Source organism: Paenibacillus pini JCM 16418 (genome assembly GCF_000576305.1).
In the GTDB taxonomy this organism is placed as follows: Bacteria; Bacillota; Bacilli; order Paenibacillales; family Paenibacillaceae; genus Paenibacillus_AQ; species Paenibacillus_AQ pini.
In genome coordinates this window covers 1-57,671 of sequence record NZ_BAVZ01000008.1, presented here as the reverse complement: position 1 = coordinate 57,671, position 57,671 = coordinate 1, and the positions used below count along the sequence as shown (strand labels likewise).

Sequence of the window (57,671 nt, the reverse complement as noted above, 5' to 3'; positions counted from 1 at the left end):
TCAATCTGTAACTTCAATTGTGTGAGTATTTCTGATGCACGATGTCCATTTCCTTTAGCTTGCTGAATCCGTGAAGCACTGAAGGCAATATGAATCAATATCCGAGCAAAAGGCTCCATATCCTTACGTCCGAGAACCTGACCTATATAATGCTCTGCCTCGTCCAATCGGTTCCACTCGTACAGTAATTTGCTATAAGAAGCCACCAAGTAACCAAAGAAAGGATAGTCGTTTTTATGTTCCCATATAGTAACCCATTTCGAGAGGAATCGATCAACTGCATGAAGATCGTCGATCAGCACTAATGGATCATCAAATGATTCATACCCTTGATATCGGTTGCGCCCCATCGTTTGAAAGAAGCTACCTTCAGGCAAATATTGTTCTACCCATTCCAAGTATACGGATGTTCTTTCCAAGTCCTTTTGAAGATAAGAGGCCACCGAGCAGAAGAAATAAATATTGCCCATGATCTGGTTCCATTCCACATCGCTCATCTTCCCTTGCAAGGCTTGAAAACGGATTCTAGCCTGTTCAATTCTACTAAAGGCTATCTTCCATTCTCCGACTCCCAGTAAGACGGATATATAAAATAGTTCGATCATAGGCTTCTCCGCAAAGGAGTTTTCCGGTAACACCGATACCCATCGGATCAACACCACACTTTTTGACTGTACTAAGGTATGTAAATTCTTCTCAATTAACCGCACCACATCCTGGGTTTGCTTCCCGGCAAAATAATGCTCTACAGCTTCTTCATCAAAGCCATGACTCTCTAGCCAATTTGCTGCATGTATATGTACTTCTAGCCATTGGTTTGGATCCGTTCTAAGCAATATCTGCTCCAGAAAGTCGGAAAGTAAATGATGATATCTATACCAATTGCGATAATCGTCTAAAGGGATAATAAATAAATTCAGCTGCTCAAGCTGCTCCAACTGCTCTTGACTATTCTTTTGGCCTGTGACAGCTTGGCATAATGAATAATTCATTCGACTTAAAATAGAGGTTTTTAATAAAAATGAGCGTACTTGCTCTGTTTGTTGATAGAACACTTCTTCTAATAAATAGTCTGAAATATGATGCTGCTGTCCACTAAATTGCTGAATGGTCTCCGAGATATTGTCACTACGTTTCAGAGAGATTGCAGCGAGCTGTAATCCGCTAATCCAGCCCTCTGTCTGATGGAACAACTGCATGACCTGCTCCTTGGTGAGTGATAGATCGGTCACATCCTGAAAAAAGGAAATTCCTTCGTCCAATTGAAAACGCAAGTCCTTTATAACAATTTGAGTAAACTCCCCTTTGGCAAGAAGTCTTGTCGTAGGTATTGTCAATTCAGTGCGACTTGCAATAAATATATGGATATGAGAGGGCAAATGCTCAAGCAAATACGTTATCGAATGATTGATAGCAGGAAGCTCAATGACATGATAATCATCTAAAATAATGACGAGTTCACTAGATAGATGATATAACTCATTTAGGAGGGCCGCAATCGCAGACTCAGAGGATACCTTGTTCCCGCTTTTAATAATCGGTCCAAGCATCTGGGCGAATTGGGGTATTTTCTCCTGAATGGATGCGATTACATAACTCCAGAACTGCACCCAATCATTATCCTGCTTATCTAACGACAACCATGCAACCAGACCATCATATTGCTTCACCCATTCGCTTAAAACGGTTGTCTTGCCGTAACCTGCTTGTGCGGAAACATGCGTTAATTTAGTTTGCATACCCTCATTAAGTTTACGTATCAACCTTGGACGATCAACCAAAGTGCTACGTCCATGAGGGAAGTGAAGCTTCGTTGCTACAATCAAGGGAATCCCTCCGTATAATACATGACTACTCTCTTCATTATATCTTGATTTTTAAATAAGCTTCGTATTTACAATCATAGAAACTCCTCCACATTTAAATTCCCCTTATCACGTCAATAATTCGACAAATTTCTCATTTCTCCTTTTATTACCAAAATTATGATAAGCAATTTATTGCAGATTGGAGTGATACGATCACTTGATGATATATTCGGAACCATCCATATTAAACACTGTAAATGCAAAACAAACATGGATGATCCTAGTGGACCATCCATGTTTGTTATTTTTACGATCTAAATCATTTAAAACAACTATTCAATATCTAATGAAAGGCCAAGACTGACATTTAGCGTACGCAGAATCATGAGCAGTGACTCTGATCTTGTAGCTTTAGCGTTCGGTTTAAATGAACCGTCACTCGCTCCTTTTACAATGCCGCTATCCGATAAACTATTAATTGCATTCTCTGCCCAAGAACCTGAAACATCATTGAACTTCGCTTTGTTTGAAGCTGAAGTTGTGTTTATTACTTTGGCAAGCATAGCTGCAATTTCCGCTTTCGATATGCTTTGATTTGGCTTGAATGAACCATCTGCGTAACCATTAATTATACCAATTGAATTTAGCGCTCCGATGGCATTAGCTGCCCAATGACCTTTAATATCTTTAAAGCTGGCGTTGCCCGTGGACTCTATTCCAAGTGCTTTTGTCAACATAGTCGCAAATTCTGCTCTAGTAACCATAGCATTCGTATGGAACGAACCATCCTCGTATCCCTTAACCATTCCAAGCTTCGTCGCGAACTCAATTGCTTTAGCTGCTGGTGAACCTTTGGGAACATCCTTGAACGCTATTGCAGGTGCAGATTTTGCTTTTTCTACTTGAGCCTTAATTACATCACCATTTAGCTTCTCATTCAAGACTGGCTTAGGTGCTGGCTTAGGTGCTGGCGTTGGCGTTGGCGTTGGTGTTGGTGTTGGTGTTGGTGTTGGTGTTGATGGTGTTGGTGTTGGTGTTGGTGTTGATGGCGTTGGTGTTGGTGTTGGTGTTGATGGCGTTAATGGCGTTAATGGCGTAGAAGGTAGTGGTAAAACAGTTAGATTAACTGTTGCCGCCGTATGACCTGAAGCAGTGTGGCTAATGGTTACTGGCTTGCCATGGTTGCCTGCTCTGGTTAAGATTGCCCCATTCGCTGGAATGGATGTATATCCTGCAGCGGTTCCATCTGTAAATGTTACCGTTGCCGTTGATCCATCGTTATTTGTTTCCGTGATTACCATGCCGTTCAATGCCAATATTCCATCTTTCGTTTCTGTATAGCTCATTTTGGTTGGCTGAGCCGTTACGTCTATGCTATTTACGACTAGTGCATCCGTAGCTGCATAAGTTACCGTAAAGCTTACGGTATTTCCCACGTCTGAACCCGTTGTCTTTGTAGATCCTACTGTATCCGAACCCGTTACTGTTGGGATGAATGCTTCTTCTTGGAATTTTTTTGAGTTCTTTGAAGTCAATTCAACTGTTGCCGTGTAAACTTGACCCGCCTTGAATTTGCCGTCTGCTGTTAAGTCTTCATTCCAAGTTACATTGGATACGGTGTAGTCTTCATTAGCTGTTGCCGCTTCTATCGCTGCTGCATCTTGTGGGGTTACACCTAGCACCGGCGCAACGATCGTTGCTGTTGCTGCTTCGATGCTGGCTGTAGTAATCGAAATGGGATTCGAACCTGAAGACAACGAAATCGATTTTTCCAAGATATCACTAGTGCTGGATTTAATAATGAATGTGGCCAATCCGTTTTCTGTATACGTGGATAAACCTCCAGTTACAGTATCCGTTCTTGTATAATTAAAGCCTGGTTGATTGTTATCAAGAGGGTCTGTATTGAAAAAAGTTAAATTTAGGTCAGTGGAAGAAGCGAATATTTCTGTTCGATCATCCACAGGTTCGTTATTAGCATCTTTAACCGCGAATACTAATTTTACATAACCCGGATGTACACTATCTTCCACAGGTTGACCCTTTAGAATGGCATGATCTGCAGCCAATGCAGGTTTGGATACTGAGATTTCGAATACATTTACACTACCAAGTCCATAACTATAATTTGGAACCCAACTCACAGTGCCGTCGCTTACATAGCCGCCTACAATTGTTTTAGTGCTTTCAGTACTGGCTACTACAGAGGAAGCTCCCATAGGGACATCAGGCACTTGAACTGCTTCTCCATCCGAATATCTCACAAATAAATCATCTTCAACACTTAACTTATCATTATAAAAATAAAATGTTATCGAACTCGTTTTGATCACACATCCACTTACCACAACCAAAATCAAAACTGAAACTAAACATAACCATCGTGTTGACAATCGTTTCATATACATTCTCTCTCCATTATAAATAGGCTCTCGGCCTTGGCCGAGGCAGATATGACAAAAACTTCCCTGTTTCACTAAAGTTCCAATTCACATTACTACTAACTCTCAAAATAGAAAATCCCCCATTTGGGGGGGAAAGAAAATTCGAAAGATACAATCCATCCATTCTGCCATTCTGCTGAAATCCCATTACTACCATCAAGACTAAACTTCCTATCTATCCGCTTTTTAGTATAGACTTATCATTTTTAACCGCTTATAATAACAAATATGTCTTGAAAAGCGAACATTAAAGAAGTAAATATGCATTAATATATGTAAATGACAGATTCAAACAGTAAAATCGTGATCAAGTGACATTCTGCATTAAGATATAGAAAAAAACTAAACAAATGAGGTGCGCACCAAGATGAAAACAGAAGCAGACAAGCATGAGCAAGCTCCAATGAACTCACCACAGTTAACGGTCTTACCGGATGAGAAGCTTTCATTCGGTAAATCCACCATCTTAGGTTTACAGCATGTATTAGCAATGGATGTCTATGTTGTCCCTTTCCTTATTGCGATGCTAATTGGCTTACAATCTAATCAATCAAGTGCTTTAATACAATCTACCTTTATTGCAGCTGGACTTGCTACGATTGTGCAAACCTATTTCTGTATGAAGCTGCCTATGGCCCAAGGTCCCTCATATGTTCCTCTTGGTGCTATCGTTGCGATTTATACCGCTAGTGGCGGCGGAGATTTAGGCTGGAGCTCCGTACTCGGTGCAAGCTTAATTGGAGCAATCTTCGTTATCATTCTGGGCTACACTGGCATATTTAATAAAATTGTTAAAACTTTTATTCCACCCATTGTTGGCGGTACGATTATATTCATTGTAGGTCTCTCTTTACTTCCTGTTGCCATCAGAGACAATATTTATGGCGCCACCGACGCTACAATTAATCAAAATGTAGTATTAGCCCTTATTTCAGGTGCTGTACTGGTTATATTCGTAATTCTAGGTTCTTTGTTTGGTAGAAAGGGGGCGATATTCCGTACGACATCCGTCATGCTCGCGTTAATTGTCGGATGTATTTCTGCCGAGTCCATGGGCGTCCTTGACTTCACCGCTGTGGCAAACGCCAATTGGTTTAGCATGCCGCGGATCCCTTTTAAGGATTTCGGCTTTTCATTCGACTTCTCAGCTATGATCACGATGATTATTATTTATCTTGTATTGCTGGCTGAAACAACAGGCACATGGTTTGCAATTAGCAACGTGATTGATAAACCATTAACTGAGAAGAACATCAACCAAGGTGTGATTGGAGAAGGTATTAGCTGTTTAATCGCTTCTGTTCTCGGCTCAACGCCGGTTACAGGCTATTCTACAAATGCAGGTATTATTTCCATCACCGGTATTGCAAGCCGCCGAGTCTTTCTAGCTGTAGGAGGATGGTTTGTCCTCTTCGGTTGTTCCGGTAAATTAGCAGCGCTGATCTCTTCGATACCAACAGCGGTCATTGGTGGTGTATTCTGCATCGTCTGCGGTATCATCTCGATTAACGGTATCCAGGTCATGAAGAACGAGAGAATTGGCGAAAAACAAATGTATATTATTGCGATACCTATGATTTTGACATTAGCATTAGTGCTTATTCCTAAAGATTTCTTATATACGCTACCTACTTTTGTACAATATCTATTCGGCTCACCTATTCTAGCTGCTTCTCTTGCAGCGATTGTATTAAATAAAGTATTGCCAAATGCAAAGTAAGTAATTTAACATACGGAATTTAAACAGGGCAGCCCCAAAGACTACATCTCATGTAGCCTTTGGGGCTGCCCCTTTAAGCAAGAGCAGAAATTTCGAAGTGGGGAGAGCTCGAAATATAATCATCGGTGTTTTAATAACCCAGCGAGCCTCCATTCTACCTAACAGAGATTTCAGAAAAGTAGAGTAGCTAAAGTCCACATCTATTTAAAAGCATAAAAATAAGGTAGATACCTTGTAAAGTACCTACCTTTTGAGTGATATATTCGTATTTAAACTGCTGCGCTAAACAATACATACTAATACATCGAAAATACACCTAAGTACTCTTTACTCTAGACCATGTTCTTTTCGTATCTTGTACAAGGCATTAAGCAGCAGCTCCGCAGGATCACGATTTAACTGCAAATGGGTGAATAAGAGATGTAAAGAAATTGCACATACGTTAGGGCCTTCTGATATCGACGGAAATCCGACTTCAAAGACAGGACCATACTTTTCGTTCCAGTCTAGGCCAGCATGTACTTGCTCTGGAGCAAATTCTTCGGTTATTTCTTGAATACATTGAGGAACGAGCACATTGTCTATAATGGCTTTAGCTTCATCTTCACTTGTAGGTTGTTGCGGAAGGGGTTTCCCTCCCTTTGTCTTCATAAGTTCAATAAAGAAAGAAGCCATCCAACCTGCAGGATCATTGCCCGACTGGAACCTTGCAATCAATTCACGCAGAAAAAATCCACAAGTATATATATTGTTTGATTCATCCTTCACATGGTACACAAACACGGGACCATAAGCTTCTAATTGGATTACTTGTCCCTCAACCTCATTAAAATGCACCTTCAACGATATGATTCCATTTTGATAAACAGCATTTACTAGTTCAACAAAATTTTCTTCGGACATTTCTTGATTATCGTTTACTTCCTCGTTTGTCGTCTCATTATTCATTTTCGTACCCCCTCCGCTATCTATCATACCATTTGGAAGGTTGAACTGACATATTTGTTCAGCTAGGAATTATTGATTTTCTGATAATATATTTAATCATTACCTAATTCCCTATTAATTAACTACTGCTCGAAAAAACCGCTGATTTCGCAATCGATTCCCGGCTAGAATAAACCTTCCGTGATTCCCGTAGAACCAGTAATCCAATGAATAAGGACACGGCTCCAATAATAATTAGCAGCGCCCCGATTTCCTGACTATAGACTGATAGGGAACCATCCCGAAAAGCCATTCCGCGTATAAGGCGGTTAAGCCAGTTCATAGGTAATACCCATGCCGAAATTTGAAAGAATTGTGGAAATGCAAGCGGAGTCAGTTGAATTCCAGTAGCAAGAAACGACGGATACAATACGAAGCTGGTTCGTAAAGTGACTTTTGACATGTCTTTAGCCGAATAACCAATTAGCATGCCCATGAGTGTTAAGGCAAAGGCGTACACAAGCAGTGGAATGATAAACAGATAAGGCGCCGCTTCAAACCGCATGCCCCCCACCTGCTTCAACAATCCATAGCATAGCAGCAGCGAAATGGTGGTCAAGGCAGCGTAAGGTACACTACGAATCCACAGCTGCATTGGAGACTTTCCGTGTACAAATAGCTTTCCTTCCTGACGTAGGCGAGGTACAATCGAGCCCGCAGCGCTTGTCGTAATCATTAACACCACAATGTTCACAAATCCAAGCACCATAAAGCCTACATAGCTTGTGGTTGGATTAAACAGCATTCGCTGCTGAAGAGATAGTGGAGAAACAAGTCCTTTAGATATTTCAGCATCCATCCCCTTTTGAATCAGACGGGTCATCAAAAGGGTCATATTTTCCGTTTGAATGATCTCCTGAATCGCGGTCCTTATGCCGGTTAGTCCGGAGGGCATCGTGTTATCCATTAAGATTCCGATATTCGTTGACATCCCTTGCTGCTGACGCAGCTCCAGCTCTTGGGGAAGCATGATGACTGCAACAGCCTGCTCATTTGCCAGCAATATTTCTGGGTTCAGGCGGCTGGCATACACACTTGTGATATTCATATACGGGGAAGCATTTATTTTAGAAATCAGCTGTCTTGAATACGAGCTATGATCCTCATCAATGACAACAATAGGCGATTCCGAGATTTGGTTCTGAGAGAACATTAGACCAAAAAATATAGCCGCGACAAGCGGGCCGATAAAGATCAGGCGAATATACTTACTCCCCGATACATACTTCCACTCGTCAATCAGTGATTTCATCAAGTTTCACCTCCGCTGTCATCCCCGGAAGCAAATCAGCATTCGAATCCATAGCTATTCGGACAAGAAACATACTTAAATCGGCCTGCCCTTTTTCGCGTGTCATGCGCAAGCTAGCAAATTGAGGGGCGGCTGAGATTGAAGTTACAACACCCGTCACCTGATCTTGATGATCCAAATATGGAAAATCAACACCGATGCTTTGATTCATCTTAAGCTTTTGGATCTCACTTTCCTGTATGTAGAGGTCTGTATAATAGTTATGTTTTTGCAGAACTGCCATCGGCGCTCCTTGCTTTACTTGATCTCCTGGCTTCACAACAATACTGCCGACCAATCCATCTTCCGGAGCGAGTACATCCATTTCTCCTGCATCAGCTGATTTAACTTTGAATAGCACTTGTCCCATTTTCACAGCATCGCCTACAACCGCGCCCACCTCTACAATCGACCCTGCACTCTTTTGATATACGATTGTCGTTTGCTCCACCTCAAGCACACCTTGTTTCCTGCTCTCAGCCTGACTCACAGCATCCTTTCCTTTAACAGCTAGAAGAGAACCTCCAATGATCAGCGCAATCGCAATCCCAATATATAAACCTACTTTAATCTTCATTCTTCAATCTCTCCCATTCCGATTCGCTGTTTTTCTGACTGCGTTCTCAGCAGCCTCCATAATCACTTCTCCCAATGTCGGATGCGGATGAATTGTCAAAGCCAAATCCTCCACGGTAGCCCCCATCTCGATAGCAAGTGCTAGCTCCGATACAAGTGTGGATGCCTCCACGCCAACGATTTGTGCACCCATCACAATTCCCGTGGCCTGATTCGCTACAATTTTGATATATCCTTCGGTCTCCCTTAGTGCCAATGCTCTTCCGTTAATCCCAAAAGAGGCTTTGCCAATAACAAATGGAATGCCTTGTGCCTGCGCTTCCTCTTCACTTAAGCCAACACTTGCGAGCTCTGGATTAGAAAAAACGACAAGTGGCATAGCTTTATAATCCACCTCAGTGGTAAGGCCTGCAATGGCTTCGGCCGCAACTTTCGCTTCATAGGACGCCTTGTGAGCAAGCGCCGGACCCGCTGTAATATCTCCAATGGCGAAAATATGCGGGATAGCCGTTCTGCACTGCTTATCTGTCGCGATCATTCCTCTGCTCGTCAATGGCAATCCTATTCGCTCCAGTCCTAGCTTGCCGTCTGTATTTGGTTTTCTGCCGACCGTGACTAGCACATATTCCGCAGTAACCTGATGTTGCTCCTGATGTTGTGAATAATGCAGTGTAATGGAATCCGTATTCTGCATCACCTTCTCCGCTGTCGCCCCGGTTATCGTCTGAATACCATCGGCCTTCATCTGCCGGACAACAGGGCCCACAAGTTCTGCTTCAAATCCCGGTAAAACTTGCTGCCCGCCCTCAAGAATCGTTACCTTTGTTCCAAATTTCGCATACATTTGCCCGAGTTCGATACCAATATATCCACCGCCTATAACGACTAGGCTATTCGGGATTTCCGTGAGCGACAGCGCTTCTGTGGAAGATAAAATACGTCCGCCAACGGGAAATGCTTGCAGCTCAATCGGACGAGATCCTGTTGCTAGTATGGCGTTCTTAAATGAAATGGTTTGCTTCTGTCCAGATTGATGGATAATAGCTGTATATTCATCAACGAAACGAGCCTCGCCTTCCAGAATGCTCACACCTGCATTCTTTAATAAATAATGAACTCCGCCAGATTGCTTGTTCACAATTCCCTGCTTGAAATCCTGGGCATTCTTAAATGACGCAGCCGCATTAGTATGATTGAACGGTCTGAGCAAATCATAGCGATGCGCTTCTGCAATTAATGCTTTGGATGGAATGCAGCCCACATGTGTACAGACTCCGCCAAGCTGACTGCGTTCGACAATTGCCGTCTTCATACCAAGCTGTGCAGAGCGCAGCGCCGCCACATAACCTCCCGGACCTGATCCAATGACCAACGTTTCTATGGATTCGAGCTTACTCATATCCTGATACCTCCTATTAAAGTCTTTTTATAATATGATGATCATAATATATTATAGTCATCATATTTTAAGAACGTCAACAGCATTGTTTATTCTTTCTTGAATCAATAGTTACGCCCAGCGCTAAATTGACAGGCTTAATTATGACGATTATAATATTTTAAAAAGTAGGAATATGAAGCTGTGGAGTGATTACAATACCGTATCCCAAAGGTCATAAGATTAAGGTTCGAAATAAAATTGTTGAAAGTGCAGCCCAAGCTTTTCGCGCAAGTGGCATCCAAGATGTAAGTGTTCCATTCATTATGAAGGGGGCTGGACTAACTCATGGAGGGTTTTATGCACACTTTGACAACAAAGAACAGCTAGTCGCCGAAGCATGCCGTTATGCCATCAGCGATACCATCGCACTTCTGCGGAAAGTCGCTGATCAGGAGAAACAGAACCCCAAAATCAATACGGTCATTGATTATTATTTGAGTCCGTATCACCGCGATAATACGGAGATGGGCTGCATTATTCCTGCCCTTTCTGGTGAAATATCCCGTTGCTCTGAAGAGGTTCGGCAGGTATTCACAAGTGAATTGGAGCGGATGGTTTCTTTCATCTCCACCCTGGCGGAAGTTGACACGTCCAAAGGTAGTGCACTATTCAGTACGATGGTAGGTTCTCTTGTTCTAGCACGTTCTGTAAATCATTCAGAACTGAGCGACAACCTTCTCTCGGCAGGTAAGAAATATGCCAAAGAGCTGGCGATGACCTAACAAAAACACGCCAACAAGTGGCGTGTTTTTGTGTTTACTGCAATCTATCATCAAACATGAGTTGGATTTGAATACCGAATGGGTCTTCGATAATACCGTATGCTTTGCTAAACAGATTATTTGATAGAGGCACTATAACCTTCACTCGATCATCTGTAACTAAGCTATGATAAAAGTGTTCAATTTCTTCTAAGTCAGCACTCTGAATACATAATGAAGTGTTATTACCGATGGTATATTCTTCACTCGTATTCATAGTATCCTCGGCCACCATTACTTTTGTTCTCCCGATTAATAAGACAGAGTGAGAAATACGATCCTTATTTTCATCCGTAATCTGTATCGAACTGCCTCGTGTCGCAAGATCTTGATAAGTAACAAGTAACAATTCCTCTGCGTTCAAATGCTTTTTGTAAAAATGTATAGCCTCTTTCGCATTTCCGTTCATGGATAAAAAAATAGCTATTTCGAGTGTTGAGCTCATGGTATCCATCTCCTTTATATCATCATTTCAGGTACATATCTTATCCATTGATATATGTCCTTAAACTTATTATCATATATAAAGGTATCAAACGATGACACCTTTATAAGGAGCTTAGGATGAAGAAATCAGAACGATTAAATGACATGATCAGATACTTAAACACTCGAGAGTTCTTTAATTTACATGACCTTATGAATGAATACCATATTTCAAAAAGCACAGCTCTGCGAGATATTAGCTCATTAGAACAATTAGGTATGCCTATTTATGCGGAGCATGGCAGACACGGACGATATGGTATTTTACAAAATAGATTGTTATCCCCCATCGTCTTTACGATGGATGAAGTCTATGCGCTATACTTTGCCATGCTGACGTTAGAATCTTATCAATCAACACCCTTTCACTTAAGTGTTACGAGGTTAAATGAGAAGTTTGAACACTGTCTTTCGAAGCAGCAAATCAAGCAGATTCATAACATGAAAAAAGTGCTGCAATTTGAAGTTTATCAGCATCATCATGTCAGTCGTTTTTTAGATAAAATTCTAAACAGCATTCTAAATGAGCAAGACTGCCAAATTCAGTATTTAAAAAATACCCAGAATAAGAGCTATCATGTTCAATTTTTCAAAATTTCCGCTAAATTTGGTCAATGGTACGCTACGGGAATCGAGATCCCTACGAATCAATATAGGGTTTTCAGATGCGATCGCATCACCTTTATAGAAGAGAAGGACATCAAAGCTCGCTTTTCTATCGATGAATTGCTTAGTCGTTCTTTAGAAATATATCAATCTAAGAAGAGTATCGACTTTGAAATTGAGATCTCGGAACAAGCCAAGGATATATTTTATAAAGAACCTTATCCATCTATGACAATCGAGCATGGAACTAAAACAGTCATTAAGGGATTTTATAATCCTGGAGAAGAGGATTTTATAGCTGATTATGTTATGAGGTTTGGTCAATCCGTTATATCCGTGAAGCCAGAATCATTAAAACAATGGATTCGAGATCGAATAGAGAAGCTTTTACATCACTATAGCCGGTAAAATAAAATCAGTATCATGTTCCTAGGGATAGCGAACAATCAATCAGCTGCAACTGACGGCATAAAAAAGACCGGGGCAAAGGGTCCCCGGCTTAATCATTTAATCCTTTTCCAGCTAGAATGTGCTGCATATATTTTTCTACCCTCGACACCCTCGTTTTAGATTGTTTGGGCTGCGAAAAATAAAAAATGTAAGCTCTTTGACGTCCCGGCGTCAATGCTTCAAAGGCCGTTTTCAAGGCAGGGTTTTCATCGAGTTTATGTTGGAATTCTTCAGGAATGGTGTATTCTTCATTCTTTTTAAATTCCACTTCCAAACCCGCCTTCTCAACCTCAATGGCTTCATGAATATAAACTTTCAAGATGGTCTCCATATCAACGATTTCTTGAACACTGGTGAACCGAATCTGGCGCCCCGCCTGTACATTCTCTGTTTGTTGGATGAGTATACCATGTGGGTCCTTTAACAAGGCACCTTTGATAAATAAAATTGCACAGTATTCTTTAAATCCATGTATTAAAACGATGTTTTTATTCCCTAACGTGTAGCAAGGATGCATCCACTTAAACTCTTCGGATAGCTCACAGTCAAGAACGATATTACGCAACTGCTCATATTCTTGTTTCCACTTTTTAGATTTACCAATAAATTCATCAACCTTAGAATTTGTTTCACTCGGTGTCATCAAGGAATACCTCTCTTTATCGCTTATTTCTTGTCTGTCTTGATAGCTATAGATTGAGTAGACCAGCACAACTAACCGTTCTCAACTCTTCGAGAACATCCAAAGAATTGTTATTTTTGCTTCTGTACAGTCTCCAGAGAAAGTACAACGTTGCCGTCCAAGATCACTACCTCTTCCTTGGACAAAGGAATAATTTTAGCAGGAATACCATATGCATTGTCGGACCTCAGTACAAAACGCAAGCGACCGTCTTTCTCTAAACCGTGTACCGTTCCCCCGTTCGTTGAGATAAAGGTATGCCCTACTTCGTCGCTGATTAATGAATCCGCATCTAAACTGAAACCGCGTGTACGTTCAGCTTGACCAAGGCGATAACGCAACAATTTGGAATGAATACTAGACGATCTCTTCTCCAAGTATCCTCCATTCGTACCCATCACATAATCGCCCTTTTTCCCGCCACCCGATGGTTGGGTTACATGAACAAGAGCATTGTCCTTCCAACGGTAGAGTCCACCGTTCCATAAAACGGAGCCATCTTTGAGAACCGTTGTTTCCCATGACCATTCCGGAAAAGCAGCCAATTGAGATCCGTCTGCTGCTAACACTAAAACTCCTTCTTCATAACATAAATATATTCGGCCACTATCATCACCTTTAATATAATATCTAGAATCAAATGGCGACCATGTCCGTCCTTTTTCAACCCAACTACTGCGTACCCACAGCCGTTCGCCAGATGGCGCGTATGCGGCAAGCCCATCTTTAGTCAATACAATCAGATTTCCCTTAATGTCCAAATAAATGGGTCCTTGATATGAATAGGTTTCTGCTATAATCATTGGAAACAACGTCATTTCTCCTATATAGAGGGGAATCTCCTTCCATTCATAAGACTTGTCATCTAAGTCAAAACGAACCGTATAACCGCCTCTATCCGGAATTGCCTCGACAATCAGAGGATACGATCGGATCGTTGTCATCGTGTCAGTTAAATGCTTACCGTCTCGATCCACGACAAAACCCTCGTTAAAACCTTGAATTAGCAATTGCTTATTCGGATAGACCGCTCCAGTATAATGCTCATATGGATTACTATCCTGGTACCACCACTTTAGACGCAGAGAACCATCATGTTCAAGTATGAAGGGTTTGTCCACTCCGTTCATAATAGGTAACTTCATTTGAACACTCAGATTCATTGGAGCCGACTGAATATTTATACTTTGATCCGCATTCACTTCCACCTCGACACCCAAAGACTGGCTTACTGCCCGAAGTGGTACATATACTTTACTATTCTGAATAAAAGGCGCGCCCGTCAGTGTCAGCTTCTTCCCGTTACTTAGCGCCTCACGTGATCCTACTCGCATGGACAATGATTTCTGTTTGTACCTAGTATCGATAGTCTTCGTGTCCCCATGGTAAACGACCTCAGCTCCAAGTGCCTCGATAATGGCATTCACTGGTACAAACAGAGTACCATTCTTCTGAATAGAAACCGCCTGAAGTGGTTTGTCATCCACGGAAATCTGGATTGAAGGAGAATCTGCATATACGGATACTCCCTCTGTCCATAAAGCAAAGAGCATGATCATTAGCATCAACCCTATAAATCTGTATCTCCACAACTTATCCTGCAACATGTATGTCTCCCCTTAATTTGTTATTACCTTCCTTTTTTACTAAATTTGAGTCTAACGTCAGCTAGATCGGAGGTCAAGGTATAAGTTGGGAAAGGATCTCAGGGTATGAAGCACTCGATTATTTACGATTCCGGCCAATACCTCGGATAAACTGAATACATCACTGTTTATTACCAGCTGTACTAGTTCTTTATATTCATAATACACTACGCCGTAGCTCATAAAAATACTGCACAATAGGATGTTTTAACTTCATCTTCTCGGTCATATTTAAAATTCGTTTTTTTCCAACTCGTCTGTCCACCAAAGCTAGAATATTCAGTAAGATATCCTCGCTCTCTAAGCTTTCCTCTATTGAAGTAGATAAATACTTAGTTGCCACAACGTTAAAATTTGATTTACTTAATGATGACTGTGCTGTAAAAATCTTCTTTGCATATTCGGATATTTTTCTACTTCTTGCCATAACTAATAGACGATCTTCGGGAACTGTCCCCTTGGTATCTTGACGGATGGCTTCAATTTCTTCATCGGTGATTGGAACTTGGATACTTGAATCATTCTTGATTTCCAGCTCTGTATGATACCATCGAATTAAAGTCGATGTATCAACCATATTGAGCATGTTCTTCTTATCTACCGCAATATAGCAAATCCCTGCTTTATCAGGTGAATAACGGTAGCTCGTTGCACGATATTCAACCCTCCCCAATAACGCAGGACAGAGAAAACTCTCAAGTTGTTGCTTCAATTTGCTCCAGGACATGAAATCCTCCTATGTTCTATATTTTAAATATCTGTTAGGCTTCACTACTATTATCATTACTATAATAAAAAAAGAGATCATGCGTTAGCCTAAAACTCAGGAACCTGCGAATAGCCATTCTGCAAAAGACATGCAAAAAACACGCCATATTAGGCGTGTTTTTCATGCTATAGAACTTATACTTACAAGTTTGCCTGCTCGTCCATATGCTGCACAAATTCGTCCAGAAGCGTACGGACTTCATCCGTAGATGCCGTATTCATCAATTGATTTCTGAGCTCACCTGCTCCTCTAAACCCTTTGACATAAATCTTGAAAAAGCGATGAAGAGCCTTAAATGGACGGGTCTCTAATTGCTCAGAATACTGATCATGGAGATCAAGCTGCAATCTTAAGAGATCCAGGTATTCGGCGCTGCTATGTTCTCTCGGCTCTTTTTCGAAAGCAAATGGATTTTTAAAAATACCACGCCCGATCATGATCCCATCCACACCATATTGTTCAGCTAGCTTGAGGCCCATTTGACGGTCTGGAATATCTCCATTAATTGTGAGCAGCGTATGAGGCGCTACGCGATCTCTCAGCTTCTTAATCTCAGGAATCAGTTCCCAATGCGCATCGACCTTACTCATTTCATCTCGGGTACGCAAATGGATGGAAAGATTAGCTATATCCTGCTTCAATATGTGGGTCAGCCAGTCCTGCCATTCATCCAACCTTGTGAAACCAAGTCTGGTCTTCACACTTACAGGCAGTCCTCCTGCCTTTGCTGCTTGTATAATTTCAGCCGCAACCTCAGGACGGAGAATTAAGCCACTTCCTTTACCATTGGATGCCACATTAGGAACAGGACAACCCATATTGATGTCGATCCCTTTATATCCTAACTCCGCCATATCGATACTCATTTTTTGAAAATACTCAGCTTATCGCCCCATATATGTGCAACCATGGGTTGTTCATCTCGGTAAATAGTAAACGGCCACGCACACTAAGATTTCCCTCGGGGTGACAATAGCTTTCTGTATTTGCAAACTCTGTAAAAAACACATCCGGTCTCCCTGCTTTACTCACGACATGACGAAAAACAACATGCGTCACATCCTCCATGGGTGCAAGTATAAAAAAAGGCCGGGGTAAATCAAGCCAAAAGTTATTGTTCACCTTCAAACTCAAATCCTCTCATTATAGATCCAGCTTCACAATGTGACCCAAATAAGTAAACAACTCATGATGAAATCTGAGACGTTTATTTTAACAAAAAATGCTCCCGAAGGGAAATGGATTAGAAGAAAAAGAACGAACCTATCTTTTCGAAATCATCAAAATCTCCAATCATTGCGATTAACGTGTATTAAAAATTCACTCCGAATTTTTATCTTAATAACACTTTTAAATATATAAGGCGTTGTTACTTCTCCATACTCTTTACCATCCATTATTATCTCTATCCTAATTGAAAGAGTCTCGCCAACTAATACTGCTGACTAGCGCTAGAGTAGCATTGATATAGTTAATAATTATAGCACTTCGGGATGTAGACTTAGGTTATTTTAAACCTGACTATGTGGAACTAATTAGTAACTCAGTTGAATAAGTTAAGTTTTATTTACACTGATATAATCCCTAAATATTCTATTAATTTACAATATTAGGTAGAAATCTTAAATAGTAGATGATATTGTTATAGATGTGGATTTAATAAAAATATTGGAGGGATGTATAAATGTTCAAAAAAGTTTTTTCTCTAGTTGTAGCTTGTTCTCTGCTGTTTGGAAGTATTATAGCTGAAGCAGCCCCTACGGAGAATAAAAATCAGAGTTATGCTCTAGAATGGGGGGGGAATGAAGGGGGTTCAATGATATCAAAAATAAAAGTAGGTGAACTTGAATATAACTACACATATAATGACAAAGGAAATCGGATTGCCAAAACATTTGAAAACAAAAATATACTGTATGATTATAATAATGACTCTCTATTGAGTTCCGAAGTAAGAGAAAATAACTATATCACATACAATTACAATTCTACTAATGACATGATCGGTCTTACTTTGAACGGTGAAATATATAATTTTGTCAAAGATGACGACCTGAATGTAACAGCTATTATGGATATTCATAATTTTGAGGTTGCCAAGTATTCTTATAGCGAAAACGGAATTGCATCTATTCTTGGTAGAGATGAGAATGGAGAATGGATCGATAAAAGTGATGATCCTTCCTTCATTGGTTCCATCAACTTGATTAGATTGCACTCTTTTTACTATGATACTGAAACTAAATTGTATTATAATGGATTCCATTATTATGATTCCACTATTAATCAATATGTTGTGAATGAAAATATCAACAAAATAACTCCTAAGGCATCGTCTGACGTAATAAATAAAGTTAGTAGTTGTGAATCTACCAGCAAGAATAATTCAAACTTTGGAAAATCAATTTCATATTCTTCAACATGGTATAACAATTTATCTGATGTTGAGCTACTTACTCGTTTATTTTACGGAGAAAATACAGTTAATAAAGATGACCAAAACGCTGTCACATGGGTAATCATTAACCGAAAAATTAAGAATACATCAACTTTTGGCGGAGGAACTTTCAGAGGGGTAGCTACTAAATCAGGAGCTTTTGAGCCAATTACAGGAGCTGAGAGTGGAACAGCCAATGCACGAGTTCCTAGCACGAGTTCCTCCCTCTGGAACAATGCACTATATAACGCATGTGTACTTACAGTTACTTCCAGCACCGCTGATTACAATGATCTTATTCAAAAACCAACGGGAATTTCCACTCAACTATATTTTGTTGGTTTAAGTTATTTTTTAACTGGTGTCAGCCAGGATATTACTCCAATAGGGTCGGGTATTAAATATAGCTTTAATGGTGGAAGCAGCTTTGTGCCAATCAAAGATATTGTCATTGTGTTCAATTATACAAGCACATTTCAAAACCCTACATCAAGATCAGCTATTACATCGAATAGTAATTTAAATACTGCTGCAAAACGCAACACTCATAATATCTTTTTCAATGAATCCTAAAAATGAATCCTAAAAATGAATCCTAAATTCGAAAAATAACTAGGAGATTGTGCAATGGGCATTTAACCACAAACCCATTGCACATTTTTCATTCAAAAAAGTAGGTGAATTATGGCTATTAGAACCTCATTTATTATATTATTGACGGGCATAATGCTGCTTATTTGCTCATGCGGAAAAGATATTGGTAAAGATATTGCAATAAGAGATGCATCCGACAAAAGCACAAACACTATTGACACCACTGCCGCTACAGATGCAAACCCGACGTTGCCCGAAGGCGTCACGATAAGTAGTATCCAACATGCACTTGAAGAGTATATCAACTATCAGTTGTGGTTTTATCCCAAAAAAATAGAAGGAAACAAGGGTGAGTTTGAACCCTATATCGGGAAAACAATTGAGGCAGAGATTCGGATTTATGATAGCGAACCCAATGACGTATATCTCCATACTAATATTGGAAATGGGTTGGCTATAATCAAAATCGATAACGGGATTGTGTACTGTGATGGTTTTATTAATGAAAGTGATGGTAATGCACCAAAAGGAAATTTTAAAGTCATTGATCAATTATCATTGACGGTAGAACAGCCTCATAAACCAAACTACGGACATTCGCCTCGAAAAAATAAAATGATAGCAGCGGTAGAAACATATATATCTGACTTTTGTAAAGATATGCTTAGCGGCGACGGAAAAGAAAAATGGGTCAATGCCAAGATATATATCGTCGATTTTTATGAGTATGAAACCGGCGTAAGTGTTTGGATTGTCAGGCAGGATGGCTATGCCTGGTATGCTCCGGTGGCACTAACTGAGGAGAATGGATATTTTAAAGCTCAAGGATTAAAAGGCTATGAACTAAAAAATATAAATAAATTAACACCCTTTGACTCAGGAAGATATTTGTTTCATAAAGAGATTACTGATGCAGTTAAACAATATATCTGCAAGTAAGAGAAAATATAACAGATAAACCAATGTTACACACTTAAAGGAACCTAAATAGGCAAATACCACCCCATTAAACAGGGTGGTATTTGTAACTCATGCTACAAAATACTCTCTATGTTATATAGTTTTGCTAACATTCCCTACATCATCTTTTTTAAGCATGAGCATGACAATAAAGGAAATACAATATAAACCGGCTAAGTAGAGCATCGCAACTTTTATATCATAATTTTGTAGAATATAGCCTACAAGTATGGGTGAAAAACCACCTATTGCTCGACCAATGTTAAATATGGTGTTTGTTGCCGTACTTCGAATTTGAACAGGATACAGACTACCAATCAACGCTCCATATCCGGCGAACATTCCGTTGGAGAAGAATCCGACAATTGCACCACCTACCAGTACACCTATACTACCCGTCGCATATGAGTATAAAAACACAGCACATGCAGAGGCAATCAGGAAGAGGCCAAAGGTACGCTTTGCGCCAAACCGATCTAAGAATAGTCCAAAGGTTAACATACCAATGATCATGCCAACGGCTGTACTAATTGTCCAAATCGCAGAGCCTGAAACCGATAAACCTTGTGACTTTTGCAACATCGATGGCAGCCAAATCATTAATCCGTTATAACCGGCAATTTGAACCGTTGCCATAATCATTAAAGAAATGGTTGTCATCGCTGTTCGTGGTGTTTTAAACAATTGTGCTAGTTTACTCTTTTCAGCTATCTTACTAACCTTTGTATTCTTCTGAGCAGCGAGCCACTCAGGTGATTCATCCAAATTCTTTCTTACGATAAAGGCAAAAATTACAGGGATTACACCCACAAAGAACAATGCTCTCCATCCTAATGTAGGAAGAATAATTGCACTTAGTAATGCCGCTAGAATGACACCATATTGAGCACCTACACTGACATACGAAGAAGCGCGCCCCTGTTTATTTTTCGGCCAAGCTTCTGCAACAAGTGCCATACCAATTCCATATTCTCCGCCGGCACCTATTCCTGCAATAAATCTAAATAAATATATTTGTCCAATGCTAGTGGCTAATCCTGTTAAAGCTGTCCCAATTGCAAACAAGATGATGGTGTACGTAAAGACCTTCACCCTTCCAAACTTATCTGCTAGAATTCCGAAAATAATTCCTCCTAATAGCATCCCTACATTCGTTATAGAAGAAATAAGTCCTCCAGTTGCTAAATCAATCTTAAATTCTGAAATAATCATTGTCATCGCAAAAGAGATAAACATGATGTCCATGCCTTCTAATGTTAAGCCTGCTACCGATGCGACCACGGTTTTTTTACGATAATCCATTCTACGCCTCCAAGTATGTTCTAGATGAAATAATTCTCTTTTTTACGAATGAATGGATGTATCTCTATACGTATAACTTTTCCATTCTCCTTTTCAGCCTCTCTGGACTTCCTTTAAAAGAGATACGCTAGCTGCGTCTTCACAGCTTACGTGCACAACAAAATGCCCTTTCGTCAGATTAGACAAAAGGGCATGAAATAACAAAGATATTAAAAAGATAATAGCTTCACCTATCAAGTATCCCTTTTCAGCCTCTCTGGACCGTATTAAAGGTAATTGTTCCAAAACATATCTTAGCAAAATTATTTGTACTTCTCAATAACAATTTTAGGACACCACACTAAGAAGCTTAGCTCAATGGAAACATGAACGAATGACTAGCCGATCTAAGAAATCACAATAAAATCAAAATGTTTTCAAAAAGTCATATTTGTTGTCGTCCACTTTAATATAATAATCCATTGATTTAGTAGACCAAATAATGTGGTCGCCCATGTCAATTTTATAAAAAGTTTTTACAGATGTATTATCTTTTTCTCTTAAAGAAACTTCATTTTTCCCTAAAATACTTTTACCATGATATTGATTTAATAATCCCTTACATTGATCCATTTCTTCTTGGCTCATTTCTAACATTTTGGTCATTTTAAAATAATAGCCACCAACCTCTTGTTCTTTACTATAACTTCTTTCAACTATCATTAGGTAAGGCTTCTCATTATCCGGTCGAATTAAATATCCATATAAAAATGGAGAGGATACGTTGATAAGATTCGAATTAAATTGACCAACCTTTTCAACATGATCAGAATGAGCTAGTAAACATATAGAATATTTAGAAGGTTCAGGTGATTTTTTAGTAAAATCATATACTAAACTTCCCCCAACAATTAGAAATATGGTTAAAACAATGATGGATATCCCTCTAAAATCTTTCAATCTAGTTCTCATTCGCTCTACCCCCTCTAGTTTTTCTTAGTCGATTTGCATTAAACAACTTCTTAGAATCTTCTTCCCTCAACTTACTAATGGCTTTGTTAGGCAAAAGCTGTTTTTAAGAGTTAAGAAAATTTACCGCTATTACAGCAAATCCCTCTTCTCATAAATTTATAAATTATATTCGATCTTAGCATTTTTTTAAAAATTATAACTATTTATTACAAATTATAACAACATATGATTTTCCCACGCATAAAAAAAGACTTCCTTGTAGGAAGTCCTTAAATACTAATCTTATACAAGTTCAATCCGATATAGCACTGCCACCGACTCCACATGCACCGTATGCGGAAACATATCCACCGGCTGCACTTCCACCGTACGATACCCGCCATCCTCAAGCACGCGCAAGTCCCTTGCCAGCGTCGAAGGATTACAACTTACATATACAACCCGCTCCGGTTTCATTTCCAGAATCGTCTCCAATAGCTGTGGATCGCAGCCTTTGCGTGGTGGATCGACAACAATAACGTCCGCCTCAATACCCTGCTGTTTCCAGCGTGGAATCACGACTTCAGATGCGCCAACCTCAAATTCCACGTTGTTCATATCGTTAAGCTGCGCGTTCGCGCGCGCGTCTTCGATCGCTTCAGGCACAATTTCAACCCCATACACATGCTTCGCATGCTGAGCAAGGAACAAGGATATCGTTCCTATTCCACAATAAGCGTCGATCACGGTCTCTTGTCCACTCAAGCCAGCATATTCGACTGTCTTTCCGTAGAGGACTTCAGTTTGCGCTGGATTGACTTGATAGAATGAGCGTGCTGAGATGGCAAACTTCACATCACCGATATAATCATAAATCACTTCGCGGCCCCATAGAACGCGGGTAATATCACCGAAAATGACATTCGTTTCTTTCGTATTCACGTTCTGACAAATGCTCACGACAGAAGGAAGCTGTGCACGAATTTCCTTGATCCACGTATCTAGCTGCGGAATCTTGTCCCCATTGGTGACCAAGACAACCATCATTTCGCCCGTATGGAAAGCTACCTTCACGACAACATGTCGTAGCAATCCTTTACCTGTCAATTCATCGTAAGCTGAGATGCCGAGGCTCCGGCCAATGTCCTTCACGCGAGCGACAACCTCATCATTGCTCTCATGCTGAATAAGGCAGGCCTCCATGTCGATAATACGATGCGAACCGCGGGCGTAGAAGCCGCCCACAAGCCCGCCTTCCATTTCACCAATTGGCACCTGGGCCTTATTACGATAACGCCAAGGATCGCTCATACCAAGCGTAGCAGGAACACGAATACCTTGTTGCAGCGTGTCTGCTTCCTGAGCAAACGAAGCAACAGCGTTAGCATTCTCCTGCCCTTCTTCCAACGCCCGAGAGCGATCCCGCCAAGCTTCCCCGCTCACATTCAGCTTCCCAATCCGCGTTAGGTTGTCCACCACAAGCTGACGTTTCCAAGCTAGCTGCGCGGTATAATCCATATGCTGAAGCTGGCAGCCACCGCATTGATCATAGATCGGGCAAGGTGCCGCGATCCGGTCGGGACTTGCTTTCACGATCTCTTGAAGCTTGGCATAGCCAAACTGCTTCTTCGTCTTAAGCACCCTCACCTTGACCTGCTCACCCGGAAGCTCCTGCAACGAAAAGGGTATAGCCATCCGAACGCCCTACCCCTTCTCCGTCATGATTCATTCCAATGATGTCGATGACGACCTCATCATTCTTCGCTACCGGCAATCCGGTGATCGGCGCAGGCGTACTGCGGCGGCCGGAGTTACGGCCGTTGCGATGATTTTTCATGCTGTACATGTCACTTCTTTCTATATCTTCTATGTTAACCTGTTCATGGTTAGGTTCATTTATGGATTCACATCATTCAACATTATAACAGATTTCCACGCAAAAAAAGTTAAGCTGTCCCGCTTCCACCAAATGACATGACGGCAAAGCATTTTTGGACAACTCAACTCTGATATGTTATCTCTAACATGTTGAATCTTACACGTTATCTCTTACATATATCTCTTATACATTTAGCCCTACCCTAGCACCCTGCGCTTCTTGCTATGTATCATCCTCTAGCCGAGTGACCCCCACCTGCTTTGAATGTTTAATCGATCTCGGCGTCCACACGCTACCTTTTCGATCTCTAAGCAAAAACCCTCAAATGCTGCGGCATCACTGAGAAGTTAACAGGCAATTCGCCGCCAAGCTCGCCGTCTAGATTCAGGAGTACCTTACCAGGCGATGTGACTTCCATGGATTTCGTACGGAAATACACAACTTTCTTGTCGTTCAGATGCTCGCCGCGCTGAGCGAGACTTACGATGCGAACAAACTCAGCCAGATTACATTTCTTCACCGCAATCACGTCGAGTTCGCCGTCATCAATTCGTGCACCAGGAGCGAGCTTCTCGAAGCCGCCGACGGAATTGGTGTTGGTAATGAGGAAAATCATGAACTCGTCATGAATGGCCTCCTGACCCTCAGCTTTAAGAATTAATTCTTGCGGGGACAAGTTGATCATCTTCTCAATCCCCTTAATATAATAAGCGAGCTGCCCAATCATCGTCTTCAGCCTGCTTGGCACATCATACGTCAGTTCGGTGAGGGTGCCTCCACCTGCTATATTGATAAAATAACGTTCGTTTGCCTTGCCCACATCAATCGGACGAGTCTGCTGACGAATAACGAGGTCACAGTAATCCTCCCAATTGCGCGGAATGCCGAGGCCCCTCGCGAAATCATTCGTTGTGCCCAGTGGAAAGACACCAAGCGGTGGTAAATGATCTTTCCCCGCCATGCCATTGACAACCTCATAGAGGGTTCCGTCTCCGCCGGCAGCGATAATAAGGTCATACCCACGTTCTACCGCATCCGCGGCAGCTGCGGTGGCATCACCTTCTCCTGTGGTTGCATGACAGGATGCCTCAATACCACCCATATCAAGCCGCTGCAAAATATCGGGCAGACGCCGCCGCATTTCTTCCCTCCCAGAGCTGGGATTATAGATCAACCGTGCTCTTTTCATGAATAAACGCCACCTACTTCTTTTAATTTCACAGAAATAATATGTACGATTATCTTTACCCCATTGAGGCTCATCCTTACGCACTTCTAGTTAAGTTGTACACTTGTCCCTGATGTATGCTCTAACCATGTCTCAATCTGGCGATCCATCCAGTGAGTAAGCAGCGGATGCGGAAGAAGCGCTTGGCCGCTGTACAGGTAGTCAAGCCCTTCAAGCCGTCTTGGAATGACCGTCCGAATGAAGTACCCCTCACTTAAAAATAGAGGAGCCACGATAACCTGCTTCCTGTGCTCTTTCTGCCAATATTGAACCTTTCGATGAATGATATCCGGGTTCAGCAGCGCATAATCCACTGCCGCCACACCGCTGATATGTTTAACTTTCTCCGCAAGCGAGGTTATACCCTGCTCCCAGCGCTGGCGAAATCCATCATGAATACTCCCGTGCCCTACGATGATAATAGCTTCTTGATTCGGGTTCTCAGATAAATGACTGACCTTGTCCCACACCATCTGTGCAATATCTGGATCATCATCCATAGGTAAACCATAGTGTATAGAAGCCTTCACTTCAAATCGCTCTAGATCCGTTTCAATCCCAGCCGAATCCATAACCCCAAGCGCATAAGCAATTTCGCTTACATGCGTACTGCCGGATGATACAAACAGCGGTAAGACCAGGATGTCTGTGACTCCCTGGCCTTCGAGTAGATTAATTCCATCTTGAATGAGCCGACCTTCGACAATTTCCAAGAACGAAACCGCCACAGGAAGATCTCCCCGCAGCGGCAAAAGGTTGACGGCATCATCTACCAGCTTGACCCAAGAATTCTCTCTTGAACCGTGGCTAATTACAAGCACGCCAGATTTCTTCATATTAACGTCCTAGACGTTCAAGAGCTAATTTGTAGCCGTCGTTACCATAATTCAGACAACGTTTCACTCGCGAAATGGTAGCCGTACTCGCTCCAGTCTCAGCTTCAATCTGGTTGTATGTGCTGCCTTTACCAAGCATACGTGCAACTTCCAGACGCTGGGATAGCGACTGAATTTCATTTACTGTGCAGAGGTCGTCAAAGAAAACATAACATTCCTCTACACTTTTAAGCGTTAATATAGATTCAAATAATTGATCAATACTTTTATCATTTAATTTTTTAAGTTGCATAAAATTTTCATCCCCTAGCATTACTATGTAATTTCATTGTACCCGACCGGGTATAGACTTTTCAAGCATTAACGATTTCACGCAGTACAGAGTTGCAATATAGCGCGATAAAGCGGCACTATATTAAAATGTCAATGCAATATTACAGGGAAAAGGACACTGGGTATACGCCCGTTTCCGCTCGTATCCTGAATAGTAGGGCATTCGTCTATACCTTATGTTCGCCCATCACATACATTATAATAAAACATCCCATAAAGGAAAGTGATATTATGCCTGATCATTACTACTCTCGTAGGCCTTATAACGAAGAGCGTTCCTTGAATAATCCGACATCCCTTGCACAATCGCCATATCCGGGCATCCAACCATATATGGACTTACCCGGTGTAGGAACGACTGGTTTAGCTCCCTATCAAGGAGCCTCCGGACTCGCCGGAGCAGCTGAACTGATTTCACCAGGAGCAGCCGCAGCCCCACTCGCAGCAGCTGCGTCGGCGAAGACAGGAGCCTTCTCCTTAGCCAATCTAGGTGAACTTAAAGGTGTAATTGATCGAATGGGTGGCATCGACGGCCTCATGAATTCGATGGGTAAGTTCCAAAAGGTCGTGTCGGGTGTTCAGCAAATGGCTCCTATGCTCAAACTCTTCACAGGTTTTGGTAAAGGGAAAACGAACGGCAAATCTAGTAGTGACGAATTCGAATATAAACCTTCGAAGCGTCGGCGCCGGAAGCCAAGCAGTTCTCGCAAGCGTAGAAATCCATCCAAACGTTACAAGAAACGAAGCACTAGCAGACGCAACTCTCCAAGTCATTCATCGCGTAAGAAACGTAGATAACCTGAAGCTTCCGACTACTTAAACCAGCCTTGCTTACGAAACCAAATCACCATGCCGAAGGCTAAAGAGAACATAAGCAGCAAGACTGCGCCATAGCCATATTTCCAGCCTAGTTCTGGCATATTCACGAAATTCATGCCGTAAATTCCCGCAATGAGGGTCAGCGGCATGAATATGGTCGTGATCACAGTCAGCGTCTTCATAATGGAGTTCATTCGATTAGAGTTCAGAGAGATATAACTATCGCGCAGATCGGCAGTCATTTCCCGGTCTGCTTCAATCATATCGGTTAACTTCAGAAGATGATCATATATATCAGCAAAATAGACTTTATGCTCTGTATTACTTTGTACATGCTGAGAGTTCACAATGCGATACATCAAATCGCGCATGGGCACAATGGTTCGACGTAGCTTCAGAAGACGCCCTCTTAAATCGAATACCTGATTCATCAGATCTTCTACAGATTCCGAGCTTCCCCTGCTCTCCAGCTCAGCAAGTTCATCCTCAATGGTATAAAGACTTGGGAAATAGCGGTCTACCAGTTTATCCATGACATTATAAGCACAGGATACAGGTCCCCGCGCCCATATTTTACGGTCATGCGCATGCTGGATAATCTCTTCCCAAGCGTCATCAAGCTCTTGAAGCACCTTACTGTGGAAGGATACCATTAAATTATGCGCAAGAAAAACATCGACCTCCACAACGCGCAGGGAATCAGGCTCAAGCGCATGCAGTACAAAGAACTGTAAATCTTCATAGTTATCTAGCTTAGGTCGCTGAAGGACGTGCAGACAGTCTTCGACTGCCAGCGGATGGAAATGGAAATGCGTCGTAAGTAACGCAGATTCCGCCGGTGAAGGAGCATTAAAATCTACCCACATCCAAGCATAATCATCCGGCTGTAGCTTTTCCAGTGGAATTCCTGTAAGCACTTCATGCGTATGTGTAATGGCAATGGTGCGTATCATCTGCCTGATAAACCCCTCTCACCGTCAAATCAAATGACATATCTAAGTGTAGGACAAGCCTTAACCCATATATTGTACTGCATCCTAATCGAAAAAGCTTCATTCATCTCATTAGCCTATTTTTCCAGCATTTTAGAGAACAAGCAAAAAAGCCAACCTTCGCGATTGGCCCCACTCTGATCCTGTATCATCTTTTTCTAGAATAAAATTTTGAATATAAGCATTGCTAATAGAGCGGAAATAGGAATCGTAATAAACCAAGTTATAACAATCCGTCCTGCCAATGACCATTTCACTTCTGAGAACCGTTTTGCACTGCCCACACCTAAAATAGCAGATGTTATTGCATGTGTAGTACTGACTGGTAAATGAAGCATCGTAGCACCGAAGATAACGGAAGCTCCTGTAAAATCCGCAGCGAAGCCGTTAATCGGTTCAATTTTAAATATTTTAGTACCCATGGTTTTAATGATCTTCCAACCACCGATTGAAGTACCGAGTGCCATCGAAGTCGCAGCAGCAATTTTAACCCATAGCGGAACTTCGAGTGAATCCAGATTTCCTGAAGTCACGAGAGCAAAGGTGATGATACCCATCGCCTTCTGAGCATCATTCGTTCCGTGAGTAAAGGATTGAAGAGCTGCCGTAATAATTTGCATAAACCGAAAACCTTTGTTAACGCTGTGTGGACTTTTATTCTTAAATATCCACTTCAAGACGGTCATGACAACATATCCAATGGCAAAAGCGATCAATGGTGATAACAGTAGCGCTTTTACAATGTCGATAAAGCCACTCCACTTCACGTGATCTGATCCGGCACCAATGAACACAGCACCGGCTAGCGCACCAATTAAGGCATGTGAAGAAGATGAAGGGATGCCAAGCCACCAAGTCAATAAATTCCAGATAATTGCAGCAAGTAACGTGGCTATGACGACCTCAAGCCCGTTATCGAGCGTGGCAGGGTCTGCAATGCTTCCACCAATGGTCTTTGCAACCCCCGTAAATAGAATAGCACCGAAGAAATTCATGAACGCCGCCATAATAATGGCCGTCCGTGGTTTCAGCGCGCGGGTAGAAATCGAGGTCGCAATCGCATTCGCGGTATCATGAAAACCATTAATAAAGTCAAAGGCAAGTGCAAGAAAGATAACAATACCGATAATGAAAAGTGAATTCTCCATGTCTTTTTGTAGGCCCCTTATGAATTACTCATAATAATCGATTCCAGCCTGTTGGCCACATCTTCACATGTATCGGTCGTTGTTTCCAGGCGTTCATAAATCTCTTTACGTTTAATTAGCTCAATTGGATCTGATATTTTAGCAAACAGTTCCTTGATACAGATACGGAGGAGCTCATCAGCTTGATTCTCGAGATCATTCAAACGAATAGTGTACTCGCGAATCGCAAGCAGCTTCTTCTGAGATAGAAGGTGAATAGCCTTTTGAATCTCATACGCACATTGGCGTAAAATCTCAGCAAACTGAATAACATATTCGTCTGGATCTGGAACATGATACATATAGAAGCGGGAAGCGGTAGCTTCTAGGCCATCCATTACATCATCCATGCTGGTTGTCAGTTCCATGATATCGTCTCGCTCAATAGGCGTTATAAACGTTTTGTTGAGTTCGATAATAATGGTGTGTGTAAATTCGTCACACTTCGATTCATACTTCTTCATTTCATCAGCAAAAAGAAGCACATCTTGTAGATTGGCTACATGCTTAGCGAAGTAATCAGCTGCTTGCACAATCGTATCGGCCATATTCTCCAGTGTCTCAAAAAATATGTCCTTTTTCTTCAATCTCATACGATAACCCCTTTACTAAATATTGCCCTGAACGCAGCAAAACATCATAATGACAACCCTTGTTATCTTATCAACCGCAATACCTTTTGTAAAGTTTACTAGCTTTCATTTTTAACAGAATGTAAAGGCATTTGCAGGATTTAACCCTTAAACTTACCCAATGTCTACAGAATTATCCAATTACTTAAATATTTTCTGATTCTAACGCCTCTTTTCCAACAAAAAACACCCCACCCTTAAGGCGAGGTAATATTCACATGACTACTAAAGGATGGTGCATTCGGGACGATGTTGAAATACGTCGTTCCGGGATAGAAAGGGACCTCCTGGCCATCCTTAACAAAACGAATTGCCTCGTTCTTCGTACGGACCCACTGCCCTTTAATCATCTTGCCCCGCTGGAATAAAATAGCTTCCCCCCCGGAAGTCACATCTACCGATAATCTACCAACATCATCAAGTGTTTTATGCTTTGCACCAAGTACTACTACATTGGCCGCAGATAATTGTTGCCCCGTATTTAAGTCGATATGACTCTTACCATTAATAGAACGCTGATATTGTTTACTTGCAGCATCGTAAGCATAGGTAACTTTATAATTTTTGAGCAAAAAGGTTATATCTACGCTTGAAGCATCATCCCCTGAAGGTAGTTCATCTTCCGTCCGAAAAGTATACTTCGGTATGGGAACTTCCTTCTTATAATTACGCTTGTCCGCACCAGCACGCAGCCTATCAGCATCCGAATATAAATTATGGGGTGCTTTTCGGCTCTTATCTCTCACAAAATAAGCACCTGCGTTGCTAATTTCATCCAGATCCTCTTTGTGCTGTTGCTGCAAAATAGCATAAGCATCATTACTACCACCCGCATGCACTAGCACACCGCCATAGCTTTCCCCAATATCAATGAGATAAGGACGGATGCTACGAATAGGCCCTAACTTCTCCGTCGTACCTTTGCTTTGGAATATAGCTACTAGCCGAGTAATTCCTCCTTCAGCCAACACTTCATATACAATGTCTGCCTGCGTCAGGCCAGACTGAGGCCTCGCTTGTGGTGCATTATTCACCATAACGGCTAGGGGCCTTAGATTAGAAGGCTTGTCCAGCGGTTCTCCCGTGAGAGGGGCTGTATCATGCGTCGTTTCAGGTACTTGTGGAACAGGCTCATTTGTAGGTGGGTTCTCTTCAGATGCTTTATCCTCAGAAATAGGAGCCTGAATCTCTTTATCCTTGGCTATTCCGCATGAAGCTAGTAATACAGAACTCAGCATCATGCACATCAAGCTTCTTTTCCAAGGATAATGCTTCTCTTGTTTACCCCGTTCACTCATCGCTACGTCCCCTCATTCCCTAAAACATTCCATTTTCTTACCATTTAATCATAAAACCAATGATTTGTCTGTGGTTTGACTTTGTTTAGCCCTATTTTCACCTTCATTTCAAGAACTTTAAAAATAATATTTAATTTAAATTGTGGAATGTGATATATATCACACCTTTTGTGAAAAGTTTCACATATAATAAAGACATCAAAGATGATCATCATTCAACAACAGCAACTGAACAAATCATACATTAGAAACAGGAGTGATTCATATGTTTAACAATTGGCTGAGAACAAACAAAGTAGCTTGCTATCTCCTCACGATCGTCCGCATTTATCTTGGATTTACCTGGATCAAGGGTGGTATTGAAAAATTAACTGGCGGATTCGACGCTGGAGGCTTCTTACAAGGGGCAATTGCTAAAAGTACAGGTGAACATCCTGCCGTACAAGGCTGGTGGGCAGCATTTCTAGAACACGCAGCCATGCCGGGTGTGAAATTCTTCAACGTATTAATTCCACTGGGTGAAACACTCGTTGGTCTGGGGCTAATCCTAGGTACATTCACTACCTTCGCCGCACTCATGGGAATGGTCATGAATACTGCGTTCCTCTTCTCGGGCACTGTCAGCACGAACGCACAAATGCTGATTCTTGAAATGTTCATCGTCGTCGCTGCTGCTAATGCTGGACGCATCGGACTCGACTTCTGGGTTATGCCTTATGTTCGCAAACTCTTCCATAAGAAGGATAACGGACATACACCAGCACCTGCTCCCCACAACAATATGAAGCATCATACTAAGGGCGCGGCATAATCAAAAATTTAAAGCTTAACATGATTAATCTATCATTCACACATGTCATCATCAACCTATACAAAGAAGAGCAGCACTTGAGAATTCAAGAGCTGCTCTTTCTTAATTATCATGTATTTAAGTATGGCTCAGCATGCCTAAGCCTAAGCTTAGGAACCGCCAAACATCCAGCAATTCAGACTCAGATTACCATACTGGTAATCCTGAAAGAGCCGCTGTGACTTACGTTCATCATCTGCTGCACCCATCGCGTAGAACAAGGGAATAAAGTGTTCAATGCCATAAGAGGGCACAGCTTCAACTGCATGTGGTGCTTTTTTATCATATAGAAACAGCTCTTTCGTATTCCACTGCTCAAGCTGTTTAGCAATCCATTCGTCAAATGAAAGTGCCCACTCGTCCGTTTCCTCAGATTGACTAAGCATACGCAAGTTATGAACAAGTCCACCGCTACCGATCACGAGGATATCCTCTTTACGGAGCTCGCTAAGCATAGAACCAATCGCATACTGCTCCGCAGGGGAACGACGGGAATCTACGGACAGTTCGACCACAGGTATATTCGCTTCAGGATACATTTTCTGTAGAATGACCCACACACCATGATCAAGTCCACGTCCTACACTTGGCTGATACTTCAAATTCCCTGCTTCAAACAACTCAGCAATTCGTTGATTGAGTTTAGCCGATCCGGGTGCCGAATAGCGAAGCTTATACATCTCCTCTGGGAAACCATAGAAATCATGCATCGTCTCATGCGTTTCATCAACTGTCATCATCTGATCGGGACTGTCCCAATGTGCAGAGAAAACAACAATTGCTTTAGGTACGGGTAGTTTACTACTCAATGAGTCTAGAAACTCGGTATATTCATTATTCTCTAATGCGAGCATGGGTGAGCCGTGCGCTACAAATAATGCCGGTATAGTCATCGATATCAACCTCCACACGCCAGGATGCGTTACACCTATATTTTACCCTGTATGCAGACAAAATTCCAATGATCTACCCACCAGGCTAAAGAGAAACGTACATTAAATCATCCAATGCTGCCATTCCTGCTGAACGTTCTCTTGGTTATTCAGCCATTCTTTTGTGCTATGGATGAGCTGGTTGCGATGCAATGCCGAGGAATACGTGTGATTTGCCTGAAAAATAATTTCTTTATCGCATCTACCTTCCGATCTCATCCAGAACACCTTCTGATATAAAAAGGCATAGTCGACGGGTATTGAATCATCGGATGTTCCGTGAACGATGAGTACATTACCACTAAATTTCCCTGCTTCTTGGAAGGGCTGAAATTGAGCGAGAGATTCAAAGAAATTCGGAGCAATTTCATAGCCGAGATAGTCGCCTGTTCCGGATTTAATCGAGGAATCGTACACGTCTCTACCCGTGATTTTGACAATATCATTTAGCGGGTAGCCTACGGAAGACCACAATATTAGATTCTTCACTCTTCGATCACGCACGGCAGTCATAATCGCTACGGCACCTCCAAGGCTATGTCCAATGAGGGTTACGCTGGTCGGATCTACATCCGTGCAGCTAAGTGCATAGTTAAGAACCGAGCGAGTCTGATTAATCATGGATTCGAAGCCTTCACTACCATAGCTGCCGCTGCTTTCACCGCAACCTGCGTAATCAAAACGAAGAACCATATATCCTTCCTGAGCTAGGTCACGCGCAGTTTTCACAAACAAACGATCTACACCAATGCGACTGCCGACGAATCCATGACAGATAATAACAAGAGGTACCCGCTCCTTGCTCCGTCCTTCTTTATTCGCAGGCTTTAACGGATAATGAATGCTGGCCGCAAGCTCTTCTTGCTCATGTTTAATATTAATTTGCCGCTCCATAGCTCAGTCCCCCTTGTTCATTCGCAATGAATTATGAATGCAATTAAATGTGAGGCGATTCCCCAAATTTCTAATTTAAATAATTCCGATAAGTTTAATGTGAATTAGTAAACTTATCTTATCATTGCTCCGAAGGTACTGTCAATTAGAAGTCTATCCGTATGGAAAATAAATACCAGGCAACACTAGTGCCATCTATTAAACAGGATTGCCATGTCAACTCATACGGAAAGAAGGTTTAAAGCATGTGGGAGCACATCCGAAATTGGATTCAGCAATATCCGATACCAACACTGCTAATTTTGTGCGTTGTGCTTGCTGTGATTTATGTGGCTATGCATTACGAACAGTTATTTTATAAAGAGTAACTTAGCCCCGCCATTCTTCAATTTGTTCAATTGGCTTGCAAACGAGAATGGCTATTCCTATACTGGAAGTATACGGAGGAGCGGACATGACAACTAGAGATATGATTAAAGAAAACAACAAGCTACGCGAACAATTAACACCAGGTAATAAAGAATACGTAGAAGATGTCATTGTGTTCGTACGAAGTAGTAGAGTACAGCAGTCTGTCGCTGAGAAGCGGCTGTTAGAGCTGACCCATGACGTCATACAAGGGCAATCTGAAGGAAAAACTGCTGCACAGTGGATAGGTAGAGATAGTTCAACATTAGCTGAGCAAATAACAGCTGAACTTCCTGCTGTGAAACCTGTAGAAGGTCTGAAATATTACATTATGATGCTTGGATCGCGCTTACGTGGTTATTTTTAATCGAAGCGTTGGTTGGATTTGTTGCTAGTTGGAGCGGTTATACAGGTGCATCTTTGAATCGAATTAGTCTTCTGACGATCATTATGATCGCTCTTGGATCGATTCTACTCGTTGAGGTTCTGATGAAATCGATTAATCGTATGCAGACAGACGAAGGTAGTTCTAAAACCAAAATCGACCTCAAGGCTATTGGAGCTTACATATTAGTGTTGGTCGTTATTATGGGCATTGGATACTCCCTACGTAATATTCTACCTGTGTTCACCTTGTCTCCATGGGTCAGTCTAATCATCTTTATCATAGGACTGGCGGGACAGAAATTTATCTTCATGCGTGGAAGATGAACGAGGTAAAATATTTTAAGCAAGAGAAAGCCCTCACTTCCTGTGTTAGGGGCTTTTTTTGCATATAAATATAAGTAAAAGTTTACAAGTCGGAAACAAGTTGAAACAATTACGAAACAACAAATGGGTAATATATTCCTATAACAAAACATAGGAGGATTTACCATGAATTTTAAAGGAACCACAGCAACAGCCGCAGCATTAGTACTTGCACTAGCTATACAAACAGGTTCAGGAGTTGCTGAGGCCGCTAAAACACCGTCTGCTACTTTAACCCAAACACCACAGTTGTCTGCAGAAATGAAGCATGCGAATGCTATATATACTCACACACTTCAACTATTGAAACAGAACAAGCTGGCTGAAGCCGTGTCCTACATGGAGAAATACATTTCCGGCGTGACGCTGCAGCAAGCGACAATCATGACATTGAAGTTAGAGAATGCGCAGCTCGCTGCCAGGCCTGCATGGAATAAGAAGATTATCTCTGAGGCAAATCAAAGAGCCCTGATGAAGCTCGCTACAGACAAATATGATTTGACCTTTTTGATGAACCGCACGAAAGATAAGAAGCTCCGTACATTATTGCAGGGAGCTCGAGATAGCGGATATCAACTTCAAACTTCTGAAGGTATGTTCTATCTGGTCATGGACTACCCTCGCTATCAGAAGTTCCGTTCCTTCGTAACCGCTGATATCAAGAGTTACATCGATATAATGACGACAGAAACGAATAAACCATTCAGTAATGACGCGGCTCTTATGATTAGCTGGTCTGAAGTCACAAACCGTGCACTTACACAGCAAAAATTTGTGAAAAGCTTCCCCGTTTCCAACCGTGCGAAGCAAGTACAGAGCCTGTACAATAATTATCTCAATATTACATTCACTGGCCTAAACAATACGCCTCTCTTTGATTATGAACATAACAAAATGGATGCCATGGCTAAGGCAGCATATCAAAAGGTGCTTGATAACAACAGCATAGATAATAATAGTTACCTGAAGAAACTACAGGGCTTCTTGGATGTACTTGCTAAGAATAACGATATGCTAACACCTGAGGTTGAGAAATACTCTAAGTCTGTATTGCCTAAGCAAATGAAATACTGAAAAACGTATATCCGTTATCATTTTAAAATTCAGCTTTCTGAACAGACTATACTTGCTTTGTAACATGTAAAAAGAACCAGCGGGACCTGATCTCCCGCTGGTTCTTCTTTAACTAACTTCGTCATGCTAAGGCATTAAATGAGAACACTAGAGCAACATATTAAACAAATTTTGATCCTTGTTCAGTTCAGTAAACTGAATATTTTTACGATTCATCCGTTCAATAAGCGGCAAATAATCATCCGTCGAATTAAGCTCAATGCCAACAAGGGCAGGGCCATTCTCTTTATTATGCTTTTTCGTATATTCAAAGTTTGTGATGTCATCGTTAGGACCAAGTACATCTTGCAGAAATTCGCGTAAAGCACCTGAGCGCTGTGGGAAGTTGACTAAGAAATAATGCTTGATTCCTTCGTACATCAGCGAACGCTCTTTAATCTCCTGCATGCGGTCGATGTCATTGTTGCCACCACTAATGATGCAAACTACATTTTTGCCCATGATTTGCTCACGATACAAATCCAGTGCTGCTACAGACAAAGCACCTGCTGGTTCTACTACAATCGCATTCTCATTATATAGATCAAGAATCGTTGTACAAGCTTTACCTTCAGGTACCTTAACCACATCATCCAGCGTACGTGAACAGATGTCATATGTGATGTCACCCACTCTTTTAACAGCCGCACCATCAATGAACTTATCAATCTCATCCAACGTAACGACTTCCTTGCGCATAATCGCTTCGCTCATGGATGCTGCTCCCATGGGTTCCACACCAACAATTCGGGTCGAAGGACTAACCGTCTTGATGTATGTTCCGACCCCAGCCGCTAGACCACCGCCACCAATCGTTACAAACACATAATCCAACGGAGCATCTAAACTCTCCATCACTTCCATCGCAATGGTGCCGTTACCCGCTATAATCTTAGGTTGATCAAAAGGATGGATGAAGGTGAGTCCATTCTCTCGACAATCTTTAATCGCATTCTCGTAAGCATCATCATACGTATCGCCGATGAGAACGACCTCGATGTTACTCCCACCAAAACGCTTCACTTGCTTCACCTTTTGATTAGGCGTCGTACTCGGCATGTAGATTTTACCGTGAATACTTAGCGCATTACAGGAAAAGGCGACGCCTTGGGCGTGGTTTCCTGCACTGGCACACACAATACCCTTCGACAATTCTTCTGGTGTCAAGCTCCGGATCATGTTATAGGCACCACGAATTTTGAAAGAACGGACGACCTGTAAGTCTTCACGTTTAAGATAGACATTACAATGGTACTTCGTGGAGAGTACCTCGTCACGCTGAAGCGGTGTGCGGACAATGACCTCCCTTAGCACATGATGTGCTCGGACGATATCTTCCATATTGACGGAGCGGCGTTGATTGGCAGGTTGTCCAGCCTCTGCGCTGCTCTGTTCGGTTAAATGATTACGCAAGGTTTGACCGATCGAATTCAGCACCGGCGTGTCTGCATTCGTGATGGTTTCTGAATCTGATTCTAATGACGCAGTATTAAGGTTAGCTTCCTTCATAGTTCTCCTCACTCCACTCGCCCTCTTCTCTATCCGAAACTGGGCTTTTCTTTCAATCTATTACATTGTACCGTACCTTTTTGGGGGTATTTTTCAAGGGTAATTCACCCTTTTTTCATATCACGCATAAAAGCCCTCCCATCATCATGATGAGAAGGCAGTTATTAAGTGTTTTTAAGCGAAGACTGATTTCAACCACAGCTCAGCTTCATCAATCTCCCCACGGCTTAGTTGGTGACCATGATTCTCCCAGTGTAGCTTAACATCTGCACCCGCTTCGGTAAGCAAAGATGTAAGTTCCTCCGTCTCATTCGTAGAGCATAAAGGGTCATTCGTACCTGCTCCGATAAATACAGGAATACCCGTTAAATCAGGAAGTACTTTACCACGTAGTGGGACCATTGGGTGTAGAAGAACAGCCCCTTGAAGTGCATCGCGGTCATGAAATAGGAGACTAGCCGCAATATTTGCGCCATTCGAGAAGCCAACAGCAACCATCTTCTGAGCATCCAGACCATACTTGACCGCAGCCTCTGTTAAGAAGTCCTTCAATTCAAATGTACGCATGATTAGATCTTCCTCATCGAATACGCCTTCCGCAAGTCTGCGAAAAAAACGCGGCATGCCGTTCTCCACTACATTTCCTCGCACCCCAAGTACAGATGAGCCAGGTGAAAGCATCTGCGCGATCGGTAGCAAATCTCGCTCATTACCTCCTGTTCCATGTAAAAGTACAAGTACAGGTGCGTCATTATCCGTTCCTTGTTTGAAAATATGCTGCATGCTCATTACTGTTGTCCTCCCAGTTCTCTAACCTCAATTTTCGGTAATTTCTGCTCGATTAAGTCACGCTGTGGTTCATACCATTCTGGTAGCATTAAATGTGTACCCAATTCTTCCTCTGATTCATCTCGTGTAAAGCCTGGAGGATCTGTGGCAATTTCAAATAGGATACCTCCCGGTTCGCGGAAATACACCGCATTGAAATATTGACGATCGATCACCTGCGTGGGATGAAAACCTGCTTGTTCCACAAATTGTCTCCACTCTTCATGTTCGTCATCATCCTTGGCACGCCAAGCAATATGATGAACAGTCCCTGATCCGCTGTGGCCCCAGCATGCATCCTCGGTATTTACATCAATGACATTGCCGAGATTACCGTAGCTGCGAAAGCGAACCATACCATTATTTTCACTGACCTTCGTTAGGCCTAGTATATGTTCAAGTACATGTATCGTTTTTTTGGAGGATACGCTGCTCAGAATAGCTCCACCAAAGCCCTTCACTGCGTATTCCACAGGCACTCCACTATAGGACCATTGACTTTGTGGACCTTCGGCTCTTTCAACCAGTTCAACTCGTAAACCTGATGGATCATCGAACCGTAGGAAAGTTTCATCGAATCGGGATGTTACCTCATACGGAATGGCGAGGCTCTGAAGTCTCTTTTTCCAAAAATCTAAGCTATCGACAGGAACGGCATATACAGTCGTATCAACCTGCCCACCACCAATCGTTCCTTTGCGCGAGTTAGAATATGGAAAGAATGTAATGATCGTACCAGGCTCCCACCTTCATTACCGAAATATAAATGATATACTTCCGGCGCGTCAAAATTGATGGTTTTCTTAACCAAACGAAGTCCGAGTACACCGGAATAAAAATCTACATTTTGCTGCGCATCATCAACAAAAGCCGTAATATGATGGATACCTGCTGTTTGTAGCATGGGAATTCCTCCTCCATAAGGTCGATCTCACTAATTTATCTTAATATTAAGATTATACACATAATACTATGCTAATTTAAGATAATATTCAAGTACTTATCCATTATCTTCTCCTTCAAACCTCATATATAGTCCTATTGCAACTGAGGGCTAATTCCAACATCCGTATTAGAACCATGTAATGAGTTGATGAGTGACCACTACGCTTCTTCAGGACAATTTCCATCTACTTCTCTATATATCTGCACATATTCTATTTAATCCTTACTAATTTATAAAATTAGACTATAACATTCCCTAGTGCTCTGTGCTCTTTTTCATCAAAAATAGCCTACGTCTCTGCTATAAACAGATTCGTAGGCCATTATCATATCTTTATATCGTCCGCACAAGTTCCCCCCGGAACCTCGTTCCTTGCTCAACCTATACTATACTAAAGCTTTCGCTGCAATATCGCTCCGGTTTTGTTTACCTTCGAACGTTATGGTCTCGGCTTGCTTGTAAGCTTCTTTTCGTGCCTCTGCAATATCCGCTCCAAGGCCAACTACACCCAACACACGTCCACCGTTTGTGACAAACTCTCCCTGAGCATTCTTAGCTGTACCTGCATGGAATACAATAGCCTTATCGCCGTCCGTAGGCGTCAAACCTTGTATTGGTAATCCCTTGGGATAAGACGCAGGATAACCACCAGAAGCCAGTACTACGCATACTGCCGCCTCATCGCTCCATTCAATTTCCACATCAGCCAGCGTTCCGTCCAGCGAAGCGAGGAAAATCTCGAGTAAATCACTCTTCAGTCGCGGCAGCACAACCTGAGTCTCTGGATCGCCAAAGCGAGCATTAAACTCAATGGTCGTTGGTGTACCATCCGGCTGAATCATCAGTCCCGCAAATAGCACACCACGGAATGGACGTCCTTCAGCAACCATTGCTTTTGCCGTCGGCTTAATGATGTTTTCAATCGCTGTTTCAATAATCGAAGGATTAATATGAGGAAGTGGAGAGTAGGTTCCCATGCCTCCTGTATTCGGACCCTGATCCCCGTCAAATACCTGCTTATGATCTTGCGCAGCTGCCATAGGACGGACCGTTTCTCCATCAACGAACGATAGAATAGACATCTCTTGTCCCTTCAAGAACTCCTCAATGACCACCTGTGCACCAGATTCTCCAAACACCTTGTCGACCATAATCGCATGAAGTGCTTGCTCTGCTTGTTCCATCGAGAAAGCCACGGTAACCCCCTTGCCTGCTGCAAGTCCATCTGCTTTGATAACGATTGGAACCTGCTGTGCATGCAGGTAAGATAAAGCTGCTTCATAGTTGTCAAATTTCTCGTAGGCTGCTGTCGGGATATGATACTTATGAAGTAAATCCTTCATAAACGTCTTACTTCCTTCAATTTCAGCAGCATTTTTACGGGGGCCATAGACTGGAATGCCTTTCGCTTCAAAAGCATCCACGATTCCCTCAGCAAGCGGATCATCCGGTCCAACTACGACAATACCTACCTCTTTCTCTGCAGCAAATGCCGTCAAACGATCGAACTCATTTACAGCAATCGGCACACACTCAGCTAGTTGTCCGATACCTGCGTTTCCTGGAGCGCAGAAGATATGGCCCGCACGTGGGCTTTTCTTAAGCGCCCAAATGATCGCATGCTCACGGCCTCCGCCACCAATGACCAAAATATCCATGTTTGCCTCCTGATCATGTATGCTTCATGCATACACTTCGTTTCTAGTGTTTGAAATGTCTAACGCCAGTAAACACCATGGCAATTCCGTATTCATTCGCAACCTTGATGGATTCTTCATCTTTAATCGAACCACCTGGCTGAATTACCGCCGTAATCCCTGCCTTAGCCGCTAGCTCAACCGTATCGCCCATTGGGAAGAACGCATCGGATGCGAGGACAGAACCTTTTGCCTTCTCGCCTGCTTGCTCAATTGCAATTTTCGCTGAACCAACACGGTTCATCTGGCCCGCTCCAACACCAACCGTCATATTATCTGCCGCGAGCACAATCGCGTTCGATTTAACATGCTTCACAACTTTCCAGCCAAATAGAAGCTGTTTCAACTCTTCTGGCGTAGGCTGACGATCCGTAACGACCTTAAGATCTGCTTCTTCGACAGCATGCACATCACTTTCCTGCACAACCATACCACCATCAATGGAAGTTACAACAAACTGACTCGCACGATCTTTAGAAGATCCGAACTCGCCCATTTTCAACAAGCGAATATTTTTCTTTTTCGTCAGGATTTCTAATGCTTCTTCCGTAAAGCCTGGTGCCAATACGATTTCGAGGAAAATTTGACTCAGTAGGTTAGCTGTATCACCATCAATGATACGGTTTGCTGCTACGATACCACCAAAGATCGAGGTAGGGTCAGCTTGATATGCTTTTTCATAAGCTTCATAAATGCTTGCACCCGTGCCTACACCACAAGGATTCATATGTTTAACCGCTACAACCGCAGGCTCATCAAATTCCTTCACAATGAGTAGCGCCGCGTTCGCATCGTTAATATTGTTGTAAGACAATTCTTTGCCGTGCAGTTGCTCCGCTGTCGTTAATGTACCTTCTGGTGCCAGTGGTTTACGGTAGAAGGCTGCCTTCTGATGAGGATTCTCTCCATAACGAAGATCCTGAATTTTCTCATATGTCACGGTCATACGTTCTGGAAGGGGATCACCCAAGACATTCGACAAATAATCAGAGATTAGAGCGTCGTATGAACCGGTGTGACGGAATACTTTAGCTGCAAGGCGCTTGCGAGTCTCAAGGGTTGTATCACCCTCAGCCTTAATCTCTTCTAGAACACTGCCATAATCCGCAGCATCGACAACCACACTAACAAAAGCATGGTTTTTAGCAGCGGAACGTAGCATCGTTGGTCCACCAATGTCGATATTTTCAATCGCATCTTCATAAGTCACATCAGGTTTAGCAATCGTTTCTTGGAATGGGTACAAGTTAACTACCACCAAATCAATATAGTCCAGACCCAGCTCCTTCATTTGCTGCTGATGCTCTTCACTGTCACGAACAGCCAGTAGTCCACTGTGTACAGCAGGATGAAGTGTCTTTACGCGGCCATCCAGAATTTCTGGAAAACCTGTAACATCCGAAATACCGATAACCGGAACTCCTTCTTTGGCAAGTAAGCTTTTCGTTCCGCCTGTAGAAATAACCTCAACACCTAATGCACACAGCTCGCGGCAAAATTCCACAATGCCACTCTTATCCGATACGCTGACTAGTGCTCTTTTGATAGCCAAGCTAATCCCTCCTCTATGTGTAAAAACGATAACTTTCGCTTTCAAGCATTTATTTCCCGAGAAATATCGAAAATGTTCACCCTGACAACATTCACATGTCCTCTGCTGACAAAACATCCCGCTTCTTCACATTCTGCCGCATGTTCTTGTCGCTCTCGCGGCTTATGTCGCCTTCGTCCATGTCTGATCGATCCTATTCCGCTATCGTGACGAGTCTGTCTTCAAGCTTAACTTTGCCTTGGGCAAACAACGAGACGACATACGGATACAATTCCCGCTCGACACTATGCACGGATTTGGCAAAGGTTGCCTCTGTCTCTGAAGTACCAACTACAATCGCACGCTGAGCAATAATAGGTCCGGTATCCATCCCACCGTCAACATAATGAACCGTTACACCACTGATTTTAACGCCATATTCCAGCGCTTGTCCGATCGCATTCGTCCCTGGAAATGCTGGAAGCAATGAAGGATGCACATTGATTAATCGTCCCGCGTATTTGTCCACGATAACAGGTGTGAGCAGACGCATATAACCGGCGAGAACAATGAGCTGGACATCCAGTTCCTCTAGCCGGTTAACAATTTCCGCCTCATATTCTTCACGTGAAGAATATTCCTTAGGTATAAAGAGATGACAAGGGATGCCTGCCTTCTCTGCGCGCCGGACGACAGGAGCCGCAGGCTTGTCGCATACAAGCAACTCCACCTGCGCACCTCCAAGATTTCCAGCCTGCGCTGCATCCACTAGCGCTTGGAAATTGCTTCCTTCGCCTGAAGCAAATATGGCTATCCGGTATGAACTCATTACACTTCAGCTCCGGTAAAGGTCACAATCGATTCGCCAGCTGTAACACGGCCAATGACATAAGCCTCTTCCCCGCTTGCTTCTAGCAAACGTAGTGCTTCTTCTGCATCCTGCTCACGAACCACAAGCACTAGACCGATTCCCATGTTGAATGTCGTAAACATATCACGGTTCGTAATTACGCCTTTATTTTGCATCAGCTCGAATACAGCAGAATAGGCCATGAACCATAATCAATTTCAACATTTACGTTCTCAGGAAGCATCCGTGGAATATTCTCGATAAAGCCACCACCTGTAATATGCGCCATACCTTTGACGTTAAGCTTCTCTACCAATTGAAGAAGTGGCTTCACGTAAATCTTAGTAGGAGCTAGCAAAATATCTCCTAGCTTACCGCCAAGCTCAGCAATTTCATCCTGCAAATCGTATCCAGCTTGCTCTAGAAGAAGCTTACGCACGAGTGAGAACCCGTTACTATGAATACCGCTGGAAGCCAGACCAATAACCGTGTCTCCCGGTGCAATGGTCGTACCATTAATGATCTTGCTCTTGTCTACGATACCTACCGTGAACCCAGCGATATCATATTCACCTTCACTATACATACCAGGCATTTCGGCCGTTTCACCGCCAATTAGTGCGCATCCCGCTTGATGACAGCCTTCTGCGATACCTGAGACGATGGCTTCGATCTTCTCAGGTAGGACTTTGTCACACGCCAGATAATCAAGGAAGAAAAGCGGCTCAGCGCCTTGTACAACGATATCGTTCACGCACATAGCGACAGCATCAATACCAATCGTATCATGACGATCCATAGCAAATGCCAGTTTCAGCTTCGTGCCTACTCCATCTGTTCCAGACACTAATACTGGCTCGTCGTACTTGTCCTTGTTTAGACCAAATAACGCACCGAACCCGCCTAGATCTGTCATCACTTCAGGACGGAATGTCCGTTTAACGTGCTTCTTCATCCGTTCTACCGCTTCATTACCTGCCGCGATATCAACACCCGCATTTTTATAAGCTTCTGACACTTGGTATGACACTTCCTTTCGATTCTGTGTTAGATACGTTTAATATTCAATACATGAAGTATTTATCTATTAAAATAAATGATTCCACTGCTGCAAACATGGCTCAATACCAAAATTAGTGGCCGAGCGTTCATAACCAAGCCGCTACGGGTTCGGAGGGTTCTTACGATCGCTGTTAAAGTCTAATTTCTGGATAATAAAAGAATATGGGTTGAAATTGGACTTTAAAGGCGACCACTGGTGTTTCTCCAGAATCCCTCCGACCCTCCGCTCTGTTCGCACGTCAACTGAACCACTAATTTTTAGTTAGAGCTGCAAACTTAGCAGCTGCAACCAAATTTTTCTTCGCCGCCAAAATCAGTACGCGTTGGATAATCATTATCGAAGCATGCTAAGCATAATCCGCCCTTTTTATCCTCTGCGTTATTTCCCGCGATCGCCGTAATTAATCCCTCTGGACTCAAAAAAGCCAATGAATCCGCGTGAATCTCCTTACACATTTCTTCAATCGACATTTGGGAAGCAATTAGCTCCCGACGATCGGGTGTATCAATACCGTAGAAGCACGGATTCTTGAATGGGGGTGAAGTAATGCGAACATGGACTTCGGTTGCCCCTGCTTCACGTAGCAGATTAACGATCCGGCGGGATGTCGTTCCACGCACGATGGAATCATCAATCATAACCACACGTTGACCTTCCACCACACGGCGAACGGCACTCAGCTTCATCTTCACACCCTGCTCACGCAGTTCTTGACTAGGCTGGATAAACGTCCGTCCAGAATATTTATTCTTGATGAGACCGAGCTCATACGGAATTCCTGTTTGCTCTGCATAGCCGATAGCCGCTGAGATACTAGAATCCGGTACACCCGTTACAATGTCAGCATCTACAAATGATTCTAGCGCCATGCGACTACCCATCCGTTTGCGAGCAGCATGCTGGTTGGAACCATTCATATCACTATCCGGTCTTGCAAAATATACGTATTCCATTGCACATAGCGATTTACGATGCTTCTTCTCTTCGAACCGATCTTCACGTAGACCCTGTTCATCTAGAATAAGCAACTCACCTGGTTCAATGTCCCGAATCAGCTTCGCACCAATCGTTTCAAACGCGCAGCTCTCAGAGGCGAATACATATGCGTCTCCTAGCATCCCCATACATAACGGACGAAGTCCATGAGGGTCCGATGCTACGAGCAGCTTATCGTTCGTCATAATGAGGAACGCATAACCACCAACAATACGGTTAAAAGCATCTTTTGCCGCTTCAACTAAATCCTTAGATGAACGCGCAATCAGATGGGCAATCACTTCCGTGTCACTCGTCGTCTGAAAAATCGAGCCGCTTTGCTCCAGCTCGCGCCGAATTTGTGGTGCATTGACAATGTTACCGTTGGTAGCCACAGCCAAATCCCCATCACGGTATTTGAACACGAGTGGCTGTGCATTCGTCAGCTTGCTGTCACCACTAGTCGAATAACGAACATGACCGATCGCGATATCACCTACTAGCGAAGCCATCATATCCTTGTCGAATACTTCCTTCACTAGTCCCATACCTCGGTGATAATGGAACTCCGAACGGTCGCTGACACAAATGCCTGCACTCTCTTCCCCGCGATGCTGCAAAGCATGCAGCCCATAATAACTTAGAGAAGCGGAATCCGAGTGTCCGTAGACCCCGAATACACCGCATTCATCTTTTAATTTATCAAATAGCCCGTCTTTGCCTGAGCCTTCGTTATAGTAGTCTCCAGTCCACAACTGTGGTGTTACTTCATGAGACATGGAATCGCATCCTCCCAGACCTGCTTCAAGCCCGCTACGGATTCGTTTAAAGCCGAAGCGCCGTTGATGTCAATGATCAAACTGCTGCCTTCTACGATACCAATCGCTTGTACTGGGACACCTTGGCCTGCAATATAGTCTGTAAGCTGCGCCGCTTTATCTTTAGACGTGGAGAGAATAATACGTGATTGGCTCTCACTGAACATCAGGAAGTCAGAGCGGAGTTCCGATTCAACATGTACTTGTGCACCAATAGAGCCACTAATACAGGATTCAGCAAGTGCTGCAGCTAATCCGCCCTCGGACAAATCATGCGCCGAATTCACAAGGCCATTTTGGATGCCGCCAAGAACAGAACCTAGTAATTTTTTCTCAACATCCAAATCAAGACTTGGTGGACGACCTTCCGTTACACCGTGAACCACGTATTGAAGCTCACTACCGCCAAGCTCAGCCTTCGTGTCACCCAGAAGTAGAATAACGTCGCCTTCGTTCTTAAAGCCTTGTGTCGTAATGTGATCTGTATCATGTACGAGACCCACCATACCCACAACAGGTGTCGGGTAAATTGATCCGCTAGCATTCTCGTTGTACAAGCTGACATTACCACCGATAACCGGAGTGTTCAGCTCGCGGCAAGCTTCTGCCATACCATCAACTGCACGTTCCATTTGCCAGAAAATCTCTGGTTTCTCTGGATTACCGAAGTTTAGGTTATCTGTAATCGCAAGTGGCTCAGCGCCCGTACATACAATGTTACGCGCCGCCTCACTGACTGCAATCTTACCGCCCACTTCAGGATCTAGATATACATAACGTCCATTGCAGTCCGTTGTCATCGCAAGCCCCTTGCGAGTGCCTTGCACTGTAACCACTGCGGCGTCTGAACCTGGACGAACGGCCGTACTTGTACGGACCATATAATCATATTGGTTGTATACCCATGCTTTACTTGCGACAGTTGGGGATGCCAATATGCTCTTCAGCGCACCACCCAAATCTTTCACTTCTTCATAGCGCAGTGTATCAACGGTTGCATTCTTCTCATAATAAGCTGGAACAGAAGATGGCTTGTTGTACACTGGACACTCATCTACCAAAGCAGTTACAGGCATATTGCCGACCACTTCACCATGGTGATACAGCTTCAAACGTCCATCATCCGTTACTTTACCAACCTTGGCACAAATGACACCCCAGCGATCAAAAATCTCTTGAGCTTGTGCTTCATCCTTCGGCTCAACAACAAACAACATCCGTTCCTGCGACTCCGATAGCATCATCTCGTAAGGTGTCATGCCTTCTTCACGCTGCGGCACTTGATCCAGATACAGCTCCAGACCGTTACCCGCTTTACTTGCCATTTCGGCACTAGAGCAAGTCAGACCCGCTGCTCCCATATCCTGAATACCAAGCACGATACCCGAATCGATTAGCTCAAGGCATGATTCCATAACCAGCTTCTCCATGAATGGATCGCCGACCTGTACTGCTGTACGCTTCGCTTCTGACTCATCACTCAGCTCAACCGAAGCAAATGTTGCTCCGTGGATTCCATCGCGTCCTGTTGGAGGGCCCACGTAGAATACAGGGTTACCGACACCTTTAGCGACACCGCGCTGGATTTTATCATGATCAATTAGACCCACGCACATTGCATTCACTAGTGGATTCCCATCATAGCTGTTGTCGAACATAATTTCGCCGCCAACTGTTGGAATACCGATACAGTTACCGTATCCAGCAATACCAGATACGACATGCTCAAATAAATATTTAACACGGTCGCTCTCGAGTTTACCGAAACGAAGTGAGTTCAGCGTTGCTATAGGTCTTGCACCCATGGAGAAAATATCACGGATAATACCACCAACACCCGTTGCCGCGCCTTGGAAAGGCTCCACAGCTGAAGGGTGATTATGACTTTCAATTTTGAATACAACCGCTTGATTGTCACCGATATCGACGATACCTGCACCTTCACCCGGTCCCATCAATACGCGAGGACCCGTGGTTGGAAAACGACGCAAGAGCGGCTTCGAATTTTTATAGGCACAATGCTCAGACCACATTACGCTGAATACACCGATTTCTGTATAATTGGGCTTCCGTTCCATAAATGAACAAATCAGTTCATATTCGCTGTCAGACACGCCAAACTGTTGATATATTTTCTGCTCCGCAATTTGTTCTGCGGTTGGTTCTTTAGCGGACACTTGCTGCGCCATGGATATCCCTCCAAGCATTTAGAATAGATGTAAACATGCGTTTGCCATCTTCTGAACCCAGAAGAGAATTTACGGCTCTTTCTGGATGCGGCATCATACCGACGACATTTCCTTGTTCGTTACAAATGCCGGCAATATCAGCAAGTGAACCGTTAGGATTGTTGCTATACGTAAAGACAATTTGGTCGTTCTGCTTCAAACGCGTAAACGTCTCATCATCACAATAGTAATTACCTTCACCATGTGCGATCGGAATAATGATTTCTTCACCTTCACTATAATCCGTCGTAAATGGTGTTTTGTTATTAACAACTTTAAGCGAAGTATCATGACAACGAAATTTCATCGAATTGTTACGTAGCAGTGCTCCTGGAAGAAGTCCCGCTTCCGTCAAAATTTGAAATCCATTACAAATGCCGAGAATAAATTTACCAGCTTCAGCAGCCTTAGCCACTTCATTCATAACTGGAGCGAATCTTGAGATTGCTCCACAGCGCAAGTAGTCTCCATAAGAGAACCCACCAGGAACCAGAATGCAATCATAGGCAGAGAGATCAGTAGCCGTGTGCCACACATAATCAACAGGCTCCCCAATCGTTTCTTCTACCGCTTTGTAGCAGTCAATATCACAGTTTGAACCAGGAAAGACGAGAACGGCAAATTTCATGAATGTTAACCCTCCAATTCGTAACGGTAATCCTCGACTACCGTGTTGGCAAGAAGCTTCTCACACATGGCTTTGAGACGTTCTTCGGCCTCAGCACGATCAGTCGTGTCCAAGTTTAGCTCCAAAAACTTACCAATACGTACGCTTTCTACCTCTTGAAATCCCATCGAATGAAGTGCTCCTTGTACTGCAACTCCTTGCGGATCAAGTACACCTTGTTTAATTGTGACATAGACGGTTGCTTTCATCATGTTCCTCTTGTTCCTCCTCATAGCGAAGTGCTATTTGATATGTGGGCTTCCATGTTTAAGTTTCGCAATGTAACTATTAACGCAGCGTTACTCCAGTCAAGCGATGATATATATCCATATAACGACGTGTCGTTTCGTTAACAACAGCAGCCGGAAGTGGATCAGGCTGGCTATTCTTGTCCCAAGTTGACGCAGACAGATAGTTTCGCACAGGCTCTTTATCCATACTATCAATTTCGATATCCAGCTCGTAATTTTCACGGGCCCAGAACCGAGAGGAATCCGGTGTAAAAATCTCATCAATGAGGATCACATGACCATCTAGAATACCGAACTCAAACTTGCAGTCTGCCAAAATAATGCCCCGCACTGCGCAATATTCTTTTGCGAAGCTATAAAGTGAGAGGCTCTTGTCCTGCAATTCGAGCGCTAGCTCTGCACCGATCAGCTCCTGCATACGCTCCATGGAGATATCCTCTCGTGACCGACATCGTTTTTAGCCGCAGGGGTGAAGATAGGCTCAGCGAAGGCTTGATTCTTCCGCATACCTGCCGGAAGCTTAATACCATTCACTTCACCGCTGGTCTCATACTGTCTCCAGCCACCTCCGGTGATGTATCCACGAACCACACATTCCATATCGATTCGCTGTGCTTTATGAACCACCATAATTCGGTCTTTCAGAAGTTCCTTATCCTTAATGATTGATCCCAAACGTTCAACATCCGTATGAACGACATGATTCTCCATCAGATCTTGCGTCTGTTCGAACCAGAAAGCGCTCAGTCGGTTAAGTACATTCCCCTTCTCAGGCACAGCCGGATCTAGCACATAATCAAATGCCGAAATCCGATCTGTCACGACAATCAGAACATGTTCTCCTAAATCATATAGTTCACGCACTTTGCCCTTATACAGGAGCGGCGCATCGACAAGTTCCACCGCTGTGGAAATGGCTGTTGCAGTCATGTGAATCCTCCCATGATTTATATTAAGTTTAATTTTTTGAAAATTGTATCTACATGCTTCAGATGCCAAGAAGGATTAAATGCATCTTCAATCTCTTCCGCGCTCAGCGCCTCCGTGATTTCAGGTGTCGATTCGATAATATCGCGGAACTGACGCTGTTCTTCCCAAGCCTGCATTGCGCGTGGTTGAACGGTATCATATGCTTGCTCACGGCTGAAGCTTTATCGATCAGTTTCGTCATCACACGGCCTGAAAAAGGCACGCCGAAGGTACGTCCGATATTACGCTTCATATTCTCAGGGAACACCGTCAAGTTCTTCACAATGTTACCGAAACGGTTCAACATGTAGTTTAGAAGCATCGTTGCGTCTGGAATAATGATACGTTCTACAGATGAATGTGAAATATCGCGTTCATGCCATAGCGTTACATCTTCATAAGCCGTTACCATGTGTCCACGAATGACACGGGACAGACCAGAGATATTCTCGCAACCAATTGGATTGCGTTTATGCGGCATAGCCGATGAACCCTTTTGACCCTTAGCAAAAGCTTCTTCAACCTCACGTACTTCACTCTTCTGAAGCGCGCGAATTTCTGTAGCGAACTTATCTAGAGATGTAGCGATCAATGCAAGTGTCGCCATATACTCAGCATGACGGTCACGTTGCAATGTTTGTGTTGAGATTGGAGCCGCTGTTGTGCCGAGTTTGTTGCATACGAACTCTTCAACCGAAGGATCAATATTTGCGTAAGTGCCTACTGCACCAGAAATCTTACCAAACTGGACGCCATTTGCTGCATGACGAAAACGTTCTAAATTACGTTTCATTTCCTCATACCATAGTGCCATTTTCAGACCAAAAGTAGTTGGCTCTGCGTGAACACCATGTGTACGTCCCATCATCGCTGTATCTTTATAAGCAACTGCTTTATCTTTCAAGATTTCGATGAAGTTGATAATGTCCTTCTCCAAAATCGTGTTGGCTTGAAGTAGCAAATATCCCATTGCTGTATCTACAACGTCCGTAGAAGTCAGTCCGTAATGCACCCATTTACGTTCTTGTCCCAAGCTTTCCGATACAGCGCGGGTAAAAGCGATAACATCATGGCGAGTTTCCTTCTCAATCTCGTTAATACGGTCAATGTCAAACTTAGCATTCTTACGAAGAAGCACGGTGTCTTCCTTCGGAATTACACCTAGCTCCGCCCATGCTTCACAAGCACATAATTCCACTTCAAGCCACGCATTAAATTTATTCTCCTCAGTCCAAATCGCCCGCATTTCGGGTCTACTATAACGTTCTATCATAAATGATCCTGCCTCCAAATATTAGTTTGTTCTACCCAATCTATTCCGTGCTGTACATCGGCGCATAACAGGTTGATATGACCCATTTTGCGGCCGACCTTACTCTCTTCTTTACCGTATAAATGAAGCTTAGGGATAACACCGAATTCGTTAACGGATCCATCCTTTTGCCCGGTAATCTTAACGACTTCCTCCAAATGCTGTCCAAGCACATTAACCATGACCACGGGAGTCATGAGCTCCGCATCGCCTAGCGGGAGATTACAGATCGCTCTCACATGCTGCTCGAACTGTGAAGTACTGCAAGCCTCCATTGTATAATGTCCTGAATTATGCGGACGTGGTGCCAATTCATTAACGTACAGCTGACCCGACTCCGTCACGAACAATTCCACAGCCAGCAGTCCAACAGCGTTTAAATGCACGACTAACCTCTCAGCCAAACGGCGTGCTTCACGCTGTACCTGATCACTCACTCTAGCAGGGACAATGGATAGGTGAAGGATATTGTTCACATGTATATTTTCTGAGACTGGGAAGCTCTTCACTTCTCCCTGAGGACTCCGAGCAGCAATCACTGAGATTTCGCACTGAAAATCAATAAATTGCTCCAGTACAAGTTCTCTTCCTGAAGCAGCTAGCTCGTGATAGGCAGGTTCAACTTGGTCGAGAGAGCGAAGTACAACCTGTCCCTTCCCATCATAACCTCCAGTAGCTGTCTTTAGCACGCTTGGAAGATCTAACTCTTCCACAGCCTGCTGCAAACTGCTGAGACTAGTAATCTCACGATACGGCGCTACAGGAACACCTGCTGCTTCGATCGCCCGCTTCTCACGCAACCGATGCTGCGTCGTATACAGAAGCTCGCTCCCTTGTGGTACGTGCGACTCCTTCGATAGGAGTTCGGCAACGCCGGCATCTACGTTTTCAAATTCATAAGTGATGACATCCGCTTGTCCCGCTAGTTCTCTAGCTGCCTCAACATCATCATAATCCGCCTGAATCTGTCGTGCAATTTGTCCGCAAGGTGATTCCGGAGTTGGATCAAGCGTTATAAAACGATAACCCATTGCCGTCCCGGACAATGTCATCATTCGTCCGAGCTGTCCTCCACCAAGAATGCCTATCGTCGATCCGGGTAAAATCGTCTTATAACTCATCTGGTCAACTGTCATAGCGTGTCACTGCTTTCTAGCACCTCATCGCGTATTGCATCCCTACGAGACTGTACGCGCGCCTGCACCTCTGGATCAAAAGCTCCAATAATCTGTGCAGCTAGCAGCCCTGCGTTTGTAGCACCCGCTTGTCCAATAGCAACCGTTGCAACAGGTATACCACCTGGCATTTGGACAATTGAAAGAAGCGAATCCAAACCGTTCAATGCCTTAGATTGAACAGGTACACCGATCACTGGAAGCATCGTCTTTGCTGCGACCATTCCAGGCAGATGAGCTGCTCCGCCAGCACCAGCAATAATGACACGAAGCCCACGCTCAGCAGCTTCCTCTGCATATGTGAACATCAAGTCCGGTGTGCGATGCGCGGACACGACTTTTTTTTCATAAGAGATATTAAGTTCATCAAGCACCTTACATGCATGCTGCATCGTTTCCCAGTCCGACTTGCTACCCATGATGACACCGACTGCTACTGACATATTTCGACCCACTTTCTACTCGTTTTCATATTAAAAAAATCCGATCTCCAAGAAAATAATACTATTTTCAGGGTACCGGACCTAGTAAGGAATACTGGAATTACGACAACTTTTGACATCAAAAGAGCCTCAGGTATAGCATACCTGACTAGTATTCCCTCGTAGTCCGGAAATTTACGGTTCCCAGGTAGAGACGTCCGGGCCTATTCCCGGCATTATACGAGATACTTTCATATAAAAAGATTGAGCATGTAGCCCTATTCTTTGTCATGCATACAATCAATAATTTATTTAAAATACAATCTATACTTAACAGTTTAACAATCCCTTATAGTCTATGTCAACTCAAATCCGAACGTTTAAAGCCAAATAAAATCTAATGTTCGCTTCTGGACATGGATAGCTATAAAAGAAAGCCAGTACACCTTGACGATAAGGTACACTGGCTTCTACGTCGTTACAATTTATTTAACTACAAGTACAGGAACACGGGAGTGCTGCACCACATTATGGCTAACGCTACCAAGTACAAACTCGCGAATTCCGCCAAGGCCACGGCTACCGATAATAATAACGTCCGAGTCATTCTCTTTAGCGTACTTCAGAATCACTTCAGCCGGTCCGCCCTGAATGAGTTCAACATTAGAGTTAACTCCTGCAGTTGCCAGACGCTCTTTCACTTCTTCTATCGTTTGTTCAGCCAAGTCATAAAAATCCTTGTTTACTGAAGCCGGAATTGGGGCAAGGCCTTCACCCATAAAGACACGTGGGAAATCAAATACATGAATAACATCAATAACAGAATCCGGAGCAGCTTGAGCCAACTCAATAGCACGATCAAGGGCCTTATTCGAAGCTTTGGAACCGTCATATGCCAATAAAATTTTGGAGAATAACATGTGAGCCCACCTCTTCTTTCTCTTGTCCATAGACTGAATTGAAATGTATTAAACCATATAATTATGGATGAAACCAAAGGATGGTCATAAAGAATATTCCACTATTTCAGGAAGTACGTATACAAAGCTACATTAATCACAAGTAATACAGGTATACCCATTCTAAAACTCAAATGACGTGTCTTGTGACGTTTACGATACATTGCAATCAGTACGCCAAGTGAGCCGCCAATGGCTGCAAGAATAAAGAGTGTACGTTCTGGAACTCGCTCCCGCCTATTTCTTGCTCTACGTTTGTCTTCGGACATGACTAAGTATCCTACCACATTAATAAAAATAAACCATATCCAAATCAATGTCCTCAACGAAGGGTCACCTCCGATCCAACTGCTTACTTCTATTATAATTGTATCCACTGGCAGAAACAATATTAACCAATACGACTTCACATAAACGACATTTCCAATTCTAACGACTCCATTTTTAACATTTATTTATTGTTTTTTTGTTCCATCGCTGCCTTCAACAGTTCTCCCAGATTAGAGCCTACAGTCTCTTGTTTCGAATATTGCTGAACAAGCTTGCGTTCCTCTCGTTTATTCACATGTTTACCGCCCTGATTCATCGTCTCCGTAATGCCACAGGACAGACATTGAACATACAAACCTGCTTTACCTTCCTTCATCTCCATCTTCTTATGACACTGAGGACAGCGACGATTCGATAGTCGTTTTTCACCAGATCGGCGATAACCACAATCATCACTTGGGCAAGTGAGCATAAGTCCGCGCTTACTCTTCTTCTCTAAGAGGCGAGTTCCGCAATCTGGACAGTGACTAGTCGAAACGTTATGAGGTTTGTATTCAACCGCGCTTCCCTTAACTCCTGCGACCAATTCTTTAGACATACTTCGGATACCTTCTAAAAATGGTTCAGCCTTACCTTTACCCCGCGCGATCCCTTCCAGCTCAGCTTCCCATTTGGCTGTTAATCCTGGGGTAGCAAGTTCTGACGATACGAGTTCTATAAGCTGTTTACCTTTACCGGTCGGATGCAGCACACTTCCCTGCCTTTCGATCGTATCGGAGTTAACTAGCTTCTCGATGATATCCGCGCGTGTTGCTGGTGTTCCAAGACCATGCTTCTCCATCTGTGACAACAATCCAGCTTCTGAATATCGCTTAGGAGGAAGCGTTCGTCCGTTCTGCATTTGGACTTTCTGAATCTTAACCGTATCTCCCTCGTTCAACACTGGAAGCGCGGAACTGCTCTCGTCGGATTCGGAGGCAGATGTAGCATCTTCCTCTCCCTCATCTTCGCTAGATGCTATACCCCCATATACCTCCCGCCAGCCACTGTTCTTCACTGTTGTCCCTTTAACATGAAAGGATTCTCCTTCTACCTGAACAACAACATCTACCGCATCATACAGCGCAGGTGGATAGAACAGACTGATAAAGCGACGCACGATCAAATCGTATAGCTTACGCTCTTCTGTGTTGAGCTTATTTAGTAGTAATGTCTCTTCTGTTGGAATAATGGCGTGGTGATCACTTACCTTGGAATCATCTACAATGCGTTTGCTGATCGGTAAATTCTTACGTAGAAGTGGACGAGCAAGCGTCGCATATGGTCCAACAGCCACACTATTCAGTCGTTCCTTCAGCGTGCCAGCCATATCTGTTGTTAAGTATCTGCTATCTGTACGTGGATAAGTAACCAGCTTATGCTGTTCATACAATTTTTGAAGTACATTCGATGTTTGTTTCGCCGAAAATCCGTACTTTCGGTTGGCATCACGCTGCAGCTCTGTGAGATCATAAGCTAGTGGATGTGGTTCTACTTTCTCTGTTTTTTTCACCTTTATAATACGTCCGCTCTTATCCTCAAGCTTCGCCTTTAGCTCTTCTGCCTGTTTTCGATCAAAAATCCGTCCATTGCCACCACCACTCCGCCACGAAGCTGTAAAACTGCCAAAATCCGCCTTAATCATGTCATAAGCCTGTGAGCGGAACTGTATAATCTCATGTTCTCTGTCCATAATCATGCCAAGTGTTGGAGTTTGAACTCTACCTGCGGAGAGCTGTGCTCCAAACTTTACAGTCAATGCCCGTGTTACGTTCAGCCCGATCATCCAATCCGCCTCAGCGCGGCATCGAGCAGATTCATACAATCGATCAAACTCTTTACCTGGTCGTAAGCCAGCAAACCCCTCTTTAATCGCTTTATCCGTCTGAGAAGATATCCACAAGCGCTGAAAAGGTTTATTCCATTTGATCATATTCAAAATCCACCGTGCAAGTAGTTCACCTTCACGCGCAGCATCTGTAGCCACAATCAAATCACCTATATCTTGCCTACGTGCAAGCTGCTGAACCACCTTGAACTGTTGACTAGTTTCACGCAGCACCTTCAGCTTCATTGTGCCTGGAAGGATGGGTAAATCCTCTAAATTCCAGGTAGCATATTTATGATCATAGTCCTCAGGCTCCGCTAGTCCAACTAAATGTCCTAGCGCCCAAGTGACAATATATTTTGGTCCTTCAAAATACCCCTTGTGTTTCTCACGACTGCCCATTACCCGTGCAATTTCTCTTGCTACAGAGGGCTTTTCTGCTAAAACTAAAGATTTCATCCCTATCGCCTCTCTCTCCACCCTATTATAACATCACGGCATCGTTCGTTTGCAAAATCCCCATGCCTCTTGAGATGATTAATCTTTATACCTTCCTAGTTAAAATAAGAAAATCCCTTCTTGGCAGTTGAATAGACATCAGTGTCTATTCACCATCCTAAAAAGAGATTTTCTTGGATTGCTTTGGATTGCTTTGGATTGCTAATCCTACAGTTGCAAATGCAGCCTTATGAATCCTTCTTTGGAATCTGATTCAAACTTGGCGGATATTTTGCAGTCTTTTCCGGGTGAAGCGTAATAATTTCTTCTTTTATACTAGCTTTGTTTTGCTGGTCATCTATTTTTGTAGACTTATTATATGGCACTGTTCATCCCCCCTTGTTCATAACGATTCCCATAAAGATTCGAAATTATCCGAAAACAAGTGCATCAATCTAATTATAAAGGTAAATATTTACATATTATTAAAGTTTGAAAAAGTTTATTTCATGGCCTGTGGATGAATTTTTGAATATTAAAGGTTTATTTTCGATTTATCCTCAGGTTGTTCAAGACTTGTGTATAGTTCGACACAATTATGGAGTGTTATGGATCAAAATGATTATGGAAATGTGAACTTGGTATTGGTTTGTGTATAGTGTTGATGAAATTGTGGATGTGTGGAGAAGAATCTTGCGATAATTCATGAGTAGGTGGCTTTATTGTGTATAAAGAATGTAAAAATTATTAGAATTCTTAATATTGTGGATAGAACATTCAGCTTTAAATAAGATATCCACATGTGTACAGACAAAAATAAAAACCACCGTCGATGAGAATCAACAGTGGTTCTTC

49 protein-coding genes, 5 pseudogenes and 1 riboswitch (1 of these 55 running past the window's edge) are annotated in these 57,671 nt (G+C 42.9%); of the genes and pseudogenes, 12 read left to right on the top strand and 42 right to left on the bottom strand.

Features of this window, described 5'->3' with window-relative positions; genetic code table 11:
• A protein-coding gene (locus JCM16418_RS12945; protein ID WP_036649542.1) for a winged helix-turn-helix domain-containing protein crosses the window boundary here: on the bottom strand, positions 1 to 1,826 show its 5' portion. The gene continues 730 nt to the left of window position 1, outside the view; 1,826 of the gene's 2,556 nt are visible here — the first part of the coding sequence; the start codon lies at positions 1,824 to 1,826; the stop codon falls past the left edge of the window.
• 314 nt (positions 1,827 to 2,140) lie between these two features.
• Positions 2,141 to 4,210 (bottom strand): S-layer homology domain-containing protein, encoded by a 2,070-nt coding sequence (locus JCM16418_RS12940; protein ID WP_036649540.1) that lies wholly within the window; start codon positions 4,208 to 4,210, stop codon positions 2,141 to 2,143.
• Between the two features lie 409 nt (positions 4,211 to 4,619).
• Between JCM16418_RS12940 and JCM16418_RS12935 the strand changes: the two genes are divergently transcribed.
• A complete protein-coding gene (locus JCM16418_RS12935) occupies positions 4,620 to 5,972 on the top strand; it encodes a uracil-xanthine permease family protein (RefSeq protein WP_036649538.1) in 1,353 nt (450 codons plus the stop codon).
• 327 nt (positions 5,973 to 6,299) lie between these two features.
• Here JCM16418_RS12935 and JCM16418_RS12930 read toward each other — a convergent pair whose 3' ends face one another.
• The 4 genes from JCM16418_RS12930 to lpdA all read right to left on the bottom strand — a co-directional run bounded on the left by JCM16418_RS12930 (position 6,300) and on the right by lpdA (position 10,225).
• On the bottom strand, positions 6,300 to 6,920 hold the full coding sequence (locus tag JCM16418_RS12930; RefSeq protein WP_036649536.1) for a hypothetical protein: 621 nt from the start codon (positions 6,918 to 6,920) through the stop codon (positions 6,300 to 6,302).
• A 118-nt stretch (positions 6,921 to 7,038) separates the two neighbouring features.
• The gene (locus tag JCM16418_RS12925; RefSeq protein WP_036649534.1) at positions 7,039 to 8,211 is read right to left on the bottom strand and encodes an ABC transporter permease; all 1,173 of its coding nucleotides are present in this window, start codon (positions 8,209 to 8,211) and stop codon (positions 7,039 to 7,041) included.
• The gene (locus JCM16418_RS12920) at positions 8,195 to 8,827 is read right to left on the bottom strand and encodes a biotin/lipoyl-containing protein (RefSeq protein WP_036649532.1); all 633 of its coding nucleotides are present in this window, start codon (positions 8,825 to 8,827) and stop codon (positions 8,195 to 8,197) included. The genes JCM16418_RS12925 and JCM16418_RS12920 overlap by 17 nt, the downstream gene beginning before the upstream one ends.
• A 3-nt stretch (positions 8,828 to 8,830) precedes the next feature.
• Positions 8,831 to 10,225, bottom strand: coding sequence for a dihydrolipoyl dehydrogenase (gene lpdA / locus JCM16418_RS12915; protein WP_036649530.1), 1,395 nt, complete (start codon positions 10,223 to 10,225; stop codon positions 8,831 to 8,833).
• A gap of 197 nt (positions 10,226 to 10,422) precedes the next feature.
• Between lpdA and JCM16418_RS12910 the strand changes: the two genes are divergently transcribed.
• Positions 10,423 to 10,989, top strand: coding sequence for a TetR/AcrR family transcriptional regulator (locus tag JCM16418_RS12910; RefSeq protein ID WP_036649757.1), 567 nt, complete (start codon positions 10,423 to 10,425; stop codon positions 10,987 to 10,989).
• 34 nt (positions 10,990 to 11,023) lie between these two features.
• Here JCM16418_RS12910 and JCM16418_RS12905 read toward each other — a convergent pair whose 3' ends face one another.
• A complete protein-coding gene (locus JCM16418_RS12905) occupies positions 11,024 to 11,473 on the bottom strand; it encodes a VOC family protein (RefSeq protein WP_036649527.1) in 450 nt (149 codons plus the stop codon).
• 119 nt (positions 11,474 to 11,592) lie between these two features.
• Here JCM16418_RS12905 and JCM16418_RS12900 point away from each other — a divergent pair, with 119 nt between their 5' ends.
• A complete protein-coding gene (locus tag JCM16418_RS12900) occupies positions 11,593 to 12,528 on the top strand; it encodes a helix-turn-helix transcriptional regulator (protein ID WP_036649525.1) in 936 nt (311 codons plus the stop codon).
• 91 nt (positions 12,529 to 12,619) lie between these two features.
• On the opposite strand, the gene JCM16418_RS12895 is transcribed toward JCM16418_RS12900, so the two are convergent.
• The 4 genes and pseudogenes from JCM16418_RS12895 to JCM16418_RS12880 all read right to left on the bottom strand — a co-directional run bounded on the left by JCM16418_RS12895 (position 12,620) and on the right by JCM16418_RS12880 (position 16,789).
• Positions 12,620 to 13,213, bottom strand: a complete 594-nt coding sequence (locus JCM16418_RS12895; protein ID WP_036649522.1) for a YdeI/OmpD-associated family protein — start codon at positions 13,211 to 13,213, stop codon at positions 12,620 to 12,622.
• A 110-nt stretch (positions 13,214 to 13,323) separates the two neighbouring features.
• A complete protein-coding gene (locus JCM16418_RS12890; protein WP_036649520.1) occupies positions 13,324 to 14,859 on the bottom strand; it encodes a copper amine oxidase N-terminal domain-containing protein in 1,536 nt (511 codons plus the stop codon).
• A gap of 196 nt (positions 14,860 to 15,055) precedes the next feature.
• Positions 15,056 to 15,625, bottom strand: coding sequence for an SF0329 family protein (locus JCM16418_RS12885; RefSeq protein WP_036649517.1), 570 nt, complete (start codon positions 15,623 to 15,625; stop codon positions 15,056 to 15,058).
• A 182-nt stretch (positions 15,626 to 15,807) separates the two neighbouring features.
• A pseudogene (locus JCM16418_RS12880) lies at positions 15,808 to 16,789 on the bottom strand (tRNA dihydrouridine synthase).
• A gap of 562 nt (positions 16,790 to 17,351) precedes the next feature.
• On the opposite strand from JCM16418_RS12880, the gene JCM16418_RS12875 reads away from it, so the two are divergent.
• Together JCM16418_RS12875 and JCM16418_RS12870 are read left to right on the top strand one after the other, a co-directional pair.
• Entirely contained in the window at positions 17,352 to 18,677 is a 1,326-nt protein-coding gene (locus tag JCM16418_RS12875) for an RHS repeat-associated core domain-containing protein (protein WP_036649515.1), read from the top strand.
• A gap of 111 nt (positions 18,678 to 18,788) precedes the next feature.
• Positions 18,789 to 19,637 carry a hypothetical protein gene (locus JCM16418_RS12870; RefSeq protein WP_036649512.1) on the top strand — a complete coding sequence of 283 codons (849 nt, stop codon included), beginning with the start codon at positions 18,789 to 18,791 and terminating at the stop codon, positions 19,635 to 19,637.
• A gap of 114 nt (positions 19,638 to 19,751) precedes the next feature.
• On the opposite strand, the gene JCM16418_RS12865 is transcribed toward JCM16418_RS12870, so the two are convergent.
• The 3 genes from JCM16418_RS12865 to rlmD form a co-directional block, all read right to left on the bottom strand.
• Positions 19,752 to 20,960, bottom strand: coding sequence for an MFS transporter (locus JCM16418_RS12865; RefSeq protein WP_036649508.1), 1,209 nt, complete (start codon positions 20,958 to 20,960; stop codon positions 19,752 to 19,754).
• Positions 20,961 to 21,365: 405 nt separating this feature from the next.
• Complete coding sequence (locus JCM16418_RS12860; protein ID WP_036649506.1) at positions 21,366 to 21,911, bottom strand: hypothetical protein; 546 nt, start codon at positions 21,909 to 21,911, stop codon at positions 21,366 to 21,368.
• 282 nt (positions 21,912 to 22,193) lie between these two features.
• Positions 22,194 to 23,585: a 23S rRNA (uracil(1939)-C(5))-methyltransferase RlmD gene (gene rlmD, locus JCM16418_RS12855; RefSeq protein ID WP_373280711.1), complete on the bottom strand. Its 1,392-nt coding sequence runs from the start codon at positions 23,583 to 23,585 to the stop codon at positions 22,194 to 22,196.
• 25 nt (positions 23,586 to 23,610) lie between these two features.
• Here rlmD and JCM16418_RS25260 point away from each other — a divergent pair, with 25 nt between their 5' ends.
• Complete coding sequence (locus JCM16418_RS25260; protein ID WP_162472262.1) at positions 23,611 to 23,868, top strand: hypothetical protein; 258 nt, start codon at positions 23,611 to 23,613, stop codon at positions 23,866 to 23,868.
• Positions 23,869 to 24,076: 208 nt separating this feature from the next.
• On the opposite strand, the gene JCM16418_RS12850 is transcribed toward JCM16418_RS25260, so the two are convergent.
• From JCM16418_RS12850 to JCM16418_RS12840, 3 genes are all read right to left on the bottom strand, one after another.
• Complete coding sequence (locus JCM16418_RS12850; protein ID WP_036649504.1) at positions 24,077 to 24,958, bottom strand: diacylglycerol kinase; 882 nt, start codon at positions 24,956 to 24,958, stop codon at positions 24,077 to 24,079.
• An 86-nt stretch (positions 24,959 to 25,044) separates the two neighbouring features.
• Entirely contained in the window at positions 25,045 to 25,833 is a 789-nt protein-coding gene (locus JCM16418_RS12845; protein ID WP_036649502.1) for a sirohydrochlorin chelatase, read from the bottom strand.
• Position 25,834: 1 nt separating this feature from the next.
• On the bottom strand, positions 25,835 to 26,125 hold the full coding sequence (locus tag JCM16418_RS12840; RefSeq protein WP_036649499.1) for a YerC/YecD family TrpR-related protein: 291 nt from the start codon (positions 26,123 to 26,125) through the stop codon (positions 25,835 to 25,837).
• Positions 26,126 to 26,397: 272 nt separating this feature from the next.
• Between JCM16418_RS12840 and JCM16418_RS12835 the strand changes: the two genes are divergently transcribed.
• Entirely contained in the window at positions 26,398 to 26,964 is a 567-nt protein-coding gene (locus JCM16418_RS12835; RefSeq protein ID WP_036649497.1) for a hypothetical protein, read from the top strand.
• Positions 26,965 to 26,978: 14 nt separating this feature from the next.
• Here the strand turns inward: JCM16418_RS12835 and corA are convergent, their stop codons facing one another.
• The 4 genes from corA to JCM16418_RS12815 form a co-directional block, all read right to left on the bottom strand.
• Positions 26,979 to 27,938, bottom strand: a complete 960-nt coding sequence (gene corA, locus JCM16418_RS12830) for a magnesium/cobalt transporter CorA (protein ID WP_036649495.1) — start codon at positions 27,936 to 27,938, stop codon at positions 26,979 to 26,981.
• Between the two features lie 197 nt (positions 27,939 to 28,135).
• Positions 28,136 to 29,125, bottom strand: a complete 990-nt coding sequence (locus tag JCM16418_RS12825) for an inorganic phosphate transporter (protein WP_036649493.1) — start codon at positions 29,123 to 29,125, stop codon at positions 28,136 to 28,138.
• A gap of 17 nt (positions 29,126 to 29,142) precedes the next feature.
• Entirely contained in the window at positions 29,143 to 29,757 is a 615-nt protein-coding gene (locus tag JCM16418_RS12820) for a DUF47 domain-containing protein (protein WP_036649492.1), read from the bottom strand.
• Positions 29,758 to 29,993: 236 nt separating this feature from the next.
• A complete protein-coding gene (locus tag JCM16418_RS12815; protein ID WP_052020255.1) occupies positions 29,994 to 31,094 on the bottom strand; it encodes a DUF3048 domain-containing protein in 1,101 nt (366 codons plus the stop codon).
• 265 nt (positions 31,095 to 31,359) lie between these two features.
• On the opposite strand from JCM16418_RS12815, the gene JCM16418_RS12810 reads away from it, so the two are divergent.
• Positions 31,360 to 31,905 carry a DoxX family protein gene (locus tag JCM16418_RS12810; RefSeq protein ID WP_036649489.1) on the top strand — a complete coding sequence of 182 codons (546 nt, stop codon included), beginning with the start codon at positions 31,360 to 31,362 and terminating at the stop codon, positions 31,903 to 31,905.
• Positions 31,906 to 32,054: 149 nt separating this feature from the next.
• On the opposite strand, the gene JCM16418_RS12805 is transcribed toward JCM16418_RS12810, so the two are convergent.
• The gene (locus tag JCM16418_RS12805) at positions 32,055 to 32,837 is read right to left on the bottom strand and encodes a DODA-type extradiol aromatic ring-opening family dioxygenase (RefSeq protein ID WP_036649485.1); all 783 of its coding nucleotides are present in this window, start codon (positions 32,835 to 32,837) and stop codon (positions 32,055 to 32,057) included.
• Positions 32,838 to 32,939: 102 nt separating this feature from the next.
• The gene (locus JCM16418_RS12800) at positions 32,940 to 33,770 is read right to left on the bottom strand and encodes an alpha/beta hydrolase (RefSeq protein WP_036649483.1); all 831 of its coding nucleotides are present in this window, start codon (positions 33,768 to 33,770) and stop codon (positions 32,940 to 32,942) included.
• A gap of 245 nt (positions 33,771 to 34,015) precedes the next feature.
• Between JCM16418_RS12800 and JCM16418_RS26350 the strand changes: the two genes are divergently transcribed.
• The 4 genes from JCM16418_RS26350 to JCM16418_RS12785 all read left to right on the top strand — a co-directional run bounded on the left by JCM16418_RS26350 (position 34,016) and on the right by JCM16418_RS12785 (position 36,002).
• On the top strand, positions 34,016 to 34,138 hold the full coding sequence (locus tag JCM16418_RS26350; protein ID WP_256203053.1) for a hypothetical protein: 123 nt from the start codon (positions 34,016 to 34,018) through the stop codon (positions 34,136 to 34,138).
• 86 nt (positions 34,139 to 34,224) lie between these two features.
• Entirely contained in the window at positions 34,225 to 34,545 is a 321-nt protein-coding gene (locus JCM16418_RS12795) for a DUF1129 domain-containing protein (RefSeq protein ID WP_036649481.1), read from the top strand.
• Between the two features lie 8 nt (positions 34,546 to 34,553).
• Complete coding sequence (locus JCM16418_RS12790; RefSeq protein ID WP_148298804.1) at positions 34,554 to 34,889, top strand: hypothetical protein; 336 nt, start codon at positions 34,554 to 34,556, stop codon at positions 34,887 to 34,889.
• A 165-nt stretch (positions 34,890 to 35,054) separates the two neighbouring features.
• Complete coding sequence (locus tag JCM16418_RS12785; RefSeq protein WP_052020254.1) at positions 35,055 to 36,002, top strand: hypothetical protein; 948 nt, start codon at positions 35,055 to 35,057, stop codon at positions 36,000 to 36,002.
• Between the two features lie 147 nt (positions 36,003 to 36,149).
• Here JCM16418_RS12785 and ilvA read toward each other — a convergent pair whose 3' ends face one another.
• The 19 genes and pseudogenes from ilvA to JCM16418_RS25300 all read right to left on the bottom strand — a co-directional run bounded on the left by ilvA (position 36,150) and on the right by JCM16418_RS25300 (position 57,202).
• Positions 36,150 to 37,550, bottom strand: a complete 1,401-nt coding sequence (gene ilvA / locus JCM16418_RS12780; protein WP_256203052.1) for a threonine ammonia-lyase IlvA — start codon at positions 37,548 to 37,550, stop codon at positions 36,150 to 36,152.
• A 174-nt stretch (positions 37,551 to 37,724) separates the two neighbouring features.
• Positions 37,725 to 38,339: an alpha/beta hydrolase gene (locus JCM16418_RS12775; RefSeq protein WP_036649477.1), complete on the bottom strand. Its 615-nt coding sequence runs from the start codon at positions 38,337 to 38,339 to the stop codon at positions 37,725 to 37,727.
• A pseudogene (locus JCM16418_RS12770) lies at positions 38,339 to 39,282 on the bottom strand (ring-cleaving dioxygenase). The gene JCM16418_RS12775 and the pseudogene JCM16418_RS12770 overlap by 1 nt, the downstream one beginning before the upstream one ends.
• A gap of 428 nt (positions 39,283 to 39,710) precedes the next feature.
• Complete coding sequence (gene purD, locus JCM16418_RS12765; RefSeq protein WP_036649475.1) at positions 39,711 to 40,982, bottom strand: phosphoribosylamine--glycine ligase; 1,272 nt, start codon at positions 40,980 to 40,982, stop codon at positions 39,711 to 39,713.
• A 43-nt stretch (positions 40,983 to 41,025) separates the two neighbouring features.
• On the bottom strand, positions 41,026 to 42,573 hold the full coding sequence (purH, locus tag JCM16418_RS12760; protein ID WP_036649474.1) for a bifunctional phosphoribosylaminoimidazolecarboxamide formyltransferase/IMP cyclohydrolase: 1,548 nt from the start codon (positions 42,571 to 42,573) through the stop codon (positions 41,026 to 41,028).
• 193 nt (positions 42,574 to 42,766) lie between these two features.
• Entirely contained in the window at positions 42,767 to 43,381 is a 615-nt protein-coding gene (gene purN, locus JCM16418_RS12755; protein ID WP_036649471.1) for a phosphoribosylglycinamide formyltransferase, read from the bottom strand.
• Positions 43,381 to 44,420: pseudogene (gene purM, locus JCM16418_RS12750) on the bottom strand (phosphoribosylformylglycinamidine cyclo-ligase). Before purM ends, purN begins: the two are co-directional and overlap by 1 nt.
• A 320-nt stretch (positions 44,421 to 44,740) precedes the next feature.
• The gene (gene purF, locus JCM16418_RS12745; RefSeq protein ID WP_036649468.1) at positions 44,741 to 46,219 is read right to left on the bottom strand and encodes an amidophosphoribosyltransferase; all 1,479 of its coding nucleotides are present in this window, start codon (positions 46,217 to 46,219) and stop codon (positions 44,741 to 44,743) included.
• Entirely contained in the window at positions 46,204 to 48,447 is a 2,244-nt protein-coding gene (gene purL / locus JCM16418_RS12740) for a phosphoribosylformylglycinamidine synthase subunit PurL (protein ID WP_036649465.1), read from the bottom strand. The genes purF and purL overlap by 16 nt, the downstream gene beginning before the upstream one ends.
• Positions 48,425 to 49,114: a phosphoribosylformylglycinamidine synthase subunit PurQ gene (gene purQ, locus JCM16418_RS12735; protein WP_036649462.1), complete on the bottom strand. Its 690-nt coding sequence runs from the start codon at positions 49,112 to 49,114 to the stop codon at positions 48,425 to 48,427. Before purQ ends, purL begins: the two co-directional genes overlap by 23 nt.
• 5 nt (positions 49,115 to 49,119) lie before the next feature.
• Positions 49,120 to 49,365, bottom strand: a complete 246-nt coding sequence (gene purS, locus JCM16418_RS12730) for a phosphoribosylformylglycinamidine synthase subunit PurS (protein ID WP_036649459.1) — start codon at positions 49,363 to 49,365, stop codon at positions 49,120 to 49,122.
• A gap of 76 nt (positions 49,366 to 49,441) precedes the next feature.
• Positions 49,442 to 50,334 (bottom strand): annotated as a pseudogene (locus JCM16418_RS12725) (phosphoribosylaminoimidazolesuccinocarboxamide synthase).
• 17 nt (positions 50,335 to 50,351) lie between these two features.
• Positions 50,352 to 51,646, bottom strand: a pseudogene (gene purB, locus JCM16418_RS12720) (adenylosuccinate lyase).
• The gene (purK, locus tag JCM16418_RS12715; RefSeq protein WP_052020253.1) at positions 51,643 to 52,821 is read right to left on the bottom strand and encodes a 5-(carboxyamino)imidazole ribonucleotide synthase; all 1,179 of its coding nucleotides are present in this window, start codon (positions 52,819 to 52,821) and stop codon (positions 51,643 to 51,645) included. The pseudogene purB and the gene purK overlap by 4 nt, the downstream one beginning before the upstream one ends.
• A complete protein-coding gene (gene purE / locus JCM16418_RS12710; RefSeq protein ID WP_036649457.1) occupies positions 52,818 to 53,303 on the bottom strand; it encodes a 5-(carboxyamino)imidazole ribonucleotide mutase in 486 nt (161 codons plus the stop codon). The genes purK and purE overlap by 4 nt, the downstream gene beginning before the upstream one ends.
• Positions 53,304 to 53,445: 142 nt before the next feature.
• Positions 53,446 to 53,546, bottom strand: a riboswitch (purine riboswitch).
• Between the two features lie 221 nt (positions 53,547 to 53,767).
• Positions 53,768 to 54,202, bottom strand: a complete 435-nt coding sequence (locus JCM16418_RS12705; RefSeq protein ID WP_036649454.1) for a universal stress protein — start codon at positions 54,200 to 54,202, stop codon at positions 53,768 to 53,770.
• Between the two features lie 101 nt (positions 54,203 to 54,303).
• On the bottom strand, positions 54,304 to 54,567 hold the full coding sequence (locus JCM16418_RS12700; protein ID WP_036649451.1) for a DUF1294 domain-containing protein: 264 nt from the start codon (positions 54,565 to 54,567) through the stop codon (positions 54,304 to 54,306).
• A gap of 125 nt (positions 54,568 to 54,692) precedes the next feature.
• Positions 54,693 to 56,837: a DNA topoisomerase III gene (locus tag JCM16418_RS12695; protein ID WP_036649449.1), complete on the bottom strand. Its 2,145-nt coding sequence runs from the start codon at positions 56,835 to 56,837 to the stop codon at positions 54,693 to 54,695.
• 227 nt (positions 56,838 to 57,064) lie between these two features.
• On the bottom strand, positions 57,065 to 57,202 hold the full coding sequence (locus JCM16418_RS25300; protein WP_162832476.1) for a hypothetical protein: 138 nt from the start codon (positions 57,200 to 57,202) through the stop codon (positions 57,065 to 57,067).
• Between the last annotated feature and the right edge of the window lie 469 nt (positions 57,203 to 57,671).

What these genes read in the sequence shown, in the direction of transcription:
- JCM16418_RS12940 (WP_036649540.1), bottom strand. Translation starts at nt 4,210, where the DNA reads ATGAAACGATTGTCAACACGATGGTTATGTTTAGTTTCAGTTTTGATT.
- JCM16418_RS12935 (WP_036649538.1), top strand. Translation starts at nt 4,620, where the DNA reads ATGAAAACAGAAGCAGACAAGCATGAGCAAGCTCCAATGAACTCACCA.
- JCM16418_RS12930 (WP_036649536.1), bottom strand. Translation starts at nt 6,920, where the DNA reads ATGAATAATGAGACGACAAACGAGGAAGTAAACGATAATCAAGAAATG.
- JCM16418_RS12925 (WP_036649534.1), bottom strand. Translation starts at nt 8,211, where the DNA reads ATGAAATCACTGATTGACGAGTGGAAGTATGTATCGGGGAGTAAGTAT.
- JCM16418_RS12920 (WP_036649532.1), bottom strand. Translation starts at nt 8,827, where the DNA reads ATGAAGATTAAAGTAGGTTTATATATTGGGATTGCGATTGCGCTGATC.
- lpdA (WP_036649530.1), bottom strand. Translation starts at nt 10,225, where the DNA reads ATGAGTAAGCTCGAATCCATAGAAACGTTGGTCATTGGATCAGGTCCG.
- JCM16418_RS12905 (WP_036649527.1), bottom strand. Translation starts at nt 11,473, where the DNA reads ATGAGCTCAACACTCGAAATAGCTATTTTTTTATCCATGAACGGAAAT.
- JCM16418_RS12900 (WP_036649525.1), top strand. Translation starts at nt 11,593, where the DNA reads ATGAAGAAATCAGAACGATTAAATGACATGATCAGATACTTAAACACT.
- JCM16418_RS12895 (WP_036649522.1), bottom strand. Translation starts at nt 13,213, where the DNA reads ATGACACCGAGTGAAACAAATTCTAAGGTTGATGAATTTATTGGTAAA.
- JCM16418_RS12890 (WP_036649520.1), bottom strand. Translation starts at nt 14,859, where the DNA reads ATGTTGCAGGATAAGTTGTGGAGATACAGATTTATAGGGTTGATGCTA.
- JCM16418_RS12885 (WP_036649517.1), bottom strand. Translation starts at nt 15,625, where the DNA reads ATGTCCTGGAGCAAATTGAAGCAACAACTTGAGAGTTTTCTCTGTCCT.
- JCM16418_RS12875 (WP_036649515.1), top strand. Translation starts at nt 17,352, where the DNA reads ATGTTCAAAAAAGTTTTTTCTCTAGTTGTAGCTTGTTCTCTGCTGTTT.
- JCM16418_RS12870 (WP_036649512.1), top strand. Translation starts at nt 18,789, where the DNA reads ATGGCTATTAGAACCTCATTTATTATATTATTGACGGGCATAATGCTG.
- JCM16418_RS12865 (WP_036649508.1), bottom strand. Translation starts at nt 20,960, where the DNA reads ATGGATTATCGTAAAAAAACCGTGGTCGCATCGGTAGCAGGCTTAACA.
- JCM16418_RS12860 (WP_036649506.1), bottom strand. Translation starts at nt 21,911, where the DNA reads ATGAGAACTAGATTGAAAGATTTTAGAGGGATATCCATCATTGTTTTA.
- rlmD (WP_373280711.1), bottom strand. Translation starts at nt 23,585, where the DNA reads ATGGCTATACCCTTTTCGTTGCAGGAGCTTCCGGGTGAGCAGGTCAAG.
- JCM16418_RS25260 (WP_162472262.1), top strand. Translation starts at nt 23,611, where the DNA reads ATGATTCATTCCAATGATGTCGATGACGACCTCATCATTCTTCGCTAC.
- JCM16418_RS12850 (WP_036649504.1), bottom strand. Translation starts at nt 24,958, where the DNA reads ATGAAAAGAGCACGGTTGATCTATAATCCCAGCTCTGGGAGGGAAGAA.
- JCM16418_RS12845 (WP_036649502.1), bottom strand. Translation starts at nt 25,833, where the DNA reads ATGAAGAAATCTGGCGTGCTTGTAATTAGCCACGGTTCAAGAGAGAAT.
- JCM16418_RS12840 (WP_036649499.1), bottom strand. Translation starts at nt 26,125, where the DNA reads ATGCAACTTAAAAAATTAAATGATAAAAGTATTGATCAATTATTTGAA.
- JCM16418_RS12835 (WP_036649497.1), top strand. Translation starts at nt 26,398, where the DNA reads ATGCCTGATCATTACTACTCTCGTAGGCCTTATAACGAAGAGCGTTCC.
- corA (WP_036649495.1), bottom strand. Translation starts at nt 27,938, where the DNA reads ATGATACGCACCATTGCCATTACACATACGCATGAAGTGCTTACAGGA.
- JCM16418_RS12825 (WP_036649493.1), bottom strand. Translation starts at nt 29,125, where the DNA reads ATGGAGAATTCACTTTTCATTATCGGTATTGTTATCTTTCTTGCACTT.
- JCM16418_RS12820 (WP_036649492.1), bottom strand. Translation starts at nt 29,757, where the DNA reads ATGAGATTGAAGAAAAAGGACATATTTTTTGAGACACTGGAGAATATG.
- JCM16418_RS12815 (WP_052020255.1), bottom strand. Translation starts at nt 31,094, where the DNA reads ATGAGTGAACGGGGTAAACAAGAGAAGCATTATCCTTGGAAAAGAAGC.
- JCM16418_RS12810 (WP_036649489.1), top strand. Translation starts at nt 31,360, where the DNA reads ATGTTTAACAATTGGCTGAGAACAAACAAAGTAGCTTGCTATCTCCTC.
- JCM16418_RS12805 (WP_036649485.1), bottom strand. Translation starts at nt 32,837, where the DNA reads ATGACTATACCGGCATTATTTGTAGCGCACGGCTCACCCATGCTCGCA.
- JCM16418_RS12800 (WP_036649483.1), bottom strand. Translation starts at nt 33,770, where the DNA reads ATGGAGCGGCAAATTAATATTAAACATGAGCAAGAAGAGCTTGCGGCC.
- JCM16418_RS26350 (WP_256203053.1), top strand. Translation starts at nt 34,016, where the DNA reads ATGTGGGAGCACATCCGAAATTGGATTCAGCAATATCCGATACCAACA.
- JCM16418_RS12795 (WP_036649481.1), top strand. Translation starts at nt 34,225, where the DNA reads ATGACAACTAGAGATATGATTAAAGAAAACAACAAGCTACGCGAACAA.
- JCM16418_RS12785 (WP_052020254.1), top strand. Translation starts at nt 35,055, where the DNA reads ATGAATTTTAAAGGAACCACAGCAACAGCCGCAGCATTAGTACTTGCA.
- ilvA (WP_256203052.1), bottom strand. Translation starts at nt 37,550, where the DNA reads ATGAAGGAAGCTAACCTTAATACTGCGTCATTAGAATCAGATTCAGAA.
- JCM16418_RS12775 (WP_036649477.1), bottom strand. Translation starts at nt 38,339, where the DNA reads ATGAGCATGCAGCATATTTTCAAACAAGGAACGGATAATGACGCACCT.
- purD (WP_036649475.1), bottom strand. Translation starts at nt 40,982, where the DNA reads ATGGATATTTTGGTCATTGGTGGCGGAGGCCGTGAGCATGCGATCATT.
- purN (WP_036649471.1), bottom strand. Translation starts at nt 43,381, where the DNA reads ATGAGTTCATACCGGATAGCCATATTTGCTTCAGGCGAAGGAAGCAAT.
- purF (WP_036649468.1), bottom strand. Translation starts at nt 46,219, where the DNA reads ATGTCTCATGAAGTAACACCACAGTTGTGGACTGGAGACTACTATAAC.
- purL (WP_036649465.1), bottom strand. Translation starts at nt 48,447, where the DNA reads ATGGCGCAGCAAGTGTCCGCTAAAGAACCAACCGCAGAACAAATTGCG.
- purQ (WP_036649462.1), bottom strand. Translation starts at nt 49,114, where the DNA reads ATGAAATTTGCCGTTCTCGTCTTTCCTGGTTCAAACTGTGATATTGAC.
- purS (WP_036649459.1), bottom strand. Translation starts at nt 49,365, where the DNA reads ATGATGAAAGCAACCGTCTATGTCACAATTAAACAAGGTGTACTTGAT.
- purK (WP_052020253.1), bottom strand. Translation starts at nt 52,821, where the DNA reads ATGACAGTTGACCAGATGAGTTATAAGACGATTTTACCCGGATCGACG.
- purE (WP_036649457.1), bottom strand. Translation starts at nt 53,303, where the DNA reads ATGTCAGTAGCAGTCGGTGTCATCATGGGTAGCAAGTCGGACTGGGAA.
- JCM16418_RS12705 (WP_036649454.1), bottom strand. Translation starts at nt 54,202, where the DNA reads ATGTTATTCTCCAAAATTTTATTGGCATATGACGGTTCCAAAGCTTCG.
- JCM16418_RS12695 (WP_036649449.1), bottom strand. Translation starts at nt 56,837, where the DNA reads ATGAAATCTTTAGTTTTAGCAGAAAAGCCCTCTGTAGCAAGAGAAATT.